Annotated in this window: 42 protein-coding genes and 2 pseudogenes; 34 read left to right on the forward strand and 10 right to left on the reverse strand. The window is 70.8% G+C overall.

Annotated elements, in window-relative coordinates:
* Positions 1–148: 148 nt before the first annotated feature.
* Positions 149–646 carry an ATP-binding protein gene (locus ACFC02_RS23455; protein WP_376360577.1) on the reverse strand — a complete coding sequence of 166 codons (498 nt, stop codon included), beginning with the start codon at positions 644–646 and terminating at the stop codon, positions 149–151.
* Positions 647–1,513: 867 nt separating this feature from the next.
* Here ACFC02_RS23455 and ACFC02_RS23460 point away from each other — a divergent pair.
* From ACFC02_RS23460 to ACFC02_RS23530, 15 genes are all read left to right on the forward strand, one after another.
* Positions 1,514–1,975, forward strand: a complete 462-nt coding sequence (locus ACFC02_RS23460; protein ID WP_376360579.1) for a hypothetical protein — start codon at positions 1,514–1,516, stop codon at positions 1,973–1,975.
* Between the two features lie 82 nt (positions 1,976–2,057).
* On the forward strand, positions 2,058–3,941 hold the full coding sequence (locus ACFC02_RS23465; protein ID WP_376360582.1) for a glycoside hydrolase family 15 protein: 1,884 nt from the start codon (positions 2,058–2,060) through the stop codon (positions 3,939–3,941).
* A gap of 112 nt (positions 3,942–4,053) precedes the next feature.
* Positions 4,054–5,451 carry a sensor histidine kinase gene (locus ACFC02_RS23470; protein ID WP_376360585.1) on the forward strand — a complete coding sequence of 466 codons (1,398 nt, stop codon included), beginning with the start codon at positions 4,054–4,056 and terminating at the stop codon, positions 5,449–5,451.
* A 27-nt stretch (positions 5,452–5,478) separates the two neighbouring features.
* Entirely contained in the window at positions 5,479–5,979 is a 501-nt protein-coding gene (locus ACFC02_RS23475; RefSeq protein WP_376360588.1) for a roadblock/LC7 domain-containing protein, read from the forward strand.
* 38 nt (positions 5,980–6,017) lie between these two features.
* Positions 6,018–6,395: a DUF742 domain-containing protein gene (locus tag ACFC02_RS23480; protein WP_376360591.1), complete on the forward strand. Its 378-nt coding sequence runs from the start codon at positions 6,018–6,020 to the stop codon at positions 6,393–6,395.
* Positions 6,367–6,996 carry an ATP/GTP-binding protein gene (locus tag ACFC02_RS23485; protein ID WP_376360594.1) on the forward strand — a complete coding sequence of 210 codons (630 nt, stop codon included), beginning with the start codon at positions 6,367–6,369 and terminating at the stop codon, positions 6,994–6,996. The genes ACFC02_RS23480 and ACFC02_RS23485 overlap by 29 nt, the downstream gene beginning before the upstream one ends.
* Positions 6,993–7,634 carry a GAF domain-containing protein gene (locus ACFC02_RS23490; RefSeq protein ID WP_376360597.1) on the forward strand — a complete coding sequence of 214 codons (642 nt, stop codon included), beginning with the start codon at positions 6,993–6,995 and terminating at the stop codon, positions 7,632–7,634. Before ACFC02_RS23485 ends, ACFC02_RS23490 begins: the two co-directional genes overlap by 4 nt.
* Positions 7,635–7,727: 93 nt before the next feature.
* Positions 7,728–8,993, forward strand: coding sequence for an acyl-CoA dehydrogenase family protein (locus tag ACFC02_RS23495; protein WP_376360600.1), 1,266 nt, complete (start codon positions 7,728–7,730; stop codon positions 8,991–8,993).
* 210 nt (positions 8,994–9,203) lie between these two features.
* A complete protein-coding gene (locus ACFC02_RS23500) occupies positions 9,204–10,838 on the forward strand; it encodes a GntR family transcriptional regulator (RefSeq protein ID WP_376360603.1) in 1,635 nt (544 codons plus the stop codon).
* Entirely contained in the window at positions 10,835–11,419 is a 585-nt protein-coding gene (locus tag ACFC02_RS23505) for a hypothetical protein (RefSeq protein WP_376360606.1), read from the forward strand. The genes ACFC02_RS23500 and ACFC02_RS23505 overlap by 4 nt, the downstream gene beginning before the upstream one ends.
* Positions 11,416–11,979, forward strand: a complete 564-nt coding sequence (locus ACFC02_RS23510; protein WP_376360609.1) for a hypothetical protein — start codon at positions 11,416–11,418, stop codon at positions 11,977–11,979. The genes ACFC02_RS23505 and ACFC02_RS23510 overlap by 4 nt, the downstream gene beginning before the upstream one ends.
* A 257-nt stretch (positions 11,980–12,236) precedes the next feature.
* Positions 12,237–13,181, forward strand: coding sequence for a hypothetical protein (locus ACFC02_RS23515; protein WP_376360612.1), 945 nt, complete (start codon positions 12,237–12,239; stop codon positions 13,179–13,181).
* 179 nt (positions 13,182–13,360) lie between these two features.
* A complete protein-coding gene (locus ACFC02_RS23520) occupies positions 13,361–14,269 on the forward strand; it encodes a phosphotransferase family protein (protein ID WP_376360615.1) in 909 nt (302 codons plus the stop codon).
* Between the two features lie 411 nt (positions 14,270–14,680).
* Positions 14,681–15,754, forward strand: a complete 1,074-nt coding sequence (locus tag ACFC02_RS23525) for a helix-turn-helix domain-containing protein (RefSeq protein WP_376360618.1) — start codon at positions 14,681–14,683, stop codon at positions 15,752–15,754.
* 236 nt (positions 15,755–15,990) lie between these two features.
* Positions 15,991–16,164 carry a hypothetical protein gene (locus tag ACFC02_RS23530; protein WP_376360620.1) on the forward strand — a complete coding sequence of 58 codons (174 nt, stop codon included), beginning with the start codon at positions 15,991–15,993 and terminating at the stop codon, positions 16,162–16,164.
* A gap of 446 nt (positions 16,165–16,610) precedes the next feature.
* On the opposite strand, the gene ACFC02_RS23535 is transcribed toward ACFC02_RS23530, so the two are convergent.
* On the reverse strand, positions 16,611–17,924 hold the full coding sequence (locus tag ACFC02_RS23535; protein WP_376360623.1) for a helix-turn-helix transcriptional regulator: 1,314 nt from the start codon (positions 17,922–17,924) through the stop codon (positions 16,611–16,613).
* A gap of 218 nt (positions 17,925–18,142) precedes the next feature.
* On the opposite strand from ACFC02_RS23535, the gene ACFC02_RS23540 reads away from it, so the two are divergent.
* From ACFC02_RS23540 to ACFC02_RS23615, 16 genes and pseudogenes are all read left to right on the forward strand, one after another.
* Positions 18,143–19,087 (forward strand): HpcH/HpaI aldolase/citrate lyase family protein, encoded by a 945-nt coding sequence (locus ACFC02_RS23540; protein ID WP_376360690.1) that lies wholly within the window; start codon positions 18,143–18,145, stop codon positions 19,085–19,087.
* Positions 19,084–19,617: a MaoC family dehydratase gene (locus tag ACFC02_RS23545; protein WP_376360626.1), complete on the forward strand. Its 534-nt coding sequence runs from the start codon at positions 19,084–19,086 to the stop codon at positions 19,615–19,617. The genes ACFC02_RS23540 and ACFC02_RS23545 overlap by 4 nt, the downstream gene beginning before the upstream one ends.
* 17 nt (positions 19,618–19,634) lie before the next feature.
* Positions 19,635–20,813 (forward strand): enhanced intracellular survival protein Eis, encoded by a 1,179-nt coding sequence (gene eis / locus ACFC02_RS23550; protein WP_376360629.1) that lies wholly within the window; start codon positions 19,635–19,637, stop codon positions 20,811–20,813.
* Between the two features lie 147 nt (positions 20,814–20,960).
* Positions 20,961–21,851 carry an aminoglycoside phosphotransferase family protein gene (locus ACFC02_RS23555; protein ID WP_376360632.1) on the forward strand — a complete coding sequence of 297 codons (891 nt, stop codon included), beginning with the start codon at positions 20,961–20,963 and terminating at the stop codon, positions 21,849–21,851.
* Between the two features lie 84 nt (positions 21,852–21,935).
* Positions 21,936–22,325: a hypothetical protein gene (locus ACFC02_RS23560; protein WP_376360635.1), complete on the forward strand. Its 390-nt coding sequence runs from the start codon at positions 21,936–21,938 to the stop codon at positions 22,323–22,325.
* 104 nt (positions 22,326–22,429) lie between these two features.
* A complete protein-coding gene (locus ACFC02_RS23565) occupies positions 22,430–23,473 on the forward strand; it encodes an Ldh family oxidoreductase (protein ID WP_376360638.1) in 1,044 nt (347 codons plus the stop codon).
* Positions 23,474–23,498: 25 nt separating this feature from the next.
* Positions 23,499–24,644 carry an LLM class flavin-dependent oxidoreductase gene (locus ACFC02_RS23570; RefSeq protein ID WP_376360692.1) on the forward strand — a complete coding sequence of 382 codons (1,146 nt, stop codon included), beginning with the start codon at positions 23,499–23,501 and terminating at the stop codon, positions 24,642–24,644.
* A complete protein-coding gene (locus ACFC02_RS23575; protein ID WP_376360640.1) occupies positions 24,641–26,176 on the forward strand; it encodes a Gfo/Idh/MocA family protein in 1,536 nt (511 codons plus the stop codon). The genes ACFC02_RS23570 and ACFC02_RS23575 overlap by 4 nt, the downstream gene beginning before the upstream one ends.
* The gene (locus ACFC02_RS23580; protein ID WP_376360642.1) at positions 26,173–27,189 is read left to right on the forward strand and encodes a phosphotransferase family protein; all 1,017 of its coding nucleotides are present in this window, start codon (positions 26,173–26,175) and stop codon (positions 27,187–27,189) included. The genes ACFC02_RS23575 and ACFC02_RS23580 overlap by 4 nt, the downstream gene beginning before the upstream one ends.
* Positions 27,186–28,490 (forward strand): hypothetical protein, encoded by a 1,305-nt coding sequence (locus ACFC02_RS23585; RefSeq protein WP_376360645.1) that lies wholly within the window; start codon positions 27,186–27,188, stop codon positions 28,488–28,490. Before ACFC02_RS23580 ends, ACFC02_RS23585 begins: the two co-directional genes overlap by 4 nt.
* Positions 28,487–29,173, forward strand: a complete 687-nt coding sequence (locus ACFC02_RS23590; protein ID WP_376360648.1) for a PIG-L deacetylase family protein — start codon at positions 28,487–28,489, stop codon at positions 29,171–29,173. Before ACFC02_RS23585 ends, ACFC02_RS23590 begins: the two co-directional genes overlap by 4 nt.
* A gap of 485 nt (positions 29,174–29,658) precedes the next feature.
* A complete protein-coding gene (locus ACFC02_RS23595) occupies positions 29,659–31,659 on the forward strand; it encodes an ABC transporter ATP-binding protein (RefSeq protein WP_376360651.1) in 2,001 nt (666 codons plus the stop codon).
* Positions 31,659–32,228: a hypothetical protein gene (locus ACFC02_RS23600; RefSeq protein WP_376360653.1), complete on the forward strand. Its 570-nt coding sequence runs from the start codon at positions 31,659–31,661 to the stop codon at positions 32,226–32,228. The genes ACFC02_RS23595 and ACFC02_RS23600 overlap by 1 nt, the downstream gene beginning before the upstream one ends.
* Before the next feature lie 70 nt (positions 32,229–32,298).
* Complete coding sequence (locus tag ACFC02_RS23605) at positions 32,299–33,147, forward strand: glycosyltransferase family 2 protein (RefSeq protein WP_376360656.1); 849 nt, start codon at positions 32,299–32,301, stop codon at positions 33,145–33,147.
* A 42-nt stretch (positions 33,148–33,189) separates the two neighbouring features.
* Positions 33,190–33,962 (forward strand): annotated as a pseudogene (locus ACFC02_RS23610) (PIG-L deacetylase family protein).
* Positions 33,963–34,115: 153 nt separating this feature from the next.
* A pseudogene (locus ACFC02_RS23615) lies at positions 34,116–34,475 on the forward strand (hypothetical protein).
* A gap of 63 nt (positions 34,476–34,538) precedes the next feature.
* On the opposite strand, the gene ACFC02_RS23620 reads toward ACFC02_RS23615, so the two are convergent.
* Genes ACFC02_RS23620 through ACFC02_RS23655 form a run of 8 tightly spaced genes read right to left on the reverse strand, consistent with a single transcriptional unit; the run spans position 34,539 to position 41,730 of the window.
* Positions 34,539–35,363, reverse strand: coding sequence for a shikimate dehydrogenase (locus ACFC02_RS23620; RefSeq protein WP_376360659.1), 825 nt, complete (start codon positions 35,361–35,363; stop codon positions 34,539–34,541).
* Positions 35,363–36,118 (reverse strand): NAD-dependent epimerase/dehydratase family protein, encoded by a 756-nt coding sequence (locus tag ACFC02_RS23625; protein WP_376360661.1) that lies wholly within the window; start codon positions 36,116–36,118, stop codon positions 35,363–35,365. Before ACFC02_RS23625 ends, ACFC02_RS23620 begins: the two co-directional genes overlap by 1 nt.
* Positions 36,115–36,843 carry a coenzyme F420-0:L-glutamate ligase gene (locus ACFC02_RS23630; RefSeq protein ID WP_376360664.1) on the reverse strand — a complete coding sequence of 243 codons (729 nt, stop codon included), beginning with the start codon at positions 36,841–36,843 and terminating at the stop codon, positions 36,115–36,117. Before ACFC02_RS23630 ends, ACFC02_RS23625 begins: the two co-directional genes overlap by 4 nt.
* Complete coding sequence (locus ACFC02_RS23635; protein ID WP_376360667.1) at positions 36,840–37,898, reverse strand: hypothetical protein; 1,059 nt, start codon at positions 37,896–37,898, stop codon at positions 36,840–36,842. The genes ACFC02_RS23630 and ACFC02_RS23635 overlap by 4 nt, the downstream gene beginning before the upstream one ends.
* The gene (locus ACFC02_RS23640; protein ID WP_376360670.1) at positions 37,895–38,770 is read right to left on the reverse strand and encodes a hypothetical protein; all 876 of its coding nucleotides are present in this window, start codon (positions 38,768–38,770) and stop codon (positions 37,895–37,897) included. Before ACFC02_RS23640 ends, ACFC02_RS23635 begins: the two co-directional genes overlap by 4 nt.
* The gene (locus ACFC02_RS23645) at positions 38,767–39,993 is read right to left on the reverse strand and encodes a methionine adenosyltransferase (RefSeq protein ID WP_376360673.1); all 1,227 of its coding nucleotides are present in this window, start codon (positions 39,991–39,993) and stop codon (positions 38,767–38,769) included. The genes ACFC02_RS23640 and ACFC02_RS23645 overlap by 4 nt, the downstream gene beginning before the upstream one ends.
* Positions 39,941–40,876, reverse strand: a complete 936-nt coding sequence (locus tag ACFC02_RS23650) for a Gfo/Idh/MocA family protein (RefSeq protein ID WP_376360676.1) — start codon at positions 40,874–40,876, stop codon at positions 39,941–39,943. Before ACFC02_RS23650 ends, ACFC02_RS23645 begins: the two co-directional genes overlap by 53 nt.
* Positions 40,873–41,730 carry a sugar phosphate isomerase/epimerase family protein gene (locus ACFC02_RS23655; RefSeq protein ID WP_376360679.1) on the reverse strand — a complete coding sequence of 286 codons (858 nt, stop codon included), beginning with the start codon at positions 41,728–41,730 and terminating at the stop codon, positions 40,873–40,875. The genes ACFC02_RS23650 and ACFC02_RS23655 overlap by 4 nt, the downstream gene beginning before the upstream one ends.
* Before the next feature lie 309 nt (positions 41,731–42,039).
* Here ACFC02_RS23655 and ACFC02_RS23660 point away from each other — a divergent pair, with 309 nt between their 5' ends.
* From ACFC02_RS23660 to ACFC02_RS23670, 3 genes are all read left to right on the forward strand, one after another.
* A complete protein-coding gene (locus tag ACFC02_RS23660) occupies positions 42,040–43,206 on the forward strand; it encodes a hypothetical protein (RefSeq protein ID WP_376360681.1) in 1,167 nt (388 codons plus the stop codon).
* 723 nt (positions 43,207–43,929) lie between these two features.
* Positions 43,930–44,214, forward strand: a complete 285-nt coding sequence (locus ACFC02_RS23665) for a hypothetical protein (RefSeq protein ID WP_376360684.1) — start codon at positions 43,930–43,932, stop codon at positions 44,212–44,214.
* Positions 44,211–44,427 (forward strand): transposase (locus ACFC02_RS23670; protein ID WP_376360687.1); only part of this gene is annotated, 217 nt, incomplete at its 3' end. The genes ACFC02_RS23665 and ACFC02_RS23670, both read left to right, overlap by 4 nt.

Here is a 44,427-nt window from a genome sequence, read left to right on the forward strand (position 1 = left end):
TCGTCATCCGTCAGAACCACTTCGACCGTCGGCCGACCCATGCGCGCCATGAGCCCAGCATACTTCTACGGCTTTCCTAAGACTCGGGACACTAGCGGGTGGGCGAAGATGCCGCGGCACAAATGCCGGGCGCTGAGGTCGTAAGCGGTCACGCGGCACTCCCTGCCAGGCGGAAGGCGGCGATGACGACCTTGCCCTCGGGAGCGGGTTCTACGCCCCAGCCGTTGGCGAAGGCGTTGACCAGGTACAGGCCCCTGCCGCTCGTGGGCAGGTCTTCTCCATCGGCCCCATCGGTCCCATCGGCCGCCCGGTCGGAGGGACAGGCCAGGAGAGTGACGACATCCGCCGGGATGGCGGTGGTGTCCTCTCCGCGGTCAACGACGCCCACAGTGACACCTTTCTCATAGAGGTCAAGGGTGAGGGACACAGGGCCGCCCCCGTGCCGGATGGCGTTGCTGAGGAGTTCGGTGACGACGAGCACCGCGTCGTCGATCCGGTCCCGGCCGGTTCGGTCGCGGAGCAGCCGGCGGACTGTCTTGCGGGCCCAGGTCAGCGGTTCCTCCATGGTAGTGAGGGCGAAGGCGTTGTGGTCGACCAGTTGCCCCAGGGGCAGTTCGCGGACCAGGTCGGCTGCTGTCGGCGGCACCTTCGTCTCCTTGCATGTCGAGACGCCTTGTGGCGCGGGCCGGAGATTCGGCCCGCCATCAACCTTTGCCGACTGGCTGTGGCACCGATACGCCAAACCTTGGCCACGTTGTGGCCATCTCGCGCGTTCGAATTCAGTTCACGGTGCCTGCGAGAGTACAAACGCCCCATCCCCTAGCACCTTTCAGGGCGGCTGGCAGAACGGTGGACGGGCCTGCCCACCTGCCCGGTCGCGGCGCCCGGACCTGCCCGAGTACAGCAAGCGCGGAACGGGCGGGGCACCGAGGCGAGCGGTCGCAGACTCAACTCCTCAAGGCGGCCGAGCCGGACCCGAGGCATGAACGCTGGACACCTTCGACGACATACTCGTCACCTGTCACACGCCACCCTCCGAAACCATCCCGAACTCCCCTCCTCGATCACGATCGCCGTCACGGACACGCACGTCCCGACTCAGATAAATCCCCGAAATCGCCCATCAAACAGGTCGACAGAACGCCCATATCGGCTTCAAAGACGCGCAGGTTGAGTACATCCAACCGGGTCATGTCAAGCGATTCTGGAAAGGTGGCCACAAGATGGCCAAGCGGTATGCGCGCCTCGATGACGGCCCACCGGGTGGGTTAATTCTCCCGATTTGACCAGATGTTGAGGGTGGTTGGAGGCCATGCGGTTGTCCTGACGCGCCCTCAACATGGCCATGAGATGGCCACGGTTTGGCGTAGCGATGCCGCGACGACGGCCGTCACCCTTAGTCCCAGCAGGAATGCCACGAGGAGCCCTCGTGGCTCGCCCCCCGACTCGGTTGAGTGCTGCCTCCAGGAGCCCCTTCATGCCATCCTCACCGACGCCGCGACACAGTCTTCCCATGCTGTTCGTCGGTGCCCTCAGTCGCCGTTCGCTGCGGCGCCCGGTGCGTGTGGAGCGGGATCAGGCAACGGCGGCGGCCGAGACGGTCGCGCTGGTCCTCGACGAGGACTCGCCGCTGCCCGAATCGGCCGAGGACGTGGAGGAACTCGTCGTCCGGCTGCGCGGTCACATCCTCCGGCTCGGCGCTCTCCTGCCCGGTGGCGTGCCGGTCGTAGCCCACGCCCAGCGTCTCGCCTCCCTGCCCCTCCCCGACGGCTACGTTCCCAGCCGCAGGCACCTTGTCCGTCTGGCCGAGGCGAGCCGGGACGTCATCGCGGCCCTGGCACCGGACGGCCGCCCGGGTGAGTACAGCAGGACTGGCCGCGGACGGCGCGTGTCCAGCCGGACCGCGGTCCGTGCGCTCATGGCCGGCGCCGCTCTGATCGCGCTGGTTGTGGCCGGGACCGTCCTGTGCACGTGATGTCCGGCCTGCTCCTCCCATCCCCGCGGCCGCATTCGGGCGGCCATCCGACCTCGCCCTACCGCACGGAGAACCGACGCTCATGACACACTCCCCCCGCATCGAGCGGTACGCCCTGATCGGTGACATGCAGACCAGCGCGCACGTGTGCGACACCGGATCGATCGACTGGCTGTGCCTGCCCCGCTTCGACTCGGGATCCGTCTTCGCCGCGCTGCTCGGCACCGAGGAGCACGGCTTCTGGCGGATCTGCCCGGCCCCCGGCAGTGGAGTCGACCCGGGCCTGGTCGCCGAGCGCCGGTACCGGGGCGACACCCTGGTGCTGGAGTCGGTGTGGAACACCGAGACCGGCACGGTGCGGGTCACCGACTTCATGCCGCCGCGGGGCGGGACCCCGCAGGTGTTCCGGATCGTGGAGGGCGTCTCCGGCGTGGTGCCGATGGTCTCGGCGATGCGTCCGCGGCCGGGGTATGGCCGTGTCAGCCCGTGGATCCACGAGGCCTGCGGGCGGATGGTCGCTGAGGCGGGCGCGGACGCGCTGTGGCTGGACACTTCGGTGCCGCAGACGGAGAAGGACGGTGTCGTCGTCAGCCGCTTCGACGTCGCTGCCGGACACAGCGTCGCGTTCGTGCTGAGTTGGTGTCCGTCTCACGCGATTACGCCGCAAATACCGGCTCCGTACGCCGCGCTCGCCGAGACGCTGGCCTTCTGGCGGGACTGGGCGGGTCAGTGCACCTACAACGGCCCATTCCGGACGGAAGTCGTCCGGTCCCTGGTCACGTTGAAAGCGCTGACCTACATGCCGAGCGGGGCGATCGTCGCCGCGCCGACGACGTCGCTGCCCGAGGAGCTCGGTGGCGGGCGGAACTGGGACTACCGCTACACCTGGCTGCGGGACGCCTCCACGACCCTGGCCGCGCTGCTGGGAGCCGGGTACCGGAGCGAGGCAGAGGCATGGAGACGATGGCTTCTGCGGGCGGTGGCCGGTGATCCGGAGAACTTGCAGATCATGTACGGGATCACCGGAGAGCGTGACCTGCCCGAGCGGGTCCTGGACTGGCTGCCGGGGTATGAGGGTTCGGCTCCGGTGCGGGTCGGCAACGGCGCCGCCGCTCAGTTCCAGCTCGACGTGTACGGAGAGGTGATCGAGACCCTGTACCTAGCCCACCGCAGCGGGATCACGCCCTGCTCGGACACCGCGGCACTCCACCAGAGGCTCATCGGACAGCTGGCGCAGCGCTGGCGCGAGCCGGACGAGGGGATCTGGGAGGTCCGCGGGCTGCGGCGGCATTTCGTGCACTCCAAGGTGATGGCGTGGGTGGCGGTGGACCGGACGGTCCGCCTGGCCGAGGACGGCGCCCTCCCGGGCGTCGACCTGCCCGCGCTGATCAAGCTGCGCGAGACGATCCACCACGAGGTCTGCACGAACGGCTACGACCCGGTCCGCAACACCTTCACCCAGTCCTACGGCTCACAGGAACTGGACGCCGCTCTCCTGATCATCCCGCAGACGGGATTTCTACCCACGGACGATCCGCGTGTCATCGGCACCGTCGACGCGGTACGGCGCGAGCTGTCCACACCAGAAGGGCTCGTGCGGCGCTACCCGACCGCCGGTGACCAGCAGGGCGTGGACGGACTGCCGGGCGACGAGGGTGCCTTCCTCCTCTGCTCGTTCTGGATGGTCGATGCGCTCGCGCTGACCGGTCGCCTCGTCGAGGCGGGTGCCCTGTTCGAGTGCCTTCTCGCACTGCGCAGCAACCTCGGCCTGCTCGCCGAGGAGTACGACCCGGTAACGCGCCGCCAGGTGGGCAATTTCCCGCAGGCGTTCAGCCACGAGGGTCTGGTCGCGAGCGCGTACCTGCTCCAACAGCTCTCCGCGGCGCCCGCGGCGACCCTTGAACTCGTCACCGACACCGGGCGCCCGCAGCCGGTTCTGCCGGAGCTCGTCCCCCAGAGCGCCTAGCCCCTCCACCCTTTCCTCTCGCCCACCGCTCTTGAGGTCTTCTATGCCTGCCCGCTTCTCCTCCGCCCGTCACCGCCGACGCCGGCCGCCCGCTAGCGACGCACCCACACCCGTGCGCTTCCATCAGGAGCTGGACGCCTATGTGATGGAGCGCGTGCTTTCGGCGGTGATGCAGCCGCTCGCACTCCTTGGCGTGCTACTCGGGTCCGCGTTCGTCACCTGGCAGAAGGTGCCTGTCTCCCACCTGGCGCTGCTGGCCGTGCTCGTCCCGTTGGTGGGCGGTGTCGTCGTGGCCGCTCTGCAGAAGGCGCGGGATACGGGGCGGGCGGTGCTGAGCGCGGCGGACAGTGCCCGTACGGCCGAGCTGGAGGGTCTGGCGCGGGTGGTGGCGGCCGCAGAGAAGACGGTGCTGTGGTCGGCCGACGAACTGTGCCGCGGTGAACGGCCACCGATGCCCGCCCCCAGGATGGCGGAAGCGACAGGCCTGGCCGGACAGGTCGAGTCCGCGGTGGTGGAGCTGCAGATGCAGGCGGTGGCGTCGCTGCGGCGCGTCCACGACGAGTCCCAGACGAGCGTCCAGCTGGACGTCCTGCGCTGTGTGGCGGTCCGCCAGCACGCCCTGATCAGCAAGGCTCTGACCGCGCTGACCGATCTGCAGGGGCAGACCGACGATCCGGAACTGCTGGCCGCGATCTTCCGCATCGACCACCTGGTGGTGCGGGCACGCCGGCATGTGGAGGGCACGGCGTTGCTGGGCGGTCATTCCCTGCGCAGGACGCGCCAACCCGTCACAGTGACCACGGCGTTGCGCGGAGCTGTCAGTGAGGTGGTCCAATACCCGCGCGTCACCGTGACGGCCGGGGATGTCGGGATTCGGTGGAGCTGCCCCGGCCACGTCGGCCCAGACCTAACGCATCTGCTGGCCGAACTGATCGAGAACGCCCTTGAGTACTCCGATCCGGCCACGAAGGTCGAGGTGCGTGCGCAGCAGGTGCCGACGGGACTGGCGGTCGAGATCGAAGACCGCGGCATGTCGATGCATCCGCGGATACGCCACAGGGTCGACCAGCTGCTGGCCGCGCCGGACCAGGTGGACGTCAGCGACCAGGTCCGCGCCGGGCAGATCGGCCTGCTGATCACCGCGAGGATCGCCCAGCAGCTCGGGATCAAGGTGGCGCTCCACGACAACCTGATGGGCGGCACGACCGCAGTGGTGATCGTGCCTGAGCAGCTACTGGTGACGACTCAGCCCGCCGGAGAAGAGATCCCCGAACACATTCCGCCGCCGGCGGTCGTTCCTTCCTCTGTGCGGCAGCACGGCGCGCCGGCTGCTTCACCGGCGCCGCTGCCGGACCTTCCCCGCCGTGTCAGCGGCCAGCCCCCCGCACCCGCCCGCCAGCCCTCCCCGCACGCGCCTGTGACCGCGTCGGTCCCGGGCCGAGCTGCGGCCTTCCGCGACGGCGTACGGGGCGGCCCGCCCGTGCCCCCGCCGCACGAGCACCCCAACTGACCCCCACCTTCTCTTTCTGGAGCGACCATGACGACCCCCACCCCTTACCTGTCCGGTACCGCAGGAGGCGCGTCCCGGCGGGAACGGCAGGCGCAGCAGATGGAGAGCCTGCTGAAGAAGTTCGCGGACGAGACACCCGACGTCGCCGCTGCCGTGCTGGTGTCGCGGGACGGCCTGCGGCTCATGGACAGCGGCGTCGAGAAGGACTGGGCGGACCCGCTCGCCGCGGCGATCTCATCGATGTACGCGCTCGCCGGCAACGTGCCCAGTCCGACGGGCGAACGCAGTCCCGCCCAGCTCGTGTTCATCGAACGTGCCGACGGCATGCTCCTCCTCCAGGCAGCGGGGAGTTCGTCCTTCCAGGGCGGTTCTCTCGGCGGTGCTCTGCAGGACACCGTGCTGTGCGTGCTGGCAGGGCCGAGGGCCGACGTCGGCACCACGACTCACGAGATGCAGCGTCTGGTGACCCGCTTCGGCGCCTACATGGACGTGCCCGTCCGAGCCGCCACGAATGCCGATGCATCGTGAGCGTCCCCTGCCGGGCAGGCGCTGGGGTCGAGGAGGCGGTGTTCGTCCGGCTGTACACGCTGACCGGCGGACGTACCCGGCCGCATCATCTGCTGGCGCTGGACACGGTGGTGGTTGCCGGGGCCGGGCGGCTGGCTCCCGCCCACGCCGAGGAGCACCGCCGGATCATGGCGCTGTGCCGTGAGCGCCCGTGTTCGGTGGCCGAGCTGGCCGGACGGATGGCCAGGCCCGTCCCGGTGGTCAAGGTCCTCATCTCCGACCTCCTGGACGCGCGCCTGCTCGATCTGCTCGTCACTGCCTCCCACGACACCGACACGACAGGAGCTCCCCGTCCCTCCCTGCAGCTGCTGGCGGCGGTGAGCACTGCTCTCAGAAGGAAGTGGCCCGATGCCCGTTCCCACCTTGAGGCCGGCTGATCCCGTGCAGCCGCCCGGGACGCAGCGCCTGCTGCCGCTGAAGATCGTGATCGCTGGCGGGTTCGGGGTCGGCAAGACGACGGCCGTGGCCGCGGTCAGCGAGATCAAACCGCTCAGCACCGAGGAGTACCTGACCGAGCCCGGCGCGGGTGTCGACGACCTGACCGGGCTTCAGGACAAGGACACGACGACGGTCGCACTCGATTTCGGACGCCTCAGCCTCCCCGACGCACCCATCCCCCTGGAGTTGTTCCTGTTCGGCGTTCCAGGCCAGGACCGGTTCGTAGGCCTACTCTGGGAAGACCTGGCACGCGGTGCGGTCGGCGCCATTGTCCTGGTCGACACTCGGCGCCTGGACATCAGCTTCTCCGCAGTGACGTATTACGAACACCTGGGCCTGCCCTTCATCGTCGCCGTCAACGAGTTCGACGGCGCGCACCGCTACGAGCTTGAGCAGATCCGCGACGCCTTGGGCCTGCCCGGCCGGGTTCCGGTGATCGCCCTGGACGCCCGCGACCCCGTGCAGGTCGCTTCCACCCTTCTGACCCTGGTCGACCACGCCTCTGCCTCTGCCTCTGCCTCCTTACAGGACGCCCGATGACTCATCCCACCTCCCTTACCTCTCACCCGTACGGCGCCCCGCCCCTGCCCCGCCGCAGCCTGCACGGCGCCACCGCCCCCCTGCACGCCTCCACCGCGACGTTTCCGCCGGGCGTCCCCGCCGCTCATCCGTTGCCCGCCCGAGCGCAGCGTGAGCTGGCCGAACGCAGGGAACTGATCCGGCAACTGGGCCTGCGAACCGATCCCGACGACGAATACGACGGCTTCGCCCGCGAGATGGCGCAGCAGGCCGACTTCTTGTACGGCTTCGTCAACCTGTTCATGGAGGAGCAGACGTTCATCGGTCTGTACCAGCCTGCTGCGGACAGCGGACACGTCATCGTCGGCCGCACCATGGACCGCGGTCACGGATACTGTCCGGAGGTCGTGGACCGTAAGAGGGCGCTGCCCCTGCCCGATGTCCATGCCTCCCCGCGGTTTTCCGGCAATCACGTGGTGGACGCGGTCGGGATCCGCGCGTACTTCGGCGCCCCGCTCATCCATGACGAGAGCGGGATCGTGCTGGGCACCGTGTGTGTCGTCGACACCGAAAAACGGCCGATGAGCGAGGCCCGCCGCCTGCGGGACATCACCATCGCGACCGGCAGCCAGGTCATGCGCCGCATCACCGGCGAATGACCGGCGCTTCGCCACCCCCCACCCGGGAGCCGCCCAGACGGCCTCCCCGGCCGCTCATCCGCGCGACCTTCATCCAGGGAGAGGGAGACGTCCATGCCCACCACCTCGCCGCCCGTGCTGTCCGCCCCGCCGCCGGAACTGCGCCCCTACCTCACCGACCACCACGAGCAGTTGTGGCGGGAGGCCGATGAGGTCTCGGCCGAGCACATCGGCCCGCACGTGGCACGGATGGAGGCCGCACCCCACCTGGTGGACGCCCATGTCGCCGCACTCTTCGCCGCGCGCCGCTGGTTCGCTATCACCATCCCGGCCCGGTTCGGTGGGCTGGCCGCCGGGCACGTCGCCCGGACCGTCCTGGTCCACCGGACCGCCCGCGTCTCAGGAACGGCGGCGGCCGTCCTGCAGGCCACTCTGATCCCCGTCGGCGCCCTCCTTCTCCACGCCACCCAGGAGCAGAAGTCCCGGTGGCTGCCCGCTGTCGCCGACGGCTCGCTGCTGCTGTCGATCGCCTCCACCGAGCCGGAAGCCGGCGGCCACATCGGCGGGATACAGACCAGCGCCCGGCGAGCCGGCCGGGGCTGGGTGATCACGGGCAGCAAGATGCACATCGGCAACGCCCACCTGGCCGGGGCACACGTCGTCATCGCCCGCACCTCCGACTCGGACCAGACGCGAGTGTCTCAGGCGCTCACCGCCTTCCTCGTCGAGTCCGACCGCAAAGGCGTGACCGTCGCCGCGCACCGGCCGACGCTCGGTCTGCACGGGTTCTCCGCAGGCCGGCTCGACCTCGACCGGGTCCGCGTTCCAGACGACCACGTGATAGGCGAGGTCGGCCAGGGCTACGACGTCGCGCAGAGCAGCAGCATCCTCTACGGCCGGCTCAACATCGCCGCCCTGGATCTCGGTCTGCACGAGGCCGTCGTCGAGACCACCACGAGGTTCCTCAAGAGCCGCCCCCGCTACGGAAAGTTCCTGTCCGACCTGCCCGTCCTCAAGGACCGGCTCGGCGCCATGGAATCCCGTCTGCGCACCGCCCGAAACCTCGTCTACCAGGCCGCCCACCTCCTCGACCAGGGCGTGGCCTGCGACGCCGAACTCATCAACGCCAAGCACGTCGGGCACGCAACCGCGGCGCGCAGCGCCCAGGACGCCATGGAGTGCCACGGCGCGAACGCCCTGGACGGCGACTACCCCCTGCAGCGTCTGTGGCGCGACATCCAGCACACCTACGCCCCCGCCGGCACCGGCGAGGTCCAGCAACTCCGGCTGGCCGCCGCCGCACTGGGCGAGGACGACATCCAGTGGTCTGCGCGTCTGGCCGCCGATGGCCCGGCCCGGCCTGACCCGGCCGCTGTCTAGACCCCCGTGCGCGGCGGACCCCTGACACACCCACCGCGCACAGGCGGGACCTGCCGCCGGTCACCCGTCACATCCCCCGCACGGGCACCGGCGGCAGGCACCTCCTCCCCCCCTCACCCCGTATCGCCTATCCGTCCTGGAGCAGCCGTGACCAGCCCCGTCAGCACCCCACGCATCACTCGCCACTCCGGCGATCCGGCGCCTGGTCCGGTGCCTGACCAGCTCACACGGCTGCGGCATACCCGGGGCACACTGCACCGCGCCATCGCGCAGCTGGACGGCACCGGTGAGGCCCTGGACCGTGACCGCGAACGGGTGTGGGCTGTGGTGGAGCAGTGGCTGCCGCTGGCCCAGCAGCGCATGCGCGAGGCAGCGGGCTCGAACCGGGACCAGGACCGGTGGCAGGGCCTCATCCGCGCCGCAACCCGCCCCGACACCGCCACTGCGCCCGCGGCCCAGCCCACCCTGCTCACGGTCTGCAACGGCGCGCGCGGACTGCTGCGTGCACTGCTGGAGGCCGAGCACCCAGGGCTTACCGCCGCCGAGGTCGCCGACCGGCTGCGGCGTGCCATCCGCGCCCGTGACTACCCGCCCGGCGGCCGCCTCTCGCGTGCCCGCATCATCGCCGGCATGGGCGATCTTCCGCACGATCGGATCGATCTGGCCCTGCAAGACCTCCAAGACGAAGGGCTGGTGGCCATCGGTGCTTCCGGCAAGGCGCGTGTCGCCGGCACCGTCCCGGACCCGACTGACCGTGTCGCGGCCTGGCTGCGCTTCCTGATCCAGTCCGGCGTCTACCCGCCCCACTCCACCCTGCAGCCCGCGAAGGCGCTGGCACAGAGCCTCGCCACCTCCGCGCCCATCATGAACCGCGCACTGCGCTCGCTCGCCGACCAGAAGATCGTCGTACGTCCCAGCGCCCAGGCCGCCCACATCCATCCCGAGCCGCCCCTCCCCCTCGCCGAGCCGCCCGAACTGGGCGTTGCCGCCCGCCAGCTGCACCACCGCGCCGACGACCTCACCCCCACCGGTACTCAGGTCCTCGACGCCTGCGACCGGGCCCGCGCCTGGTGGATCACCCGCCAGGCTCCCGCACCGGAGGCCGTGGCCTGCTGCTCGCGGCTGCTGACCCGCGCGGCAGCCATCCTGATCTCGCGGCATGCGGACACCTCCGACGCTCACCTGCTGACCCTGCTGCGCCGTACAGCGGTCACCGCGCTCGCCGCCTGGCCCGCCGACAGCGCCGAACGGATCTGGCGCACTGCCTGCCTGGCCACCTGCGTGCGCGACATCCACCGCGCCGTCGACGCCGCCACACCGCTCCGCCCGGCCGCAGTGCAACGCTGCTACCCCAGTCAGCCGACCGTCGCACTCACCCCCACCGAGCAGAGCATCGCCGACCTCCTGGTCCGGGGGGTGCCGTCTCCCGAGATCGCTCGCCGTACCGCCCTGCCCTACGCCGAGGTACGCCGTCACCTCGAGAGTCTGCGCACGAAATCGGGCAACCGCCCAGGCTGCGGGTGGGCTGCCCTGGTCCACTCCCTGCTCACCGCCGGCCAGGTAGACGCCCCGGATGCCGGCCGCCCCGCCCCGAATTTCACTCCGGAGCAGATGCGGCTGCTGCGCGCGCACGCCACCTACAGCAAGATCAACGACATCGCCGCCGCGGCGGGCATCGTCACGTCCGCCGTCCGCCCACGAACCCGCGAACTGCTGTCGGTGGCCGGCGTAACCGACACCACCCAGCTCATCGCCGCCGCCCACTCCTGGAAACTGCCCTGCGTCACGGAGCAGCCAGGCACGGGCCCGAACACCCTGCCGGTGAGCTCGGGAGGCCACCTGTGACCGGCAATGAAGCCCTCCAGGACAGCGCCGGGCACGGTCCAGTGGCCGAGCACCCGCAGTGGTCCCCCTACCAGGTGCGGCCCATCGCGACCGCAGCCGAGCAGGCGGAGGCACACGCGCTCATCGAGGACCGCACCTGCTGGCTCGCCAAGCGGAATCTGCACGCACTTCCGACCGCGACGGGCCTTCCTGCCGACGAGTCGAACGTCACCGCGATCGGGATGTTCGAAGACGACGTACTCATCGGGTGTCTGGCACTGCACCACAACCCCAGCCTGCTGGCCATCACCCGGGCCTACGGCCAATTCGGTGCCGATTTCGCCCGACTGGCGACACTCTGGGCCGCCGACTACGCAGCCCGGTGCGGCGTGGACGCAGTACGCACCGTGGTCATCGGGCCATTTGCAGCCCGGCACCGGCTGGAGACCCACCTGACCGACCTCGGCTGGAGCCTCGCCAGCCACAGCGAGGAGTCAGCCTGGCTCCAGCTGACCGCAGAAGCACGGCCGACACTCACCGCACTGATCCGCTGCGCCGTCCCTCTCAGTGAGAACACGCACACTCTCTGGAGCACACCGTGACCAACCTGCCCACCGAACACGAAGCCACCGAACACGAAGAAACCCCCTCCCGTGTCACACTCCTTGACCCCCGCCGTGGGATGGGCACTTGCCACGGGTTGGGCAACGGCCGTTTCAGCAGGCCGCCGGTGCAATCCGGTGGAGGATTCCTGGGCGAGTTGGCGGATGCTGCAAAGATGCGCGCCGTCCGCGAAGCGGACCTCAACCGCGTGCTGGAGCGCCTCGACCACGCTGGCACGCAGATCAGGGTCGGCCGGTACGCGCTCGTCGGCCACAGTGGAGATCCTGCCGTGCGGCTGCTGCAGACCCAGACCGTGATCAACCGGATGGGATGGGAGTCGCCCCTTGCCACGTACGACAGCACCGGAATGAGCGACCCGCTGCTCCGGCCCGAACTGGCCTCTCTCCTCGGAAGGATCCGCCGCGGAGAGATCCACGGCATCGTCGCGGCTTCCCCTACCGACATCACGACCTTTCGCCGGTCCTACCTCGGCTTCCTCGACGCTGTCCGGGCCTGCGGCGGGTTTCTTGCCCTCCTCAGAGACGAGACCGCCCTCTGACGCGGCCGTGCAGCCGGCCTCCAGACGGGGACGGCTCGCTAGCCACCCTCACCTGACCCGGCAGCGCCGGGCCAGCCACAGGACCGAAGGTCCCAGCATCCCAGCACATCACTGCCAGCCTCGCCCGCCACCCTCACGAAAAGAACGTCATGGTGCCCACCCTCGCCCGTTCCTTGCCACGTACCTGCGGCGCGCGCCTCCTGCTGAGCGAAGCAACCCGTCGCCTCGCCACCCAGGCCGCGCCCAGAGTGCCTGGCATGCCACGCCGCAGCCTGATCTGTGAGCTCGCCGTGCACGGTCGCGGGACCGAGCATGGCGCCATCGCCCGCATCCTCCACCGCCCGCAGCAGGGTGCCGTCTGGGCACATTGGACGGACGGGACCGCACCGTCGTGCACCGCCCGGGAGGTCTGCCCGCGCATCGGCGACGACCTGGGCCAGGCGTGCGAGCTGTTCGCGCGTCACCACGGCGACTGCACGTTCGCTCTCGGCAACGCCTTGGCCGAGGACGAGACCCGGGGGCAGCGGATCAGTGCAGCGCTGACCGTCCTCGCCGGTCACGCACACCACGAGTACGGGAACATCCTTGAGGCCGCGCACGACAGTCTGCTGCTGTCGTGGGACGAGCTGCGGGCGCAGCGGATCTGGGACCGGCTCGCCCCGTGGGACCAGGCCGTCGTGTACCGGATCATGACCAGCGCGGACTTTTCGCAGCATGGAAGAGAGCGCGCTGTGGATCGCATCCTGCGTGGCAGCCATCAGCTGGCCCGGCTGCGTGATGCCGGGGCATTGCCGGGCGGCAAGGAAGCCGCGGTGCTCTGCGACGCCCTCACCCAGCTACCCGCCGAGTGGCAAGCGGTGGTCCTGGGCGGGCAGCGAGCCCCGAAACGGGCCAGTTCGACGCCGCGGGTGCCTCTGGGCGAGGCCGTGCAGGCCGCTGCCGAGGACATCGCAGCAGGGAAGACACCCCCGGAACCCAGGCTGCGGTGGGACTCGCATTGGGACGACGTGGACGACCGGCGGCGGGGAGGCTCGGAGGCTGCCCGGCTGGCGCGTCTGCCCTACGGATGGCGGGTCGACGTTGTCCGGCGCATCGCACACGGCGTGGACGCCTTGACTGCCGGCCACGAGGCCGCCATGGCCGTCAACATGTTGCGCAGTTACGGCGTCTACGTCGCTTGGACCGGCATGGACCGCTTGTGAACGCCCCAACCCCTCATCTACGCCGCGGATGCCTCTCCAGCCACGCCCTGACGGCCGACGCCACCGCGTGGCCGGTAAGGATCCGCGCCCGGGCACTTCCTGCAGTTCGTACCTGGCCGGGGATACGCCCACGGCCGCACCGAGGTTTCTCCCACCCCTATGCCCGCAGGGAGCAGTAAATGACCAAGCCGATAGCGTCCCCGGTGGCCCGCCCCGCGCCCGTAGCGTCCCGGACCAGCAGTCAAATGCAGGCTCCGCAACTGCCGGATGACGCCGAGGACCGGCTGCGCGTACAAGCCAGGCACGCCGCCGCCCTCCTGGGGGTCGAGGTAGACGGCACTGAATGTGTGTGGGGCTGGCAAGGCCAGTCCCTGTCGTTGCCGGTACTCGACACGACCACTGAGCTGTGGATGAAGTTGCGGGCGCGGCCGGTTCGACAACCGGCCCCACCGCACTGGTCGGGCGCGGCCACTGCCGAACGGGTCATGAAGGGTCTGCCCGTCCTCCGGCCCGTTCTTGTAGCCCAGGAGGCTTGGAACTGCGAAGGTTTCGCCTACCAGGCCGAGTTGACGACCCGGATGCCGGTCAAAGCCTTCAGCGTCACTCGGGCGGCCCCTGCGTGGGTGGCCGACCTGCCGGCGGCCTGGTGGGCCGACCTGCGTGCCGCACTCGACAGCATCCAAACAGTTGCGTCAGCCGGGCTGGCGCCCGTCGCCTGGCAAGAGGCGGCAGCTCGCTCGGTAGGAGCTGTCGTCCTGGAGTCATGGGTTCCGTCGCACGGTGACGTGTGCGCGGCGAACCTCGGAGCGGTCGATGCTCGGGCCGTGCTCTACGACTGGGACTACATCGGGCTCGGCCCCCGCTACGCCGACGCCGCGTGTCTCCTGCTCAGCAGCCTGGACACCCCGGAGGTAGCCGCCCGCGTCAAGGAGTATTTCGGCGACCAACTCGAGTCGCCTGACGGGCTCTACGCTCAATCGGTGGTTGCCGCGCACTGGTCCATGCGATTCAAGACGGGCGAGCACACAGACCTCGCACCGGCCCTGCGAGCACACATCTCGCGGACAGGGAACCGGTCCCCTTGTTGACCGCTCGCCTCGGTCCTGCAAGCGAAGCCGTCCATAGGCGCCGTCCGGCGGCCGGCTCGGGCCGTCGCGCCGGTCATCCGGCGGCCGCGCCACGGCCGGCGTCCTACCCGCCCGAGCACCGCACTACACGCCGCCTGGGCGAGCCCGAACCAGCCGCCTGTCGATCCGCCCCATCGCCATCGAATCACCACGCCCTGCCCATACCGGAGTCCCGACCATGCCCACTGCCTGCCTCCCCTCACCACCGGCCGTCACCACCGGGCCCCCCGGTGAACAGCCGCTCCGGCCCGACATGCTGAAAGCAGCGCCTTCAGCGCGACCGGCGAGTCGCCCCTGGTCAGGGTCTCCAATCCTGCACTTGCATCTCCCCCAGGTGCCCGTCCGTCCTCCGCTCTCCGCGGAGGTGCGCCCATGACGCCCGTGCCCTACTGTGACGCCCCCTCCCTGTCCCCCCTCCTGGTCGGCGCGCTCATGCGCCACTACCGGACGCGCGCCGGACTGACTCTGCAGCAGGCCAGCAACCTGGTCGGTATCTCATCCAGCCGGATCAAGGACCTGGAGACGGCCCGGGTCGCGGTGCCCGTCACGAGCGCGCGCACCCTGTTGGACGTCTACGGCGCACCGGCCCACGAGATCCGGCGGGCGCTCGCGCTTCTGGCTCGCCCCGGTCATCGGCATCAGATCGACGACGTCACTTCGTCCCCGGCGTGGGTGGAGGCGCTGGTAGCCGGATCCCGCTCTGTACACGCCTACGGCACCGACCCGGCCTCGCTGTGCTCCCTGGCCGCCTCGCCGGCATCCGGGCCTACAGGCCGCCGCCCGGCCGCGCGGTGCCGTTGGGTGATGTTCCTGAGCGAAGACCTGCTGGAGCCGTCATGTGACCAGCACCCGAGCGCAGATCACCTGTCCCACCTCGTCCGCTTGGCCTACAGCGGATCCATCAGCGTCCACCTCGTGCCGGGCCAGCTCGAGCCCCGGGCCCCTCTGGTGACCGAGTACACCTACACCGCGCGAGGCTGGACCGGAAGCGTTGCCGACCGGCTACGCCGCCAGATCTACGTCACCCACCATGCTGACGGCGCGCGGCGCGGCGTACGCAACGGCTCTGCCGCGGTGGCCGAGCGCCAGTTGCTGCAGCAGGCCGCTCGCACCGCGCTCCCTTTTCAGTGGACTCTCCACCAGCTGCGACGAGTCGCACGCGCACCACAGCAGTCCACAGCGGTCACCCTCCCCCTCACCGACTCTGGTGGGCACACCGTCTCGCCAGCAGCACCAACCGCACGCGCGAGCACGGTAGTCACTCGCCCGTCGCGCACCGGGATGCACTTACCCACCGCCCCAGCACCCCCGCACGCCGCACCCGGCGTCCTTTCCCGTCCACGGCTCAGATCGGACAATTGCCCAAACCTGTTCACAACCGCTCCAGAGCCCGGGGACGTTGCGGCCGCCCTCCAGGCGCCCATCCGTGACCGGGGTCACGCGTGATCGCGCAACCGATGCCGGATCTGTCCGGCAGGCCTGGCAAGGCTCGGGTGTCCGATGAGCGTGCGAGCGGCGATCCGGGGCGCAGGCAGGCGCGCTTGCCATGGGCGTCGTGCAGGTCGCCCCGTTTCCGGCTTTCGCCTTCCGCCAGCACCTGTCGCATGGTCACTGGTAGCCCTCAGCGGCCCAGCGACGATGGCGCGCGCTCCGCCGCAGATGCAGTGGTCCGCCGTGCCGCCATGGCGGACCCGCTGCTTTCGACCCTCCGTGACGTCGGCGGCTGCCTGGCCCTCATCGCGATGGGCGTGCTGATCGCCGTGCTGGTGTCGGCCGTGCACGCCGCCTGGCCGCCTCCAACAGGCACTCTCCCCCATCCCGGCATCGTCCAGCACACTCCACAGGAGGAGCGATGACCTCATTCCCGTCCGGGTCAGCCTCCCTTACATGTGAAGCCGCACAGCGAAGAGGACACACTTCCGTGTCACCGGCGCCACGTCCGCGATGCCGAGCACGCGCACGCGTCACTGACGAACTGGCCTGCTCCGAACGATGTGGTATCCCTGGCCTCACCTGTCGCTCCATCGTGTGCGGCCCGGCGGAGCACAACCGTGATCGGCACCCCCTCGCCGGACCGCGGCGCGGAGGCGCAGGGGCAAGCTGCGCCGCCGGGGAGGGGCCACGCTGCCTCGCGCCGCCGGATCGTCCTCAACGCGATACGGGCCCGGACGCGCCGTGCAAGGTGTTCCCCAGCCACCCCGGAACCCTGTCTTGGGTCTCTCGCAAGGTGCGCACGGCGGCTTGGGCGTCTTGCTCGGACTCATACGGGGTGCGGTGCGCTGTAGCCGGAGCTTCGGGTGAGTCAGGCGGCCGCTTCGAACAACTCGTCCACGCCTTGGGCTTGCTGGTAGGGACGGAAGTCGACGACGAGGTCGCGTACGAGCTGGACGCAGCGTGGTGCTCCGATGCGTTTGGCCAGTTGGAGGGCTTCGAGGGCGTCGGCAGCCGCGGCTTCGGGTTCACGGCGGCTGAGGTGGCCTTGGGCGCGGTAGGCCAGGAAGATAAGGCGGGTCTTGTCCCGGCTGGGCGGCAGGAGTGCTTGGCCCTCGGCGATGAGGGCGTGTCCGCGGGTGGCGTCGCCGAGGTCGAGCAGGCAGCGGCCGGAATCGACAGCGAGGTCGGCGGGCGAGAGCCAGGAGCACCAGGTCGGCATGTCGTCAAGGTTCCCCGTGCCGAGCAGGCGCTCGGCCATCGTGAGGGATTGCAGGGTGGCACGACGTTCACCGAGGGCGGCTTGGGCGCGAGCCAGGCGCAGGTGAAGCAGCGAGCTGGCCGCCGGATGGATGGTGCGGCTGAGGGCTTTCTGGAGGATCCCGGCGGCGGTGGCGGGAGCGTCGCGCCAGGACGCCTGGTAGGCGAGGTCGCTCAGCAGTGCGGCGCCCATGTCCCTGTCTTGGCCGGCGTGCGCGTTGTGCAGCCCGGCGATCCAGTACCGCGTTGCCGCGCCGTGCTCGCCGTGGTCGAACCGGATCCAGGCAACCGTCTGGGAGAGGCTCGCCGCGAGCTTGTGGAGGCGCACCTTGAGAACGCGGGGGCAGGGGTGTTCGTCGATCAGGTCGGTGACCTGAGCCAGGTGAGCGTCGTACAGGGGGGCGATGTGCTGGCGCTGCTCGGTGGCCAGGGCGTTGAGGCGGGCGCTGGTGTCCTCCAGCAGGGCGACGACGTCTTCGCCGACGGCGTTGTCGGGTCCGGTCCGTTCGTAGGCGTAGCCAGCAGGTTCGGTACCCGCCCAGCTGCCGGCCAGAGCCACGAGGGCGGATCCGGGGATGGCGCTGAGGAGGGTGCGGCGGTTCATCGTGTTCAAGGCCTCTCGCAGAGCGGGCACGGTGTTGGCGTGGCCCAGCGGCATGACACCGCTGTCGACGACTGGCACCCAGCTCGGCCACCCGGCCGGGTCGCTGTCCTCGGGCGGCACCCCGAGGACTTGAGCGATGTACCGCTGGGAGTCGGCGCTGGGAAGGACGCCCTGCTCCCACTTGCGCACGCGCTGCCGGTCGACACCCGAACGCAGTCCTTCGCGCTCGGCAGCGGCGCGGATCGCCTTGGCCATCTGGTCCCCGGACATGCCGAGGGCGGCCCGGGCGAGGGCGAGCGGGTGGCGCTCTCGCTTGTCCATGGGGCGATCCAAGCACGCGGTGAAGCCGGACGAGGGCGGTTCGCGAGGGCGGGACTACACCGGGACTACACCGAATCCCTCGATCGATGGGCGTACTTGCTCGACACTCGATCACCGCATCGAAAATCCGGATGCGAACGCCGAGCCTTGCATCGGCGGCTCAGCCTCGTCCGATCGCTGAACGAGCGCGCTCCCGAAGGAGTCCACAGGTGCACCACATGCAGTCCAGTGAAGCCGTTCTGCCCGGTCGGCGCGAGACTGGCGGGGAGAACGGAAACGCTGCTTTGACCGGCAGCAGACGACGAACGTGGTTGGTCACCCCGGGAGATGCACCGGGGCGGTTCGCGAACTCGGTCTCTTCAAGGGCTGACGTAGCTGTGCTGGACTTGGAAGACGCTGTTCCAGCCGAGGGCAAAGACGTGGCGCGCGCTTCCGTCGTCGCCTTCCTCGGTCAGCATCACTGCAGCCCTGTTAGCAGCCGTGGTGTGCTAGGGGTGCGTATCAATGCGCCCGGCACGCTGGACGGTCTGAAGGATCTGGTGGAGCTGGCTGCAACCGGGCTGCGGCCGACTGTGCTGGTCGTGCCGAAGGTGGAGGCCGCGCGCGATGTTGAACTGGTTGCGCAGGTCTTGAGCGACGTCGCCGGCGGATGTGAGGTTTGGGCGCTGATCGAGACTCCGCGCGGCCTCCAACACCTATCCGACATCGTGCAGTGCGGATCGCTCTCGGGGGTGTCTTTTGGGGCGGCTGACTATGCGGCTGCTGCCGGCTGCTCTCTGACCAGCAAGGCCATGTGGTATCCGAAGGCGGCTGTGGCTGCGGCCGCGGCCGCAGCCGGGCTGCCCGCAGTCGATGGCCCCTACTTTGGCCTGGACGATCTGGACGGCTTGCGGCAGGACACCGAAGAAGCCGTCGAACTCGGTTTCATCGGAAAGATCGCAGTGCATCCTCGGCAACTCTCGGTCATCGAAGCAGCGTTTCATCCCTCCACTCACGATCTGCAAGCCGCGCGCGCCATCGTCAGGGCCGCTGAAGGGACTGGCGGCGGAATCACCAAGGTCGACGGCCGCATGGTCGGCCCGCCACTGGTGGCTGCGGCGCGCGCGCTGACTGCCCGAGCGGGTGACGTGCCCGCGCCTTACGATCAAGGAGACACGCAGTGAACAGCGTTCCACAGGGTTATCGACGTATCAGTGAGAACCGGATCCGTGCGTCGATCGGCATGGGTCTCGATGAGTTCGCCGGCATTGTGGGAACCGTGATCGAGCACCGTCCGGCCCGGACAGTGACCGAGACGGAACACGTCCAGGTCCTGGCGCTGACGGGGAACGAGGCGCCGGTCCACTCCGACATCGAGTTCTGCAAGCAGACCGGCCGCGACCAGATGCTGGTCTGCGGGATCCTCACTATGAACATCGTCATGGGCCTCACCGTCCGCGACACCAGTGCTCTGACCAGCGGCAACCTGGCCATGGACGAAGCGCGCTTCGAGCATCCCGTACACGTCGGCGACACCCTGCGCGCTCAGAGCACGGTCATTTCCGCCCGGCAATCTCGCAGCCGCCCGAACGAGGGAATCGTTGTGACGCAAGTCGAGGGCTACAACCAGCACGACCAGCGGGTCTTCAGCTGCACCCGTACCTTCTTCGTGCCCGCTCACGCGAGCGCCGTCCGCGACGAGACCGACTACTAGAGGAGAGAGGGACGGTCATGACCGGCTCGGGACTGGCCATCGTAGAAGCCGACGACGACCTGTGGCAGGAGTACGACACCCTGGCGCGGCGTGCGTACGGTCACCCGGTGAGCGACATCATGCTTCTGGGCGCGCACGCGGACCGGCGAGTCGCTGTGCGAGATCGAAAGGTCATCGCGGGTGGTCTGGGTCTGCTGGTCCCGCAGTTCTTCGGCGGCCGCCCGGTGCCCGCGGCCAGTATGGCCTGCGGATGCGTCGCGCCGGAGGAACGCGGCGGCCAGCTGGCGGCCGAGCTGACGGCCGAACGGCTTGGTCCTCTGAGGGAACAGGGCGCGGTCCTCGCCACGCTATGGACCTCCTCCAGCGGTTACGTGCGCCGCCTGGGGTGGGAGGCACCGACCCAGGTGTACTCGTGGACCGTACCCACCGACGAATTGCGACGTGTCTTCAGCGGAACGGAGTGCGAAATCACGCATGTCTCCTCCGAAGAGGTCCGGTCGCTGCGTAACGGATTGGCAGGGCAGTGGAACGGCCCGTGGCAGCGGCCCCTTTGGTGGGACACCTGGCAGCAGGCGCAACACCCCGACGTCGTCACCTACCAATTCACTCCCCCCGGCCGGGGACCAGCCGGCGTACTGTCCGTCGCCTGTGAGCGAAACCCTATCGACGGGCGACATCTGGTCGTGTACGACTTCTGGGCTGCCGATCAGGCAGTGGCTGCTGCCATGTTCGGCTTCCTCGGTCGGCACAACAGCCGTATCCCTGCGGTCGTCTTCCAGCGGACGGCGCTGCCTCCTGCCCCGCTGTTGCTGCACCACCTGCGTCGCTCCGGCTCTTCCGCTGCGCGCAGCTGGCATCCGTGGGTGCTGCGGATCCTGGATCTGTGCCGGGCGGTGCAGGAGCGTGGCTGGTCCGACGAGGTGAAGGTCAGCCTGCCGATCGAAGTCGTCGCCGAGGACGGCATGAAAACGGAGCGATTCCTCCTACGTGTCGCCGACGGCAAGGCGGAGCTGTCGCGCACCTCCCGCGACGGCAGAGTCACGCTCACCCGTGGTCAGTTCGCGGTCTGGTATGCCGGGGGCTACCACAGCGCGGTCAGCGCCGCGCTGTCGGGAGTCAGTGGCGATCAAGCGGCAATCACCCAGCTGGTGCGGGCGACCGCCGACCGGGAGCCCTGGCTGGCCGACTACTTCTGACCCGCGACGGCTCGCCCCTTCCCCCGTTGAACCGGCAGGAACAGGAAGGACAAGAGCAGGTGAACCGCAGTCCGCCGCCCCGTGCACCCCAAGTGCACAGCCCAACCGAATCCAGCCGCTTCCCCACCCGATGGGAGCTCTATCGTCATGATGACCGCCAAGCTCTTCCCGCCCGAGCTGCGCGACTGGGTCGCCGGCCACCTGCCGGGCCTGGACGCCTACGAGGACCGTTCCTGGCCGCGCAGCACCTCCCGCGTGTGGCGCGTGAGCGCGGGGAACCGGAGCGCTTACGTCAAACTCAGTCCGACCGCCCTGGACTTCGAACGGGAACTCGCCGGATACGCCTTCACCGCAGCGCACCTTCGGGAGACAGACGCCCCGCGGCTGCTCGCCTGCGACCCGGGCCTGCTCGCGATCCTCAGCTCGCCGCTGCCCGGCCGCGTCGTGCGGGACCTGCCCCTTGAGGCCAGCACCGAGCTGCGCTTACACAAGGACGCCGGGCGGCTGCTGCGCCGCTGGCACGAAGCGTCCTCGACCGGCACGGACGCGGACCGAGCCGCAGTGCGCTCCGACATGGAGGACCAGGCCCGGGAGGCCGCCGACTGCCTGGAGGATGTCGCGCCGTACCTGAGCGCCGATCAGCTGTCTCTGATCGAGGCCGCGTCGACAGAACTCCCAGGGCTCGCCGAGCGGCTGCCGCTGGTGTACCGGCATGGCGACTACGAGACCCGGAACTGGCTGTTCGACGAGGACAGTGGACGCCACGGCCTGATCGACTTCGCGATGGCCAGGTACGGCGTCGCCGCGGCCGAGTTCAGGTGGCTGTTCGGCGCCGTCTGGTCCGTTCGCCCGCAGCTGCGCGAGGCGTACTTCGCTGGATACGGCCGCCCGCTGACGGCAGACGAGGACCGGCTGCTGCATCTGCTGACCGTCCGCCTCGGTGCGTCCTACCTGCGTAACGGCCTGGCGAAAGACCACGAAGAGCTCGTGGCGCGAGGACGTCTGATTCTCGATCGGATGGCAGCCCACCTGCCGTAGCCGGAACAGTGCGCACCCCGGCACGACCCGGGTGCGCTCGCCGCCCCTTCTTCTTCGTGCAGCGACCCGGACCAGGAGTTGTCCATGGCTCTCACTCCCGAGCTGCCCGGTCTTGCCGCGCCCAGCGTGTGGAGCGACACTCCGCAGCCCTCACGCGCGGCCGTGGAGGCTGCCGTCGGTCCCGTCCTTGCCTCCGGCAAGGCCGCGGCGTGCAGTACCGCTCGGCTGCGCCTGTCCCTGGATACCGAAGCACGCCGTGCGCACGCCGTCGTCGCGATCGCACCCCACATGGTCCACCATTGCATCGTCGGCGACTGGCGGTGGCTGCTGTTCGAGTACGCCTTCGGCCGCCCTGCCCACCTGCCCCTGAGTTCGGCAGACCACGATGCTCCCGCCCGCATGCTGCGGCGCTGTGCCAGTCTGCTGGCCCCGCCCGCCGTACCGAGTGGGCGGGACATCTGCGCTCCGCCATGAGCTGGGAGCGGTTCCGCACCCACTGATCAGCCATGCCCCGCCCGCTCTGTCGATCGGCCGCCTGCCCGCGCCCGCATCTCACCATGCCCTCGAACGGGAGACCCATGTCCGACACTGCCCCCTTTCCCCGCGGCCCCGCGCCCGCCGAACCGGCGAGCGTGCAGGTGCTGATCACCGAGCTCGAGGACCTGATGGCCCGGACCTGCGCGGCCGCGGGCGTCCCCGACAGCGCGAGTCGCCGGGTGGCCGAGCACTTTCTGACCGGAGAACTGCGCGGCAAGCCCTCTCACGGTCTGGCGAAGTTCGTCTTCGAGTCCCGGTTCTTTCCCGAGCGGCAGGCCTCACCCGAGATCATCCATGAGCGCGGCGCGTTCGCCGTCATCGACGCGCACCGCGAGATCGGACCGCTCAGCGCCGAATTCGCGACCGCCGCAGCCATCGAGCGGGCACGCCGTCTCGGCGTCGGCCTGGTCGGGGTGATCAACACCCAGCGCTACGGCGTCCTGTCCACATTCACCGAGGCCATCGCCGCACACGGCATGGTCGGCATCGCTGCCAACACCTCCAAGGCCGAAGCCGTCCCGGTCGGCGGCGCCACTCCCGTCCTTGGCGTCAACCCCCTCTCCTTCGCCCTGCCCACCCTCGGGGAACCCCTGAGCGCGGACATGGGCACCACCCTCGCGCCGATGGGCGTGCTGTGGGAGCACCGCCGGTCAGGCCGGCCCCTGCCCGAGCAGTGCTTCGTCGACGTTGACGGCCGCACCACCCGCGACCCACACGCCGCCGCCTCCGCGATCGTCTTCGGCGACCACCGAGGCTTCGCGCTGTCCTTGCTCCTGCAGTCCCTGACCGGCTCCCTGTTCGGCTTTCCGATGGGCCGCGACGTCGACTCCACATGGACCACCGGCTACGCCATCATCGCCCTCAACCCCGCCTTCGCCGACCCCAAAGCAAGCGCGGCCGCCGCGAACTCCCGCCTCGCAGACCACCTGCGTGCCGCCGCGGCGACCGACGGCACCTGGCGCGTGCCCGGCGACAAGGGCCGCGCCCGCGAAGCCGCCGCCCGTGTGAACGGCGCCCTCCGTGTCCCCGTCCCGCTCCTCACCCGCCTGTCCGCCCGAGCCGCCGGCGACTTCACCTCCGACTGACCACCAGGAGCACACCTTGAACCGCTTGCAGTTCCACTGGTTCCTGCCGACCGGCAGCGACGGCCGCACCCTGACCACCGGAATGCGCGGCACCCACGGACCCGGCCACGACACCACCGCGGCACTCAGCCCGGGCGCTGACCAGCACCGCGCCCCGGACCTGCGGTACCTCACCCAGATCGCGCAGGCCGCCGAGCACATGGGCTTCGACGCGGTCCTCACACCCGCCGGCACGTTCAACGAAGACCCGTGGATCACCTGCGCCGCCCTCGCCCGGACCACCGAGCATCTGAAGTTCCTGGTTGCGCTCCGTCCGGACTCCATATCGCCGACGCTCGCTGCCCAGATGGCCGCGACCTTCCAGCGGCAGACCCATGGGCGGCTGCTGTTGAACATCGTTACCGGCGGCGATGTAGCCGAGCAGGCCCGTTTCGGCGACCACCTCGACAAGGCCGCTCGCTACGCGCGCACTGACGAGTGGCTGACCGTCCTGCGCGGCGCCTGGGGCCCCGAACCGTTCGACTACAAAGGCGCGCACTACGACGTACGCGGCGCGGCCGTCTTCAGCCCACCCGACCCGCCGCCAGGCGTGTACTTCGGCGGTTCCTCCACCGAGGCCGTCCCGGTCGCCACCCGGCACGCGGACGTCTACCTCACCTGGGGCGAACCACCCGATGACGTCGCTGCCAAGCTGAACCGCATCCGCGCTCTGGCCGCCGACGCCGGGCGCAGCGTCCCGCGCTTCGGAATCCGGTTCCACGTCGTCACACGTGACACGAGAGGAGAGGCCTGGGCCGCCGCCGAGCGCCTGCTGACCGGGATCGACCCGGAGCACATCGACCGCGTGCAGGCCACCCTGGCCGCCAGCCAGTCCACCGGACAGGCCCGACAGAGCAGCCTGCACGCCGCCTTCCGCGACAGTGGCCGGACCTCCGATCTGGAAGTGTGGCCGAACGTGTGGGCGGGGGTGGGGCTGCTACGCGGCGGCGCGGGCACCGCGCTGGTTGGCTCGCACCGCGAGGTCGCCGACCGGATCAACGAGTACGCGGAACTCGGCATCGACGAGTTCATCCTGTCCGGGTTCCCGCACCTGGAAGAGGCGTACCAGGTCGGCGAAGGGGTCCTGCCGCTGCTCGGCGCCGGTATCGGTCGCGTGGCGGTGGTCCGGTGAGCATCGCAGTGAACGTGCTGGTCGTCGGTGTTGGCCCGCACACCCGCCTCAACCACCTGCCCGCACTGGCCGGCGCGCAGGAAGCGGGGCTCGCAGGGACCGTCACCGGAATTGACCTGCCCCACGCGGCCGCCTCGGTGATCGAGTACGGAACGCCCGACCGGCCCCGGCGGATGCCGGTCATCGCCGTTCAGCCGTTCACCCTCGCCCGGCGTACCCTGCCCGGCGGGGTGCGCCGCGTCTTGGAGGGCGTGGTGGAGCGAGAACGGATCGGTGCGGTCGTCGTGGCGACCGAGCCGTCCGCCCATCTGCCGTACGCGCTATGGGCGATCGAGCGGGGCCTTCCGGTACTGCTCGACAAACCGCTGACCGTGCACCCGGGCGCGTCCACCGACCCGGCGGCCGCGCAAGCGATCGCCGACGACTTCGAGATCCTGCTGGACGCCTACCGGGCCGCGCGACGGCGTGATCCGCGAATGGTAGTCAGCGTACTGAGTCAGCGCCGCTGGCACCCTGCGTTCCGCCGGGTGCGGGAGCTGATCACCGAGGTCGCCGATGCGGTGAACTGCCCAATCACGTCCATCCAGTCCAGCCACGGTGATGGTCAGTGGCGGCTGCCGGACGAACTCGTCGACCTCGGCTACCACGGCTTCGACCGCGGCTACGGCAAGGCCGCGCACTCCGGCTACCACCACTTTGACATCGTGCCGTGGTGGCTGGCCGCGGGCGAGCGCCCGGGCAAGGAGATCGACGAGATCGAGGTCCACGCCGCATGCACCAGACCCTCCGACTTCCTCGCCCAGCTCACCGTCGCCGACCACGCCCGACTGCTGCCCGGCTTCGCCGCCCGTAACCCCTACACCGCACAGGACCTGTACCGCCTCACCGCCGGACACGGTGAGGTCGACGTGTTCCTCAACCTCGCCTACCGCAGCCACGGCCGGGTCATGGCACTCGGCAGCCACAGCCTCGCCCACACCACCTTCTCCCAGCGCGGCAACCTCCACCCGATACACGGCGGCCTGTACAAGGGCAACGGCCGGATCGGACAGGAAGCCCACATCATCCAGCAAGGGCCTTTCCAGGCACTGCACCTGCACGCCCTGCAGACCCTCCACGGAGACGAGGGCGGTAACGACCGGCGGGCGGCAGGCGGCGCCGACCACATCGAGATCCACGTCTTCCGCAACAACCGGCTGCGCCCCGACTGGCAGCGCCACCACATGCTCGGCTTCACCGACCTCATCCAAGGCGACGGTGACAGCGCCGTGCTGCCGACCCAGCGCTCGGCCCGTACCTGCGCCGTCACCGAGTTCCTCTCCTACCTCGCCGGCCGCACCCCCCGCACGGAGTTGGCCTCGGACCTGAGCGACCACCGGCGTCCAGCCCGCCTGATGGCCGCCGCCTACCTGTCGATGTCCCGCCGCTGGGCCAACGGCGGGCGGCCCGTCGCCCCCGTCCTGCTCGACTTCCGAGCCGCCCCGGCCGAGAGCACCGCATCCCCTCTCGCCGCCCTGGAAGCAGCACGGTGATCGCCCCGACCATCACCGGCCGCAGCATGCCCGGCTTGGCTGCTGTCCTCGGCCCGCACCTGCAGCAAGTCCTCGCCGAGTGCCGTCCCCACATCGGATGTCCCACCCGTGTCGAGGCGTGCACCGGCGGCAACGTCAGCCACGTCTTCCGCGTCCACGGCGAGGCGGGCAACGTCGTCGTCAAGGTGCGCGGCCGCCGCTTCGCCCGGATCTCGCACATCGCCACCGATCCAGCACTAATCGCCGTTGAGCACCAGGCCCTGAAACTCCACCACAGCCTGCTGCCCGACCTGTTCCCGGAAGTCCTGGCCTTCGTGCCCGAAGCGCACGCCATGGTGATGACCGACGTCTTTCCCGACGGCCGCACCTGGCGCGATCACCTTGACCGGCGCGCCGCCACCGCCAAGGAGTGCGTGCGCCTGGGCAGTGCCCTGGCCCGTATCCACCGTGCCACCTCCGGCCTGCCGCCGCTACGCGACGGCGACGGCGACGACCTCTTCCGCGTGGAGCACGCCTACGGCTACTGCCTGCGCGCCTGCGGCCACCGCGCCCTCGACGAGGCGTGCCGTCGCCTCGACGCACTGCCGGGCCGGCAACTCATCCTCGGCGATACCTGCCCGAAGAACCTCAGCCTAGCGGCGGGGCGCACCGCGTTCGTCGACCTCGACAACGTCCATACGGGCGCGCCGCTTTTCGATCTCGGCTACCTTCTCGGCCACCTGGTCTTGCACCACATCGCCCGGCCCTCGCACCTGCACCCGCTCGTCACCACGTTCCTCGACGCCTACACCCTCCCCGTCCCGGCCCGGCCCTGGCGCAGCGACGACCTTCTCGCGACGGTGTCCGCCGGCGTGCTGCTGTACCGGCTGGAGGCCCACACCGTCCCCTATCCGGCGACCACCCCACCCGCCACCGCCGGCCGGCTGCGCCACAGCCTGCGCCACCTGCTGGATGCCGGGCGGTTCACCGTCCCCGACCTGCTGGACGCCGCCACCCGACCGGTGACGGCATGAACATCCCCTTCCCTCCGCCCAGCGTCAATGCGGATCTGGTCCCGCTGGCCGAACTGAGCGCCCGCGGCATCGACATCGACGACGTCCAGTCGCTCGCCCGCGACCAGAGCCCGTTCGCCCGCCCTACTCCGACCTGGACCCGCCAGCTAGCGCCGGGCGTGGTCCTCACCGCCCGCCCGATCGACCTCGGCGACGCCTGTCTCACCAACGCCTACACCCTCACCGCCGACCTCGATCGCGCCCGGTGCCGGCCCGTCTCCTCCCCAGCCGGCTTCCACCTGCGCCGCCTCGTCACCGGCCCCACCGTCGCCGCGGTCTCCGGAGCCTTCGCCTACATCTCCGACGACCCCCACTACCAGCCCACCGAACCCTGCCTCGACCTCGCCGTCCGCGACCACCACGCCGCCAGCCTGCCCACCGTCACCAAGCCCGCCCTCCTCATCCAGCACGGCCGGCCGGTCGTACGTACCCTCGCCGCCACCGGCATCCTCACCGTCGCCGGTCACCCGCACACCTGGACCGGCTCCAAAGAGCCCCCGCCGCACCCGGCTCCGCCCGGCCATCTCACCGTGTTCGGCGCGGCCAACTGCCGCATCCGCTACCAAGACGACCCCCGCACGGGCTTGCGCCGCGACGTCGATGCGACCACCAACACCACACCCCGCGATCCGGCTGTCCTCGACTGCACCGTCACCCCCACTCGCACCGGGCCACGGGTCACCGCCCTGCACCCTGGCGGCGGCGCCGACCTGTTCGCCGGAACCTACGTGCTGCGCAGCCACCAACCATGGCCCTCCCACCTCGCCCCGGGCGCGACCGTACACGTCACGTCCATCGACACCCTCGACACCACCGACATCGACAGCGCCCTGTCCCTCGGGCCGTCCGCCGCCGACGCCGCCACCGGACTTACCGCCGCCTGGGACCAGAGCCTGGGGACAAGTCCCTTCCGGCCGGACGCCCGCTACGCCCGCACCCTGCTCGCCCTCGACGACCGTCACCTGACCCTGACCGTCCTGGACGGCGCTCCCCTCGCGCCCGCCTTCCAGGGCGCCACCGTCCAGGAGACCACCGAGTTGTGCGAGCGGGCTGGCCACGACCCGGCGGCGGTGTTCCACCTCGACGGCGGCCAGACCTCCAAGATCGCCTACCGGCACAGCCACGGTCCGGCGGACGCCGTCGGCAGCCTTCACTACCTGCGCTGGCCCCGCCACCAATACGAGCCCTTCCGCTGGCAGGGCCTCGACGGCCGCCGTCTGCACAGCGCACTGCAAATCACCACAAATGAGGAGTCTCGTTGACCACTTTCCGCACCGTGCGGTCCGTCCTGATCGTCGTCGCCCACCCCGACGACGCCGAACTCGCCATGGGCATGCGCATCCGCGACCACGTCCTCGCCGGCGACCGCGTCCGCGTCCACTGCCTGAGCACCGGGCACGCCGAGAAGGACGACGGCACCACACGCCGCGGCGAGTGCCTGACCGCCGCGAAGATCCTCGGCATCAGCCGCTACACCTTCTCCCAAATCCCCGACACCCGCTTCACCGATCACCGCGGCGCCATCAACGAGGCCCTATTCAACGCCTTCGCGACCGAGCGCCCCGACATCGTCTACACCCACCACCCCGACGACCAGCACCTCGACCACACCGTCACCGGCGAGGAGGCCACCACCGTCGCGATGCGCGAGACCGCCGACCTGATCCACTTCCGCTCCCCCTACAGCAGGAACTTCGAGCCCAACCTCTACTTCGTCGGCACCCCTGACCTCCTCGCCGCCAAGCGGGCTGCCCTGACCTGCTTCACCTCCCAACAGCAGCTCGACATGGAGGTGTTCGGTGGCCTGACCGCACTGGCCTACCGGCAACACGTACACCATCGGGTCGTCGAACGCTTCCCCGAGGGCGCCCAAGGTGCCGAGATGTTCCGTACCGCACGTCAGATCGTGCACGCCTTCCGTCCTGCCGACACCGCCAGCCCGTAGACACGCCGCCTGGGACGCGCTGTATCCGGACAGCCAGCTTCTGCGACTGAACCTTCCGGGAACCCAAGCCACCTTCCAGCAGGGCTTGGACATGATCCACCACCACACATGCCGTCCCGCTCCTGCTCCGGGTCTGCGGAAGGACCGCGCAAGCCCCTGATCGGGTGTCGCACGACGCCAATCACTCGAACGTGTGAGTTCAAAAGGCACCAGGCAGGCGGCACTTGCCCGAGAGGTCAGGATCGCATTCACGTTCGAGATATTCGCCGTCCGGGGCCGTTACGGCCTTGGATTCGGAGCGTTCTTAGAGCACTAGTACCAACTAACCGCCCAGACGGAGGACGCACAATGAACACTGAGCCCGCTCCCGCTCATCGCCCCGGATTCGAACAGCGGCGGTCCCCGCTCGCCTCACCGACCTGCGGAACTCGGCCGTCCGGCACCTACGCGCGCCGCTCAGCACGACGGGATACGAGGTGGGGGGCATGAGCAGCGGCAGTGCTGCAGGCGGCATCCGACAGGGTGCGGTGCCCCACCCGCGCGGGGCGGACCTTCCGCTGCCGCCCGCCGCCGTGCCGGCCGGACCTCACGACGGTGACATCGCCGACGGCCTGGAGGAGACGTACTGGTCGGTGTACGACGGCGCCGCGTCGAAGGCCACGGTGGGGCAGATCCTCGCGCGGCTGCCGCGGATCGTGCGCCAGATCGGCCGGCTGGCCTGGGTTGCGGACCGGACCGCGACCCTGGCGGTCGTGGTACTGCAACTGGCATCGGCCGCGATGACGGCGTTCGGGCTCATGGCCTCGGTAGCGGTACTGCGTGAGCTGTTCGCCGAGGGGCCCACGCCGGACCGGGTGCGCGCGGCCATCCCCCAACTCCTCGTCGTGGTCTGCCTCCTGTCCGCCCGGGCGCTCCTTGAGGCGGGCGTAGCCGTCGCGCAGGCCAGGGTGACACCGAAGATCCGCACCGCGCTGGAGACGGAGTTCCTCACCCTGACCGCCCATGTGCGGCTCGAGGTCGTCGACGACGCGGACTGGCACGACGAGGCCTACCGGGCCAACGACCGCGGCCTGTTCTACGCCCGGCAGATCGTCGGCCAGGTCGTCTCCCTGGCTGCCGCACTGCTCGGGCTCGTCGGCACCGCCGGCGTCCTGGGCGTCCTCCACCCGGCTTTGCTGCCCCTGCTCCTGCTGTCGGTGCTGCCGGTCGGGGCGGCCGCCGTCCGCACTGCCCGCGCCCGCTTCCACTCGTTCAAGCGGTGGAACACCCTGCAGCGCAGGGTGCGGGTCTTCTCCTGGCTGCTGCTGGAGCGGGACGCCGCCGCCGAGCTCCGCTCGGACACCGCCCAAGGCGCGCTGCTGGAGGAGCACCACCGGTTGACGAGTCGGATCGCCGAGGAGGACACCCGCCTTGGCGTGAGCTCGGCCGGCTTGACCCTGGTGGGCCGGGCCGTCGGCGGGATCGGTACCGGCATCACCTACACAGCGCTCGGCGCCATGCTGATCGCGGGCTGGCTGCCCCTGGCCGCCGGCGCGGGCGCGGTCCTCGCCATCCAGGCCGCCCAGTCCTCGCTGACCCGGCTCGTCGACGTCTCTCACCTGGTCTACGAACACGCCATGTGGGTGGACGACCTGCTGGCCTTCCAGGAGCGCTGTCGCACCCTTCAGCCGCGCCGCAGCGGGCTGCCCGCCCCCGAGACGGTGAAAACCATCACGCTGGATGACGTGTCCTTCACCTACCCGGGCAAGGACACCCCGGCGCTCCACGGCATCTCCATGACGCTGCACGCCGGTCAGACGGTGGCATTCGTCGGCGTCAACGGCTCCGGCAAGTCCACTTGCGCGCGCCTCCTCGCAGGACTGTACGAACCCCAGGAGGGAGGCACCGTCCGCTGGGACGGCGTGAACGTGCTCGACATGGACGCCGAATCGCTGCAGGCCCGGGTGGGCTGCGTGCTCCAGGACCCGGTCCGATTCCCGTTCAGCGCGCTGGCCAACCTGACTGTCTCTCGGGGCACTCTCACCGAGGCGGACCCGCAGCGGGCCCTGGACGCCGCGCGGGCCTCCGGCGCTGAGCAGGTCATCGCCGCACTGCCCGGCCGGTGGGAGGCGCTGTTGTCCAAGCGGTTCCGCGGCGGTCAGGAACTGTCCGCCGGCCAGTGGGCGAAGGTCGCTGTTGCCCGCGGTCTGTACAAGAACGCGCCCGTCCTGCTGCTGGATGAACCGACGGCCAGCATGGACCCCCGCGCCGAGCACGCCGTGTACGAGGCGGTCCTGCGGGACAACCCGCGCACCGACCAGATCACGGTGCTGATCTCCCACCGCCTGGCGAGCGTCGTCGCCTGCGACCGCATCTTCGTCTTCGACGGCGGCCGCATCACCGAGAGCGGCACCCACCAGGAGCTGATGGACCTCGGCGGCGAGTACGCCTCCATGTTCACCCTCCAGGCCGCCGGTTACCGCGCCGAGGCCGGGGAGGCGGCGTGATGCCCGACCACGCACACCCCCATCCCACGCCGTCCGGGGCCTGGCCGGAGAACTTCACCAGCCACCGCGGGGGTACCAACTGCCCGATGTGCGTGAACGACTTCGCCGCCGACGACATCGGCTGGGGTCTCCTTCTCCGGCGCGGAGAGGTCAGCAACGCCTACCTGTGGCGCAGAGGCCGGGTCCGCGGGTACGCCGTCGTGATCTACACGGGCCGTCATGTCGCCGAACCCACCAAGATGGACGAGGGGGAGGCTGCCGCGTTCTGGCGCGCCGTCGTCCCCCTGGGCCGGGCGGTGGAGACGCTCTACGAGCCGCTGAAGATGAACTACCTCCTGCTGGGGAACCGGATCCCGCTTCACGCCTACTCGCTGACGGTGCCGGCGGTCGCCGCGCGCGTGCGGCACGAGTTCGCGGACATCCTCGACACACCTGCCGGCCGGGCCGGGGAGCTCGTCGCCCTCGGACAGCTCCTCCAGGCCTGCTCCCGCGGCGTCCATCCCCGCCTCGCTCCCCTCATCGCCCACCGGGCCGAGCACCTCACCGGCGTCCCTGTCCCCACGCCCTGACCACCGCACGGCCCTCGACGGCCTGGAGGAACCTGTGCCCCACCCACGCGTGGACGTAGTCGTTTTGACCTTGAACGACCGTCCGGACGAAGAAGCCGCCGCGCAGGCAACGCTCCTTGCGCAGAAAGGTGTCGACATCCGGGTGGCAGTGGTCGGCAACGGCTGCAAGCCCGAGGCCGTCCCGCCCGGCGCGCTCACCGTGTGCCTGCCCAAGAACATCGGCATCCCCGGCGGCCGCAACGCCGGCGCCCACGCGCTGCGCAACGCGAACGAGCCGGCCGACTGGCTGTACTTCCTCGACAACGACGCGACCTTCCCCCGCCCCGATGTCCTCGCCCGGCTCGTCGCCGAGGCCGGGCAGCACCCCGAAGCCGCCTGGGTGCAGCCCCGGCTGACCGGCCCGGACGATACGACCACGCCACGCCGCTGGGTCCCCCGGCTACGCGCCTCGGACCCGGGACGGGCAGGGAGGGTCACCTCGATGACCGAAGGCGTCGTCCTGATCCGCCGCGACGCCTTCGACACGGTGGGCGGGTGGGAAAGCCGGATGTTCCTCTACCACGAGGGGACCGATCTTGCCTGGCGGCTGTATGAGGCGGGCTGGAGCGGCTGGTACGCGGCGTCGATCCGCATGCACCACCCGCTCACCACCCCGGCCCGCCACGCGCTGTACCACCGGCTCGCCGCCCGCAACCGCATTTGGATCGCCCACCGCAACCTCCCCACCCCGCTCCTCCCCCTCTACCTGAGCGTGTGGACCGCGATCACCCTGGCCCGGGCCCTACGTGGCGGTGGGCTGGGCGAGACGCTGCGCGGTATGCACGAGGGCTGGACGACGCGGCGTACGCAGCCGCGCCGCCCGATGAGCTGGCGCACCGTCTACCGGCTCACCGCCACCGGGCGGCCGCCGATCATCTGATCTCTCCCGCCCCGTCCACCACTTCGAGGAGCCCTCTTCGCCATGACAAACCCGTCCCTGCCCTCGCTGCTGGGGGTGTTCGCACACCCGGACGACGAGAGCCTCCTGGCCGGCGGTGTGCTCGCGCAGCACCACGCCGCCGGCGCTCGCACCGCCGTCGTCACAGCCACCTGGGCGCCGACGAGCCGACGCGCGCCCGAGCTCGCCGACGCCCTCGCCGTCCTGGGCGCCGGCCCCCGCGTCTGCTCGGCTACGGCGACGCCCGCAACCCCGAGGCGGCTCCCGGCGAGCCCCGGCTCGTCGACGCGCCCCTCGACGAAGCTGTCGGCCGTCTCGTCGCTCACATCCGCGACTTCCGGCCCGAGGCGGTCGTCACCCACGACGCGGTCGGCCAGCTGACCGGTCACCCGGACCACCGGCGCACCCACCAGATCACCCTGCTCGCCGTCGAGGCCGCCGGTCTCGCGCACCTGCACCCCGAGGCGGGCCTCCCGTGGCAGCCGTCGGCGCTGTACGCGGCCACGCACTCGGAAGGTGGTGTGGGCCGGCTCAGGCCCCTGCTGGAGAAGGTAGGGAAGAACGTGCTGACCGTGCCCAACGCGTATGTGACCACGACCGTCGACGTCAGCCCGTCGGCCGACGTGAAGTGGCGGGCCATCCTCGCCCACCAGGGAGAAGTCGCACGCGAACGGCCCCTGCCCGGCATCCTCGCCCGCCTTCCCGAAGCCGAACGCAACGAGATCATCAGCACCGAGTCCTTCACCCGGCTCACTCCCGGCCCTGTCCCGGGCGACCCCCGCCGGCTCCTCGCCTGACAGGCACACCCCCGTACTCCGCGCGGACCGCCCAACTGGAGGCCAAGGTGACCACCACACCTACCTCTGACGAGACACCGTCGCTCAGCCCGCCGAGGAGACCATCGCATGAACCAGTAGCACGAGGACGAACGCTCCCGCATCCGCGCGGCCATGGACCGTCTCCTGGCCGGCCAGCCCGCCGGCTCCAACGGCAGCCTCACAGGGGTCGCACTCGCCGCAGAGGCCGGTGTCCACCGCATGGCGCTGCAAAAGCGCCACGCCGACCTCAAGGAGGTTCTATGCGCGGGTGCGTGCGGAAACGCACCAGCCACCGGAGTCGAAAAGCGGCTTCGCAAAGAGGTTGTCCGCCTGAAGGAAGCTCTCAAGGACTCCCGAGCTGCCGAGGCCGCCTCCCGGCATCGGGCGGAGCAGATGGCCCTCGCGGCAGCCGTCCTCATCCTCCGGCGCCCCGGCGACCACGACCAGCCTGCCCCAGGCAACGTCATCCCGCTCCGCCCGTCCGGCGAATGAAGAGGGCAGGACCGTCACGCAGCGACACCGAGTTCGCCGCCGGCGGTCCTCAGCCTCGCCTACCTACGCGCCCGAGGTGAGCGGGCCGAGGGCGTCCTCCGCCGCCGTGCGCATGACAAACAGGGGTGCCGGGGTGTGGCCGGTCTGGAGTTCGACCTGACGGGCGGCCTGGTGGATGAGCATCGGCAGTCCGCCGATGACGATGCTGCCTGCGCGGACGGCTGCCTGGGCTAGCGGGGTGGGCCAGGGCCGGTACACGACGTCGAGGAGCGTGTTCCCCGCCGCTGACCACAGGGCTGCGAGCGGGTCGGCGGCGCCGGGCGGGAGCGCGGAGACGACCAGGCTGGCCTCCAGGTGTCGGCTGGCTTCGGCCCACGGGCGGAACCGCACGCCGGTCTCGATCCGCTCGGCGGCGCCGGCCAGTTCGCGCGTGCGGGCCATGTCGCGGGCGATGACGGTGGCCTCGCGGCAGCCCAGGGTGTGCAGGGCGGCAAGGGCGGTGGCGGCGGTCGCACCCGCCCCGAGCACGCACGCCGACTCCACCCGGGTGATACCGGCGTCGAGGAGGGCTTGGAGTATGCCGTCGACGTCGGTGTTCTCACCCAGGAGCCGGCCACCGTGCACGGTGACGGTGTTGACGGTGCCGGTGGCCTTCACCGTCTGAGAGACCTCGTCGAGCAGGGGGACGGCGACTCGCTTGAGCGGCATGGTCAGCGACAGACCCGCCCAGCCGTCGTCCAGACCGGCGAAGAAGGAGGCGAGCCGGTCCGGGGTGCAGTCGATCGCGCGGTAGCTCCAGTCCAGGCCGAGCGATCGGTAGGCGGCGCGGTGCAGCACTGGGGAGAGGGCTTGGCCGATCGGGGAGCCGAGCACGGCGAGCTGCTTCATCATGCTCCTACGTAGAGAGTTCGTCGTCGGCGAAGGCGCCGCCCATGAAGCGGTCGGCCAGCGGCCCGGAGCCGGGGTGCTGGTCGGCGCTGTCGGCCGGCTGGTAGCCGAGGGCGTCCCAGCCGGTGCGCGGCCACCACGACTCGCGGTTGCCGGAAGTGCCGTACACGGTGAGGAACGGGCCGGTCAGGGGCCGGGTGGCGGCGGAGCAGGGCGGTGGCGTCGCGAGGGCTGAGCCAGGTCGCCCGGTGGCGGGGCTCGGTGGGGCGGTCGCGGTAGCTGCCGATGCGGACGGCGACGACCTGCACGTCGGTCTTGTGAGCGTAGAGGTGGCCCAGGGCCTCGGCGGTGACCTTGGACACGGCGTAGAAGCTGTCCGGCGCCAGCGGCGCCGGTCCGTCGACGGGGTTCAGGCCGGGGACGTGGTGGCTGCTGGCCAGCACCACGCGCGGTACTCGCTGGCGGCGGGCAGCCTCCAGGACGTGATGGGTGCCGGTGATGTGGTGCTCCACCATGTCGGCGAACGGCCTCTCCTGGGTGATTCCCGCGAGGTGCACGATGGCGGATATCCCGGCGGCGGCCTTCTCGGTGGCGTCGAGGTCGCGCAGGTGGGCCTGGACGAACTCGACGCCCGCGGGCGCCCCCACGTCGGGGTGCCGCCGGTCGAGCAGCCGTAGGGGTATCCCGTGGGTGGCGAGGTCGGCCGCCAGCCGGGTCCCGATGGCTCCGGCCGCGCCCGTGATCAGCAGCGTCACGGCCGGTGGTGGAGCATCGACGCCACGCCCTTGTCGCTGGCCTCGTATGCGATGCCCCGAAGGACGGCAACCGGGGCGCCCCGGCCGCGCTGGCCGAGGATGATCCCGGCCGCCGCGGCGATGAGGTCGGTGAACGTCTCCTCCTGCCGCTTGCCGTCGTGCTCCGTCGTCCGCAGGGGCCCGACGCCTGCCGCGCCGATGGAGATGACGGTGGCCCCGCGACGGTCGGCGCGTCCGTCGGAGTCCGCGATCACCACGGCGACGTGGGAGCCGGTGTAGGTGATCAGGGCGTCGCGCAGGGCGCGGGCGGAGGCGTCCGGGTCCACCGGCAGCAGCCAGGCGCCCTCGGTGCCGGCGCGGTCGATCCCTGCGGAGGTGAGCTGGTAGCCGAGGGTGTGCCGGGCGATGATGGGGCCCTTGTCGGTGGCCAGGAAGTGCTCGCTCGATGAGTCCAAGATCAGTTGCACGATCTCGGCGGGCTTGCCCGTCTTGGCGGACACCTCCAGAGCCTCGGGCCCGGGGGTGACGCTGGCGAGGTCGACGTACCGCTTCTCCGCGATGGAGACGACCTTGCTGGCGACCACGAGGATGTCCCCGTCGCGCAGTTCGGTGCTGGTGCTGCTGAGGACGCCGGTGATGGTGCCGGCCAGATCGTCACCGGGCTGGAGCTCGGGGAAGGGCTCCAGAGCGAAGACGGAGAAGCCGGAGGTCGGGGCGGCGGTCATCGGCAGGGCTCCTGCGAGGTGAGGACGGCGGTGTGCAGGCGGGCGTGTGCGGCGGCGAGCGCGTCGGCTCGCTGCCGGGTGGTGGCGTGCTGTCCGCTGGTGAGCCAGTCGGTCACGCGCCGAAGGTAGTGCGGCCACAGCCGGCGAGCCGCGACAGGCGCCGGTGTGCCGGAGTTGACGGCGTGCCAGGCGTCCGCAGCGGTCAGCGGCCACGGGTGTTCATCGTATCCGCCGGGGTGTGGGCCAAAGCTGTCCAGCGTGGTGAGCATGGCCGAAAGGCGGGCGTGCCCGACAGTGCGGTCGGCGACACGGTAGAGCGACGTCTCGCCGCTGGGCGGGGCTGGCGGCGGGGCCCATGTCGCGGTCAGGTGCAGCAGGACGGGGACGGCCTGGTGGTAGATGGCCGGCAGGTGGGGGAAGGACCCGGCGTGCTGCTTGGGCCGGTCGAACCGCACGGAGGCGATGGGCCCGACGGTGGCGGCGGTCAGCAGCAGGAACGCGTCGATGCCGTAGCCGTCCACGCACGCCGACACCTCCGCTGGCAGGGCCCGGGCGGCGCGCAGGACGGCGTCCAGGGCGGCACGGGAGAGGGCGAGGTCCCCGGCGAGCGGCTGGGGTACGTCGTGGCCGGTGGTGGCGGCGATCAGCGGCCGGGCGAGGTGGTTGGTGAGGTTGGCCTCGTCCCAGTGCCGCGGGTAGTCGGCGATCGCCAGGGCGGCGCCGCCGCTTACGCGCTCCAGTAGCGCGGCGTAGACGGCGGGGTCGGGGCCCAGCGTGTCGGTGTCCGTGATCAGTACCGCATCGGCATCGGCGATCTCTGGGCGGCGGGCGGCGGCCAGGATCTGGGCGCCTTTGCCTCGCACCAGGCCGGCCAGGGACACCTTGGCCGCGCGGGTGCAGGTGGCGGCGAACCGCTCGGAGGTGTCGGGGGTGTCGGAGGAATCGGCGTTGACGATGACCGACCGGTACTCGGCGAGCGCAGTGTCGACGGCCGTGGTCACGGCGGCGATGGTGGCCGGCTCGTTGCGGCTGGGCAGGATCGCGGCGGCGTTCATCCGGCCTCCTCCTTGGTCAGCAGGTCGGCGGCCGTGTCGGGGCCGGGGGCGTGCAGGTAGTCGAACCGGCAGTCGGCGAGCCGGGCGATGAGGTGGCTGCGCCAGCGGGCCAGGGCTGGGGTGTCCAGCGGCCACACCGGCCCGTACGGCACTCCGGTCACGCCGGTGAGGGGGGTGGGCAGGCCGGAGATGTAGCGGCCCAGGAGCTCGTGCAGTCGCAGCCGCTCGTTCACCGACAGCGGCACCGCGGGCGTCAGCGAGGCCGTCCCCAACGCCGGGTGGACGGCCATGCGCACAACCCGGGCCAGCGGGGCCGGGCCGGCGGCGAACGGCTTCAGGGCCTGCTGGGGCTTCGGCGCGAGCGGCCGGGCGGGGTTGCGGACGGCGGCCGCGAGCTTGCCCGGCCACACCGCCACCGTGTCGTCGTCCATCTCGCCGAGGACGACCAGGTCGTCCCCGGCATGGGCCCAGCCCCGCTCCGCGAGGGCGAGCGCGGTGGACGTCTTGCCCGCCCCCTTCGAGCCGAGCAGCAGCACCGCCCGCCCGCCGGGCGCGATCAGGGCGGTGGCGTGCACCGTGACCTTGCGCTGCTGCTGGCGGGCGCGTTCGAGCGCGGTGTAGGTGACGTACGCGAGCGTGTCCGAGGCGGCCACGTCCGCCGGCACCCGCAGGCGCACAGTTTCGGCCGCGACGGTGACGGCCGCGGCCCCCGTGGCGACCTCGATGTCCGCCGCTTCCGTGGCCGGGCCCGCTGTCAGCGTCCAACCGCCGGGCAGGGCCCGCTCGGCACCCCGCGCGGCGGTGGTGTCCAGTTGCTCGGGCAGGGCGAGGCGGGCGCAGACGTGGCCGGTGACGAGCCGGTACACGCTCATCCGGACGCCCGCTCCAAGTCGGCCAGCAGCTCCTCGACCGCCGCGACGGCGGGCAGGTACCGGCCGGACAGCAGGTCCTCCATCCAGTCCGTGCGGGACAGCGCGGCCCGCACCAGCTCCTCAGCCGCCCCGGGCGGTGCATGGTTGACCGTAGTGATCTCGATTGAGGCGGGCTCGTCGTAGGGGGCGCCGTTGCGCCACAGCAGGGCGATACGGCACGGCCCGAACTCGGCGGCCACCGCGCGGGCGGCCTCATCGGCGAGCCATCCGCCGACCTTGCCGACGTGGTAGGCCGGGTTCTTCCCGAACGTCGCCTCGTTCCCGGCCAGATGGGCGCCGCTGATCACGCCGGTACGGGCGTTGCCCCGGCCCACGAGGCCGTCTTCGCCGTAGTCGACGGCCGACCCCGACAGCGTGAAGTACTGCCCGGACAGGGGGCCGGTACGGGAGTTGCGGGTGTTGCACACCACCGTCACGCGGCCCGGCAGCCGCTGGGCAAGCAGCCCGGTCAGTTTGCCGACGGCGGCGGTGACCGCGTCGTCGAACTGAGCGGAGCTGGTCAGGTGCCCGGCCAGGGCGGGCACGCACACGGTCACCGTCCAGGTCGCGCCGTCGCGGACGGCGAGGGCCTTGATGTCGCTGCCCGCCCACGGCAAGCGGCGGAACCACGCCTCCGAGAGCAGCACCACGGTCTCCGTGACGGTGCGGGGGGCCGAACCGACGAGGTAGGCGGTGTCGTTGGAGAACGCGGCTCGTCGCTCGGGCAGATCGTCCAGGGAGCGGGGGGCGAACCAGCGGGGGAACTTGGAGGAGTCGGTCGTCTGGTGCCTCACCTCCAGCTTCACCCGGTCGAAGCCCGGCAGGGCGGTACGCAGGTGGTCGACGGCCGCCTGCTCGAGGATCTCCCGCACCGGCAACGGGCGGCCGGCGAAGCTGGTGGAGATCCGGCCGCCGAAGACGACCCGCAGCGGCCGGTCATAGACGCCGTCGGTGTCGGTGAACGCGGCCCGGCCGCCGAGGACGGCGACCTTGTCCAGGTTGTGGTGCAGCACCGCCCCCGCCGCGTCCAGGCAGTGCCGGCTGTAGCGGATGGAGGCCAGCTCGGCGATGCCGTCGGCGAGGGTGTCGGGGTGGCCGATCCCTTTGCGTTCGACGACTTCGACGGGCAGCTCATGCGGCAGCGGCGTGCGCAGCGCGGACAACGCGGGCGTCGCGGTAGACACGGTCGATCACCTCCAGCGGGCGCCGTAGCGCCGTCAGCGGGAACAGGCAGGGGTGGGCCGGATGGCCCTCGGCGGTGTCCAGCACCGCGGCGTACATCGCGCGCCGCAGTGACTCGTGCGTGGGGGCGGCGGCGATCTCGCCGAGTCCGGCTTCGAGGTTCCGGCCGCGCACGTGGAGGCGGCGGCCGTCGGCGAGGTGGAGGACGAGTTCGTGGGCTGGGGGGCCGTCGTGGTCGACGCGGGCGTCGATGTGCACCGTGGCCCCGCCGGACAGGGTGATGGTGGCGGTGACGTGGTCCTCGATCTCCGCCAGGCCCCGGCAGTGCACCACCTCGGCGTCTATCGCCTCGACGTCGCCGGGCAGCAGCCGAAGGGCGAGGGCCAGCCCGTGGATGGCCTGCTGATGCAGGACCCCGCCGGCGGTGGCGTAGGTGCGGCGCCAGCCGCGGAAGTAGCCGGGGTCCCGCCGCACGGCCAGCAGCACCTCGGCCCGTACGACGGCCGGAGGCTCGGCGAGCAGAGCGTCGAGGCCGGGGGCGAAGTGGGGCTGGAAGGCGACGAAGATGCGTCCGTCGCCCGGCCGGGGCGCCAGGGCTGCGGGGTCGGTGGTGCAGGGCTTCTCCACGAGCACGGCGGCTCCGGCCTGGGCGGCGTCCCTGGCAGCGGTGAGCGCGGTCCCGGGTGGAGCGGCCACGACCACCAGATCCGGGGTCACGGCCGTCAGCGCCGTCCGACAGGAAGCGAACAGCGGGATGCCCGGGGGCACCTCGGTGCGCGGGTCGGGGTCGGCGACCGCGGCGACCGCCAGGCCGGGAGCGTCGGCGAGGGCGGTCAGGTGCTTGGCTCCGACCTCTCCGGCTCCGACCAGCAGCACCCGCTTCACGCGATGCCGCCCGGGACAGCGGAGCGCAGGAACGCGGCGCCGGCGGCGAGTGCGTCGGCGGGGGTGTCGCGCACGTGGGTCTCCAGCGCGTACGGCAGAGCCGGTTGGGCCGCGTGCAGCAGCGGCAGCAGCTCGCCGTACGGCACCACGCCCTCGCCGGCCGGACAGAACGCCCGGCCGCCGCCGTCGGTGGGCCGGTAGTCCTTGACGTGCACGTAGCCGACGTACGGCGCCAGGGCGCGGACCACCTCGGGGGTGGCCTGGCCGACTTCGTGGAGGTTCGCCACGTCCAGCCACAGCCCCAGGCCCTGCCCGTGGTACCGGTCCAGGATCTGCAGCAGCGGTTCGGCGTGGGCGACGGTGCACACCGGCTCGTTCTCCAGCAGCAGCCGCACCTCGGCCGTATTCGCCGCGTCCAGCGCCTTGGCCAGCAGCGGGTCACCGAGCAGCTGCTCGGTCAGCTCCGGCTCGACACGCAGGTGGGAGAAGACCCGCACGACCGGAGCGCCCAGAATCCGCGCGGCCTCGATGGCCCGTTCGACCCAGCCCAGCCGCTCCTCGGGCGGGACCTGGGTGGGGAAACCGAAGGTGTCCACCCGGCCGGGTTGGGTCTCGGGCCGGCACCACTTCCACAGCGGCGAGGCCAGCGCCGCCACCTTCAGGCCGCGCTCGTCGGCCAAGGCGCGGATGTGTCGCAGCCGGTCGGCAGGCAGCGTCACCGCATTGGCATCCTCGGCTGAGCGGATCTCCAGGTGCCCGATGCCCAGCTTCACCGCCAAATCCATGCCCGGCGCCGGGTCGGGGCCGAGTTCGTCGGGGTTGAGCACCAACGTGCTCGGCGGCGTTTCGTGCACGGCCGTCTTCTCCTTCGGTAGGGCGGGTGGGTGGAGCCCCCGTACCGAGGCGCGTCCTGCGGCACGGGGGCGGTCAGCAACCTGAAGCGAGCGGTTTTCAGTCGTTGCCGCTGGTCAGCGGGGACGGCGGAACCGGGATGGGCGGGGGCTGAGGCCCCCAGGTCGGGACCGGTACGACAGCGGCGTGCATGGTCACCTCCAGCGGTGAGAAGCGAGCCCCCACCATCCCCGCGAACCCCACGGGGGCGACATCCCGCCAGCTACCCCAAAACCGGGACAGCGTCTGCCCGTTGGACAACCCTTGGACAGATGACGAATCCCCCGCCCCGGCTCTCTTCGGAGATCATCCGGGCTGAGTTGCTGCGGCTGCGCCAGGGCCCGGCCCTCGGACACCCCGGGGCGGTCGCCGCGCTCAGTGACCCTCTCCGCGCGCTGCTGCTGGCCCGCACCCCCGCGCTGTCGAACGCAGCGAGCGACACGACACGCCTGGTGGCCTCTTTGCGCCGGGCAATCGACGCGTTAACCCCGCACGAGCGCCGCTACGCCGCCGCGGACTTCAACCTGCTGGGTGAGCACTGCTGGCCGACCCTGACCGAGCGGCAGGAGTCCCTCGCCCGGGTGCTGCGCTGCTCGCCCAAGACCGTACGCCGTCACGCTGGACAGGCACTGGACACCCTCGCCCTGCTCATCGCCGATGGCAGCTACGTCTCCGAACCGCCCCCACCGGGCAGCGACACACCCGCCACGACGGAAGCGGACGACGGAACGGGACGGTTCTTCGGCATCACCACCGCCTCCCGCGTGGACGTGATCTGTTCCGCCCTCTCCGCTGCGGACCGACCCAGGCAGCGGCACAGCGACCCGCTGTACTCCAGATACGCCGGCTTCGCCGACCTCGACGCCCTCTTCTACGTCCGCGTCCACCTTGCCCAGGGCTTCCCGACCGCGACCATCCGCGACTTCCACCACGGCGAGTACTACAACGCCGAACCCGACAGCCTGATCGTCCTCGGTGCCCCCGCCCGCAACACCGTCTACGCCGAGTTCAGCCCTCACCTGCCCTACCGGTTCACCACACCTCCGGAACCGTCGATCGTCCTGCCCGAGCACGGTGACGTCGTCCTGACCCCGCTGTGGGCACCCGAAGGCGAACTGCTGGCGGACCTGACCGTTATCACCCGCCTCACCCTCGACCAAGGCACCACCGTGGTCCTGCTCGGCGGCTGCCTCACCCTCGGCGTCCTGGGCGCCGCCAAATGCCTGCTCAACGGCGACCGCGGCCAGCGCAACACCGCCTACCTCGACAGCATCGGTCCTGGCGCAGACCTCGTCGCCATTACCGCCACCCGCAAGATCGGCGGCATCACCGATACTCCAGACCTGACCGCCACTGAACCCCTGCTCCTGCTCACCCGCGACCCCGCCGGCGCCTTCACCGCCCACGTGGACAACACCGCCCGCTATACGAGCCGGTAGCTCGCCCCGACGGCCGAACACTGCCGGACCGTACACGCAGGTACCCGGGCGAGGAGCGCGACGAACCCACCCCGGGTCCTTAACGTTCCGCTGCCGCCAGCACAGGCTGCGAACGGCTTCCTGGCGAAGAGAAATGTGGTGACACACTGAGGGGATCAACTCACCCGCCGCGGCGTTCCTTACGGACGAGGAACGGTCCAATGGCGAGGGCGTCGTGCGGGCCGGTGGCGAACGTCGCGATGGCGTCGCGGGGTGCAAACGATTCGGCTGCCGCTCGTGGTTGAAGGAGGTGTTCAACGCGCGGGCCGGCCGGTCTGCTCGGCGAACTAGGCCAGCAGCGCCGCGTAGGGGTCGGTGGCGTCGCGAGCGACGGTCCGCGGGCGCAGCGTGCCGTCGGTGTGTACGACCGCCGGAATGAGTCTGCGGGCGGTCTCGGTGGCCTGCCCGGGGAGCCGTGGCGCCCGCTCGCTTGAAGCCGCCGGGGTGGAAGGCGGAGTCGGCGTGAGCGAGGTGGTGACCAGGATGCTGGGATGCCGTCCGGCTCATTCATCCACGGCCAAGCAGTTCTTCCACGGCCGGTAGTCCGGTGAGCCAGCTTCGTTGCCTTCGACCGGGACGGCGCAAGCTCCCCAGGTCGGCGAACCGGACAGAACCTGCGAGAATCCGGCCGTGCCATTCGGAGCACAGGGTCGGGGTGCCAGTGGGTCGCGTAGCGTCCGCGCCATGGCGAGGACATTGCGGCTGGCTGTCGCGCAGAGCACCGTGCCGGAGGACCCCACCGACCGCGGCGCGCTGCGGGCCGCCGGGCAGGAGATCCGGGCCCTGATGGCAGAGGCAGCCGAGGCGGGTGCGCGGCTGGTGCAGTTCCCCGAGGGCGCGATCGTCTATCCGAGCAAGCACGTGATGGCGGCCAACCCGGACGGCGAGCTAGGGCACGTATCGAGTCGTGATCAATCTGCGGGATGTGCCTTCGTGGCACGGTCTGGTCCGGTAGACCGTCGTACGTGACACGAGTGCAACTGACTGACCCGGAGTGGGAGTTCATCGAGCCGTACCTGCCGATTGGCGAGTACGGCCCGTACCCCGAGCGGCTGCGGCAGCAGTTCGAGGGCGTGATCTGGCGGTTCAAGACGGGCGGCCAGTGGCGGGAGATGCCGACAGAATTCGGTGCATGGTCGACCGTCCACAACCGCTTCCGGCAGTGGCGTGACGCCGGGGTCT

The organism is Streptomyces sp. NPDC056160, from assembly GCF_042268205.1.
GTDB lineage: Bacteria > Actinomycetota > Actinomycetes > Streptomycetales > Streptomycetaceae > Streptomyces.

What these genes read in the sequence shown, in the direction of transcription:
- ACFC02_RS23515 (WP_376360612.1), top strand. Translation starts at nt 12,237, where the DNA reads ATGCCACGCCGCAGCCTGATCTGTGAGCTCGCCGTGCACGGTCGCGGG.
- ACFC02_RS23640 (WP_376360670.1), bottom strand. Translation starts at nt 38,770, where the DNA reads ATGAGCGTGTACCGGCTCGTCACCGGCCACGTCTGCGCCCGCCTCGCC.
- ACFC02_RS23525 (WP_376360618.1), top strand. Translation starts at nt 14,681, where the DNA reads ATGACGCCCGTGCCCTACTGTGACGCCCCCTCCCTGTCCCCCCTCCTG.
- ACFC02_RS23600 (WP_376360653.1), top strand. Translation starts at nt 31,659, where the DNA reads ATGCCCGACCACGCACACCCCCATCCCACGCCGTCCGGGGCCTGGCCG.
- ACFC02_RS23495 (WP_376360600.1), top strand. Translation starts at nt 7,728, where the DNA reads ATGCCCACCACCTCGCCGCCCGTGCTGTCCGCCCCGCCGCCGGAACTG.
- ACFC02_RS23560 (WP_376360635.1), top strand. Translation starts at nt 21,936, where the DNA reads ATGGCTCTCACTCCCGAGCTGCCCGGTCTTGCCGCGCCCAGCGTGTGG.
- ACFC02_RS23665 (WP_376360684.1), top strand. Translation starts at nt 43,930, where the DNA reads ATGGCGAGGACATTGCGGCTGGCTGTCGCGCAGAGCACCGTGCCGGAG.
- ACFC02_RS23530 (WP_376360620.1), top strand. Translation starts at nt 15,991, where the DNA reads ATGGCGGACCCGCTGCTTTCGACCCTCCGTGACGTCGGCGGCTGCCTG.
- ACFC02_RS23635 (WP_376360667.1), bottom strand. Translation starts at nt 37,898, where the DNA reads ATGAACGCCGCCGCGATCCTGCCCAGCCGCAACGAGCCGGCCACCATC.
- ACFC02_RS23620 (WP_376360659.1), bottom strand. Translation starts at nt 35,363, where the DNA reads ATGAAGCAGCTCGCCGTGCTCGGCTCCCCGATCGGCCAAGCCCTCTCC.
- ACFC02_RS23565 (WP_376360638.1), top strand. Translation starts at nt 22,430, where the DNA reads ATGTCCGACACTGCCCCCTTTCCCCGCGGCCCCGCGCCCGCCGAACCG.
- ACFC02_RS23660 (WP_376360681.1), top strand. Translation starts at nt 42,040, where the DNA reads ATGACGAATCCCCCGCCCCGGCTCTCTTCGGAGATCATCCGGGCTGAG.
- ACFC02_RS23520 (WP_376360615.1), top strand. Translation starts at nt 13,361, where the DNA reads ATGACCAAGCCGATAGCGTCCCCGGTGGCCCGCCCCGCGCCCGTAGCG.
- ACFC02_RS23595 (WP_376360651.1), top strand. Translation starts at nt 29,659, where the DNA reads ATGAGCAGCGGCAGTGCTGCAGGCGGCATCCGACAGGGTGCGGTGCCC.
- eis (WP_376360629.1), top strand. Translation starts at nt 19,635, where the DNA reads ATGACCGGCTCGGGACTGGCCATCGTAGAAGCCGACGACGACCTGTGG.
- ACFC02_RS23535 (WP_376360623.1), bottom strand. Translation starts at nt 17,924, where the DNA reads ATGGACAAGCGAGAGCGCCACCCGCTCGCCCTCGCCCGGGCCGCCCTC.
- ACFC02_RS23475 (WP_376360588.1), top strand. Translation starts at nt 5,479, where the DNA reads ATGACGACCCCCACCCCTTACCTGTCCGGTACCGCAGGAGGCGCGTCC.
- ACFC02_RS23540 (WP_376360690.1), top strand. Translation starts at nt 18,143, where the DNA reads ATGCAGTCCAGTGAAGCCGTTCTGCCCGGTCGGCGCGAGACTGGCGGG.
- ACFC02_RS23460 (WP_376360579.1), top strand. Translation starts at nt 1,514, where the DNA reads ATGCTGTTCGTCGGTGCCCTCAGTCGCCGTTCGCTGCGGCGCCCGGTG.
- ACFC02_RS23485 (WP_376360594.1), top strand. Translation starts at nt 6,367, where the DNA reads ATGCCCGTTCCCACCTTGAGGCCGGCTGATCCCGTGCAGCCGCCCGGG.
- ACFC02_RS23555 (WP_376360632.1), top strand. Translation starts at nt 20,961, where the DNA reads ATGATGACCGCCAAGCTCTTCCCGCCCGAGCTGCGCGACTGGGTCGCC.
- ACFC02_RS23490 (WP_376360597.1), top strand. Translation starts at nt 6,993, where the DNA reads ATGACTCATCCCACCTCCCTTACCTCTCACCCGTACGGCGCCCCGCCC.
- ACFC02_RS23585 (WP_376360645.1), top strand. Translation starts at nt 27,186, where the DNA reads ATGAACATCCCCTTCCCTCCGCCCAGCGTCAATGCGGATCTGGTCCCG.
- ACFC02_RS23465 (WP_376360582.1), top strand. Translation starts at nt 2,058, where the DNA reads ATGACACACTCCCCCCGCATCGAGCGGTACGCCCTGATCGGTGACATG.
- ACFC02_RS23630 (WP_376360664.1), bottom strand. Translation starts at nt 36,843, where the DNA reads ATGACCGCCGCCCCGACCTCCGGCTTCTCCGTCTTCGCTCTGGAGCCC.